40 protein-coding genes (2 of these 40 cut by a window edge) are annotated in these 57,671 nt (G+C 73.1%); 26 read left to right on the plus strand and 14 right to left on the minus strand.

Going from position 1 to position 57,671, the window contains the following annotated elements; genetic code table 11:
- The 10 genes from ABD352_RS07440 to ABD352_RS07485 form a co-directional block, all read left to right on the plus strand.
- Positions 1–3,170, plus strand: partial view of a GH92 family glycosyl hydrolase gene (locus ABD352_RS07440; protein ID WP_344611475.1) — the 3' portion only. The gene continues 2,437 nt to the left of window position 1, outside the view; 3,170 of the gene's 5,607 nt are visible here — the last part of the coding sequence; its start codon lies beyond the left edge, outside the window; the stop codon is at positions 3,168–3,170.
- Positions 3,171–3,359: 189 nt separating this feature from the next.
- Positions 3,360–4,724, plus strand: a complete 1,365-nt coding sequence (locus tag ABD352_RS07445; protein ID WP_344611476.1) for a type I glutamate--ammonia ligase — start codon at positions 3,360–3,362, stop codon at positions 4,722–4,724.
- On the plus strand, positions 4,725–5,858 hold the full coding sequence (locus tag ABD352_RS07450) for an amidohydrolase family protein (RefSeq protein ID WP_344611477.1): 1,134 nt from the start codon (positions 4,725–4,727) through the stop codon (positions 5,856–5,858).
- Between the two features lie 257 nt (positions 5,859–6,115).
- Positions 6,116–6,835, plus strand: coding sequence for a septum formation family protein (locus ABD352_RS07455; RefSeq protein WP_344611478.1), 720 nt, complete (start codon positions 6,116–6,118; stop codon positions 6,833–6,835).
- Positions 6,836–7,044: 209 nt separating this feature from the next.
- Positions 7,045–7,173: a hypothetical protein gene (locus tag ABD352_RS07460; RefSeq protein WP_344611479.1), complete on the plus strand. Its 129-nt coding sequence runs from the start codon at positions 7,045–7,047 to the stop codon at positions 7,171–7,173.
- Position 7,174: 1 nt separating this feature from the next.
- Positions 7,175–11,428 carry an FtsK/SpoIIIE domain-containing protein gene (locus ABD352_RS07465; RefSeq protein WP_344611480.1) on the plus strand — a complete coding sequence of 1,418 codons (4,254 nt, stop codon included), beginning with the start codon at positions 7,175–7,177 and terminating at the stop codon, positions 11,426–11,428.
- Between the two features lie 21 nt (positions 11,429–11,449).
- Positions 11,450–12,736 (plus strand): protein kinase family protein, encoded by a 1,287-nt coding sequence (locus ABD352_RS07470; protein ID WP_344611481.1) that lies wholly within the window; start codon positions 11,450–11,452, stop codon positions 12,734–12,736.
- On the plus strand, positions 12,736–14,019 hold the full coding sequence (locus tag ABD352_RS07475; protein ID WP_344611482.1) for a hypothetical protein: 1,284 nt from the start codon (positions 12,736–12,738) through the stop codon (positions 14,017–14,019). Before ABD352_RS07470 ends, ABD352_RS07475 begins: the two co-directional genes overlap by 1 nt.
- 27 nt (positions 14,020–14,046) lie before the next feature.
- Entirely contained in the window at positions 14,047–14,889 is an 843-nt protein-coding gene (locus ABD352_RS07480) for a hypothetical protein (protein ID WP_344611483.1), read from the plus strand.
- Positions 14,886–15,626: a hypothetical protein gene (locus ABD352_RS07485; protein WP_344611484.1), complete on the plus strand. Its 741-nt coding sequence runs from the start codon at positions 14,886–14,888 to the stop codon at positions 15,624–15,626. The genes ABD352_RS07480 and ABD352_RS07485 overlap by 4 nt, the downstream gene beginning before the upstream one ends.
- A 77-nt stretch (positions 15,627–15,703) precedes the next feature.
- Here ABD352_RS07485 and ABD352_RS07490 read toward each other — a convergent pair whose 3' ends face one another.
- The 3 genes from ABD352_RS07490 to ABD352_RS07500 form a co-directional block, all read right to left on the minus strand.
- A complete protein-coding gene (locus ABD352_RS07490) occupies positions 15,704–16,882 on the minus strand; it encodes a S8 family serine peptidase (protein WP_344611485.1) in 1,179 nt (392 codons plus the stop codon).
- 40 nt (positions 16,883–16,922) lie between these two features.
- A complete protein-coding gene (locus ABD352_RS07495; protein ID WP_344611486.1) occupies positions 16,923–18,863 on the minus strand; it encodes a putative bifunctional diguanylate cyclase/phosphodiesterase in 1,941 nt (646 codons plus the stop codon).
- Between the two features lie 295 nt (positions 18,864–19,158).
- Positions 19,159–20,067, minus strand: coding sequence for an alpha/beta fold hydrolase (locus tag ABD352_RS07500; RefSeq protein WP_344611487.1), 909 nt, complete (start codon positions 20,065–20,067; stop codon positions 19,159–19,161).
- Positions 20,068–20,366: 299 nt separating this feature from the next.
- Here ABD352_RS07500 and ABD352_RS07505 point away from each other — a divergent pair, with 299 nt between their 5' ends.
- The 3 genes from ABD352_RS07505 (at position 20,367) to ABD352_RS07515 (ending at position 27,628) form a co-directional block, all read left to right on the plus strand.
- A complete protein-coding gene (locus tag ABD352_RS07505) occupies positions 20,367–21,269 on the plus strand; it encodes a phosphotransferase family protein (protein ID WP_344611488.1) in 903 nt (300 codons plus the stop codon).
- A gap of 263 nt (positions 21,270–21,532) precedes the next feature.
- Entirely contained in the window at positions 21,533–26,116 is a 4,584-nt protein-coding gene (locus tag ABD352_RS07510) for a LamG-like jellyroll fold domain-containing protein (protein WP_344611489.1), read from the plus strand.
- A gap of 18 nt (positions 26,117–26,134) precedes the next feature.
- Positions 26,135–27,628: a dolichyl-phosphate-mannose--protein mannosyltransferase gene (locus tag ABD352_RS07515; protein WP_344611490.1), complete on the plus strand. Its 1,494-nt coding sequence runs from the start codon at positions 26,135–26,137 to the stop codon at positions 27,626–27,628.
- On the opposite strand, the gene ABD352_RS07520 is transcribed toward ABD352_RS07515, so the two are convergent.
- A complete protein-coding gene (locus ABD352_RS07520; protein WP_344611491.1) occupies positions 27,521–30,199 on the minus strand; it encodes an NACHT domain-containing protein in 2,679 nt (892 codons plus the stop codon). The two genes, ABD352_RS07515 and ABD352_RS07520, sit on opposite strands and share 108 nt — an antisense overlap.
- A 149-nt stretch (positions 30,200–30,348) precedes the next feature.
- On the opposite strand from ABD352_RS07520, the gene ABD352_RS07525 reads away from it, so the two are divergent.
- Together ABD352_RS07525 and ABD352_RS07530 are read left to right on the plus strand one after the other, a co-directional pair.
- A complete protein-coding gene (locus ABD352_RS07525) occupies positions 30,349–31,191 on the plus strand; it encodes a helix-turn-helix domain-containing protein (protein ID WP_344611492.1) in 843 nt (280 codons plus the stop codon).
- Positions 31,192–31,228: 37 nt separating this feature from the next.
- A complete protein-coding gene (locus ABD352_RS07530) occupies positions 31,229–32,035 on the plus strand; it encodes an SAM-dependent methyltransferase (protein ID WP_344611493.1) in 807 nt (268 codons plus the stop codon).
- A gap of 16 nt (positions 32,036–32,051) precedes the next feature.
- On the opposite strand, the gene ABD352_RS07535 is transcribed toward ABD352_RS07530, so the two are convergent.
- Complete coding sequence (locus ABD352_RS07535; RefSeq protein ID WP_344611494.1) at positions 32,052–32,261, minus strand: DUF397 domain-containing protein; 210 nt, start codon at positions 32,259–32,261, stop codon at positions 32,052–32,054.
- A gap of 283 nt (positions 32,262–32,544) precedes the next feature.
- Here ABD352_RS07535 and ABD352_RS07540 point away from each other — a divergent pair, with 283 nt between their 5' ends.
- Complete coding sequence (locus tag ABD352_RS07540) at positions 32,545–33,159, plus strand: GGDEF domain-containing protein (RefSeq protein WP_344611495.1); 615 nt, start codon at positions 32,545–32,547, stop codon at positions 33,157–33,159.
- Here the strand turns inward: ABD352_RS07540 and ABD352_RS07545 are convergent.
- Positions 33,132–34,064 carry a LysR family transcriptional regulator gene (locus ABD352_RS07545; protein WP_344611496.1) on the minus strand — a complete coding sequence of 311 codons (933 nt, stop codon included), beginning with the start codon at positions 34,062–34,064 and terminating at the stop codon, positions 33,132–33,134. The two genes, ABD352_RS07540 and ABD352_RS07545, sit on opposite strands and share 28 nt — an antisense overlap.
- A gap of 71 nt (positions 34,065–34,135) precedes the next feature.
- Here ABD352_RS07545 and ABD352_RS07550 point away from each other — a divergent pair, with 71 nt between their 5' ends.
- The 4 genes from ABD352_RS07550 to ABD352_RS07565 all read left to right on the plus strand — a co-directional run bounded on the left by ABD352_RS07550 (position 34,136) and on the right by ABD352_RS07565 (position 38,553).
- Positions 34,136–35,206: an SLAC1 family transporter gene (locus ABD352_RS07550; protein WP_344611497.1), complete on the plus strand. Its 1,071-nt coding sequence runs from the start codon at positions 34,136–34,138 to the stop codon at positions 35,204–35,206.
- Positions 35,207–35,442: 236 nt separating this feature from the next.
- Positions 35,443–36,573, plus strand: a complete 1,131-nt coding sequence (locus ABD352_RS07555; protein ID WP_344611498.1) for an acyl-CoA dehydrogenase family protein — start codon at positions 35,443–35,445, stop codon at positions 36,571–36,573.
- A complete protein-coding gene (locus ABD352_RS07560; RefSeq protein ID WP_344611499.1) occupies positions 36,570–37,406 on the plus strand; it encodes a phosphate/phosphite/phosphonate ABC transporter substrate-binding protein in 837 nt (278 codons plus the stop codon). Before ABD352_RS07555 ends, ABD352_RS07560 begins: the two co-directional genes overlap by 4 nt.
- A complete protein-coding gene (locus ABD352_RS07565; RefSeq protein WP_344611500.1) occupies positions 37,384–38,553 on the plus strand; it encodes a ferritin-like domain-containing protein in 1,170 nt (389 codons plus the stop codon). Before ABD352_RS07560 ends, ABD352_RS07565 begins: the two co-directional genes overlap by 23 nt.
- Before the next feature lie 44 nt (positions 38,554–38,597).
- On the opposite strand, the gene ABD352_RS07570 is transcribed toward ABD352_RS07565, so the two are convergent.
- On the minus strand, positions 38,598–39,200 hold the full coding sequence (locus ABD352_RS07570) for an HIT family protein (RefSeq protein ID WP_344611501.1): 603 nt from the start codon (positions 39,198–39,200) through the stop codon (positions 38,598–38,600).
- A gap of 321 nt (positions 39,201–39,521) precedes the next feature.
- Positions 39,522–40,457: an NAD(+)/NADH kinase gene (locus ABD352_RS07575; RefSeq protein WP_344611502.1), complete on the minus strand. Its 936-nt coding sequence runs from the start codon at positions 40,455–40,457 to the stop codon at positions 39,522–39,524.
- Between the two features lie 47 nt (positions 40,458–40,504).
- Here ABD352_RS07575 and ABD352_RS07580 point away from each other — a divergent pair, with 47 nt between their 5' ends.
- The gene (locus ABD352_RS07580; RefSeq protein WP_344611503.1) at positions 40,505–41,731 is read left to right on the plus strand and encodes an ankyrin repeat domain-containing protein; all 1,227 of its coding nucleotides are present in this window, start codon (positions 40,505–40,507) and stop codon (positions 41,729–41,731) included.
- Between the two features lie 11 nt (positions 41,732–41,742).
- Here ABD352_RS07580 and ABD352_RS07585 read toward each other — a convergent pair whose 3' ends face one another.
- The 4 genes from ABD352_RS07585 to ABD352_RS07600 form a co-directional block, all read right to left on the minus strand.
- Entirely contained in the window at positions 41,743–41,943 is a 201-nt protein-coding gene (locus tag ABD352_RS07585; RefSeq protein ID WP_344611504.1) for a ferredoxin, read from the minus strand.
- Positions 41,943–43,166, minus strand: a complete 1,224-nt coding sequence (locus ABD352_RS07590; RefSeq protein WP_344611505.1) for a cytochrome P450 — start codon at positions 43,164–43,166, stop codon at positions 41,943–41,945. Before ABD352_RS07590 ends, ABD352_RS07585 begins: the two co-directional genes overlap by 1 nt.
- Before the next feature lie 203 nt (positions 43,167–43,369).
- Positions 43,370–48,832: an ATP-binding protein gene (locus ABD352_RS07595; protein WP_344611506.1), complete on the minus strand. Its 5,463-nt coding sequence runs from the start codon at positions 48,830–48,832 to the stop codon at positions 43,370–43,372.
- Positions 48,833–48,966: 134 nt separating this feature from the next.
- A complete protein-coding gene (locus ABD352_RS07600; protein ID WP_344611507.1) occupies positions 48,967–49,899 on the minus strand; it encodes a TerC/Alx family metal homeostasis membrane protein in 933 nt (310 codons plus the stop codon).
- Between the two features lie 179 nt (positions 49,900–50,078).
- Between ABD352_RS07600 and ABD352_RS07605 the strand changes: the two genes are divergently transcribed.
- Both ABD352_RS07605 and ABD352_RS07610 read left to right on the plus strand, forming a co-directional pair.
- Complete coding sequence (locus ABD352_RS07605; RefSeq protein WP_344611508.1) at positions 50,079–50,768, plus strand: M23 family metallopeptidase; 690 nt, start codon at positions 50,079–50,081, stop codon at positions 50,766–50,768.
- 67 nt (positions 50,769–50,835) lie between these two features.
- Positions 50,836–53,550, plus strand: a complete 2,715-nt coding sequence (locus ABD352_RS07610; RefSeq protein ID WP_344611509.1) for a cation-translocating P-type ATPase — start codon at positions 50,836–50,838, stop codon at positions 53,548–53,550.
- A 15-nt stretch (positions 53,551–53,565) separates the two neighbouring features.
- Here the strand turns inward: ABD352_RS07610 and ABD352_RS07615 are convergent, their stop codons facing one another.
- Together ABD352_RS07615 and ABD352_RS07620 are read right to left on the minus strand one after the other, a co-directional pair.
- Positions 53,566–53,997, minus strand: coding sequence for a hypothetical protein (locus tag ABD352_RS07615; protein WP_344611510.1), 432 nt, complete (start codon positions 53,995–53,997; stop codon positions 53,566–53,568).
- A 59-nt stretch (positions 53,998–54,056) separates the two neighbouring features.
- Positions 54,057–54,917 (minus strand): DUF72 domain-containing protein, encoded by an 861-nt coding sequence (locus tag ABD352_RS07620; RefSeq protein ID WP_344611511.1) that lies wholly within the window; start codon positions 54,915–54,917, stop codon positions 54,057–54,059.
- A gap of 183 nt (positions 54,918–55,100) precedes the next feature.
- Between ABD352_RS07620 and ABD352_RS07625 the strand changes: the two genes are divergently transcribed.
- The 3 genes from ABD352_RS07625 to ABD352_RS07635 form a co-directional block, all read left to right on the plus strand.
- Positions 55,101–55,727, plus strand: coding sequence for a TetR/AcrR family transcriptional regulator (locus ABD352_RS07625; protein WP_344611512.1), 627 nt, complete (start codon positions 55,101–55,103; stop codon positions 55,725–55,727).
- A 114-nt stretch (positions 55,728–55,841) separates the two neighbouring features.
- Complete coding sequence (locus ABD352_RS07630; RefSeq protein WP_344611513.1) at positions 55,842–57,095, plus strand: MFS transporter; 1,254 nt, start codon at positions 55,842–55,844, stop codon at positions 57,093–57,095.
- A gap of 242 nt (positions 57,096–57,337) precedes the next feature.
- On the plus strand, positions 57,338–57,671 hold the 5' portion of the coding sequence (locus tag ABD352_RS07635; RefSeq protein WP_344611514.1) for a VanZ family protein. Its footprint extends 329 nt past the window's final position; the window shows 334 of its 663 coding nt (coding positions 1–334); its start codon is at positions 57,338–57,340; its stop codon lies off the right edge, out of view.

The raw sequence follows: 57,671 nt of genomic DNA on the forward strand, positions 1-57,671 counted from the left end.
CCGGCAAGAGCGGGGTCGGCCGCAAGGGCATCGAGACGTCGCTGTTCCTCGGCTACACGCCCACCTCCACCGGCGAGTCGGTGTCGTGGGCGCTGGAAGGGTTCATCAACGACTACGGCATCGGCAACATGGCCGCCGCCCTGGCCAAGGACAAGGCCACGCCGAAGGAGGAGCGGGACCGCCTCAAGGAGGAGTCGCAGTACTTCCTGCAGCGGGCCCGCAACTACGTCAACCTCTTCGACCCGAACACGAAGTTCTTCCAGGGCCGTGACGCCTCCGGCAAGTTCCTCAACGGCAACCCGCTGGACTGGGGTGGCGTCTACACCGAGACCAACGGCTGGAACTTCGCGTTCACCGCGCAGCAGGACGGCCAGGGCCTGGCCAACCTGTACGGCGGCACGAAGGCGCTGGAGCAGAAGCTCGACCAGTTCTTCGCCACGCCGGAGAACGCCGACCACCCCGGTGGCTACGGCGGCACGATCCACGAGATGCTCGAGGCGCGCGCGGTCCGCATGGGCCAGCTCGGCATGAGCAACCAGCCGTCGCACCACATCCCCTACATGTACGACTTCACGGGTGCGCCGCAGAAGACGCAGGCGATCGTGCGGGAGCTCCTGCAGCGTCTCTACGTCGGCAGCGAGATCGGCCAGGGCTACCTGGGTGACGAGGACAACGGCGAGATGTCGTCGTGGTACGTCCTGAGCTCGCTGGGCCTGTACCCGCTGCAGGCCGGCTCGTCGAACTGGGCCATCGGTTCGCCGCAGTTCAGCCAGATGACCGTCCACCGCAAGAGCGGCGACATCGTCGTCAACGCCGCGAACAACAGCACCAAGAACGTCTACGTGCAGAGCGTGAACGTCAACGGCAAGAAGCAGAAGGTCACCTCCATCGACTCGTCCGTTCTCGCGAACGGCGGCACCATCGACTTCCAGATGGGGCCGAACCCGTCGTCGTGGGGCACCAGCAACAACGAGGCGCCGCCGTCGCTGACCAACGGCAACGCGGTGCCCAAGCCGTTGCAGGACACCACCGGCCCCGGTCTCGGCACCGCGACCGCGACCGGCGGCCAGGACGCGTCGAAGCTGTTCGACGACTCGTCGACCACGCAGATGACGTTCGCCACCGGCACGCCGCAGATCAACTGGACGTACCGCGGCGGAGGCCAGGCGCCGACGTACTACACCCTCACCTCGGGTGCGAAGGCGGGCGACCCGGCCGACTGGCAGCTGCAGGGCTCCACCGACGGAATCACCTGGACCACCGTCGACTCCCGCACCGGCCAGACGTTCCCGTGGCGCAACCAGACCCGGCCGTTCCGGATCAGCAACCCGGGGCAGTTCACGCAGTTCCGCCTGGTCGTGACGAAGACCAGCGGCGCCGCGCAGGCGAACCTCGCCGAGATCGAGCTGCTGGCCGGCGGCGACGTGCAGCTGGGTGGCGGCGCCATCACGGTCACCACCGTGGGCACCATCCACGCGCTGTCCGAAGCCGCGGTGTCGGTCCCGCTGGCCTCCGTCACCGGGGGCACCGGGAGCGGCTACCAGGCCACGATCAACTGGGGTGACGGCACGCCGGCCACCCCCGGCACCACGACGCTGAGCTCGCGGGCGGTGTACAACGTCAGCGGCTCGCACACCTACGCCAAGCCCGGCTACTACCAGGCCTCGGTCACCGTGACCGACGGCACGAGCCAGGGCACGGCAACGGTGGGCGTCGACGTGGCCTACACGCCGAAGTCCAGCCTCACCGCCGCGTTCGACAACGTCTGCATCGGTGACGAGGGCGTCCGGGCGGCCAACTGCGACGCCAAGAACTGGGCGTACGACCGGGCCGCGCTCGCGGCGGCGGGCGTCACCCAGGGCCAGCCGCACGGGGTTCCCGGCACGTCGCTGAACTTCACGCTGCCCGCGGTCCCGGCCGGGTCGCTGGACAACGCGACCGGCAACGCCAACACGATCGTGCTCAACCTGCCGTCCGACGCCAAGAGCATCTCGTTCATCGGCGCCGGTACGCAGGGCAACCAGAGCACGACCGGCACGGCGACGTTCAGCGACGGCACCACCGCCAGCATCCCGATCCAGATGAGCGACTGGACGCTGGGCGGCAACCCCAACGGCACGCCGTCCTACGGCAACATCATCGTCGCCAAGACCGGATACCGGCTGCTCGGCACGAGCCGGGACGGCGCCCAGCCGTTCCTGTTCGCCACCGCGCCGTACCAGATCCCGGCGGGCAAGACGCTCGTCTCGGTGAAGCTGCCCGCACAGACCGGTGACCCCGGCTCGACGGGCCGGATCCACGTGTTCGCCATCGCCAACGACGGCACGCCGGCCGCGGCCCTGACGACCACGGCCCCGAAGGACCAGACGGCCACCGCCGGGCAGGCGCTCAACGCCGCGCTCGGTTCGGTGACCGGTGGCGTCACCGACTCGACCGGCTACCACGCCAGCGTCCAGTGGGGTGACGGCACGGTTCCGCAGGACGCCACGGTCAACGCGTCCGGTGCGGTCAGCGGGCAGCACGCCTACGCCCAGACCGGCACCTACACGGTGCACGTGACCGTGTGGGACACCCTGTCGAGCAACACCGTGACGTTCACCGTGACGGTGGGCGGGCCCGGGGCGCAGCCGGCGATCTCGGCTTCGCCGTCCGTCGGCGCCGGTGACACGATCACCGTCAACGGCACCGGGTTCGCCGCCGGCGAGCAGGTGAGCGTCACGCTCGACGCGGTGACCAACGTGACCGTCAAGGCCTCCGCGGCCGGCGCGGTGCACGTGTCGCTCGCGGCACCGCGTGACGCGGAGCCCGGCCTGTACGCCGTCACCGCCGAGGGCGCTTCCTCGCAGGCGCCGGCGACGGCCACGGTCGAGATGACCGCGGCGGCCCAGCCGGCGTACCGGCCGGAGGTGACCCTGTCGGACACCGAGGGCCCGCGCGGTACGGCGATCACGGTCGACGGTTCCGGGTTCGCCCGGAACGAGGCGGTCACCATCACCTTCGGTGACGGCCTCCACACCATGACCGTCCAGGCGAACGGCGACGGCGTCATCTCCGGCGCGGTCATCAGCGTTCCGGGGGCGGCGGTGCCGGGTGCGACCAGCCTCACGCTGGCGGGCGCGGCCTCGGGGGCCAAGGTTGAGCTGCCCTTCACGGTCACCAGCCAGGACTGACCCGAGATAGTCGAAGCCGCCGGTGGGCGGGCCGTGACCACGGCTCACTCACCGGCGGCTTTCTCGTTGCCCGGTCTTGCTTGCCCGGGCTCCGCTTGCCCGAAAGGGGGGCGCCGGCGGGTGAGAAGGCCGGTGAAGCGGGACGCGGACCCGCGCCGCGCCCGCCGCGGCCCGGCGAGAATCACGGGCATGAACCGGCGGGCGACGGCCGAGCAGGACCACGCACAGGCGCGCGACGCGGCCGGCGTGCTCGCCGCCGAGGGGGTCCACGCGGTCGCGATGACGTGGGTGGACAACGCCGGCATCACGAGGGTCAAGTCCGTGCCGGTGAGCCGGCTGTTCGACGCCGCCGTCGAGGGCGTCGGGATGTCGCCGGTGTTCGACGTCTTCCTCGTCGACGACTCGGTGACCACCAGCGCGCACATCGGCGGCCCCACCGGCGACCTGCGGCTCTTCCCCGACCTGGAGCGCCTGACCGTGCTGGCCGCCCAGCCGGGGTGGGCGTGGGCGCCGGTCGACCGCTGGACCCAGGACGGGGAGCCGTACCGCGCGTGCCAGCGCCTGTTCGCGCGGGCGATGGCCGAGCGGGCCGCCGCGGCGGGGCTGACGCTGCGGATGGCGTTCGAGGTGGAGTGGTTCGCCGGGGCCGACGACCCGGCCCCGCGCCCGGCGTCCACGGGCCCCGCGTACGGCATGACCCGCGTCGTGGAGCTGTCGTCGTACGCCGTCGACGTGCTCGAGGCGCTCGCCGCCCAGGGCGTCACGGTGGAGCAGTTCCACCCGGAGTACTCCCCCGGCCAGCTGGAGCTCTCGGTCGCCGCCGCCGACCCGGTCGCCGCCGCCGACCTCAACGTCCTGGTGCGCCAGACGATCCGCGCCGTCTCGGCCCGCCACGGGCTGCGGGTGTCCTTCGCCCCGGTCGTCTCCGCCGGCCAGGTCGGCAACGGCTCGCACCTGCACTTCTCGGTCCGCGACGGGCAGGGCAACCTGTTCGCGGGCGGTCCAGGCCCCTACGGCATGACGCAGCGCGGCGAGTCGGTCCTCGCCGGGGTGCTCGACCGGCTGCCGGCGTTGTGCGCCGTCGGCGCCCCGAGCGTGGCCAGCTACCTGCGGCTGGTGCCCCAGCGCTGGGCCGGGGCGTTCCAGTGCTGGGGCCACGAGAACCGCGAGGCCGCGCTGCGGTTCGTCGCCGGCCCGCCGGGCGCCGGCGAACGGTTCGCCAACGCCGAGCTCAAGGCCTGCGACGGCGCCGCCAACCCGTACCTCGTGGTCGGCGCGGTCTGCGCGATCGCCACGGACTCGGCCGGCGCCGACCTGCGGCTGCCGCCCGAGGTGCGCGGCGACCCGGCCTCGCTCGACCCCGGCGACCGGCCGCCCCGCCTGCCCGCCACGCTGCCGGAGGCGATCGACCGGCTCCGCGCCGACGCCGGGCTCCGGGACGCCATGGGCGATGCGCTGTTCGAGGCGTTTCTCGCGGTACGCCGCGGCGAGGCCGAGCTGTTCGCCGACCGCGAGCCCGACGACGTCGTCGCCGCGACCCGGTGGCGGTACTGAGTGGACAGCCTGCTGGAGGGTCTGCGCCTGGTCGACGCGCACTGCCACGGCGTCGTCGCCGGCCCGCTCACCGCGGACGCCTTCGGCCTGCTCGCGACGGAGGCGTCGGAGCCGGCACCGCCCGGCGTGTCGCACCTCGACGGCCCGCTCGGGCTCGCGATCCGCCGCTGGTGCGCGCCGGTGCTCGACCTGCCCGCCCACGCCCCGGCGGCCGACTATCTGGCCCGCCGGACCCAGCTCGGCGCCGACGCGGCCCGCCGGCTGCTGCACGCGGCGAGGCTCGCGGCGCTGTTCGTGGACACCGGCATCCGCGCACCCGGGGACGACTGGCTCGACGGCGACGAGCTCGGCGCGGCCGCCGGCGCACGCGTCGCCGAGGTGGTACGGCTGGAGGCGGTGGCCGAGCAGGTCGCGGCCTCGGGCGTCGCGGCGGCGGACTTCGCGCCGGCGTTCGCCGACGCCCTCGCCGCCGCCACGCGCACGGCGGTGGCCGTCAAGTCCGTGCTCGCGTACCGCCGCGGCTTCGACATCGACCCGTCCCGCCCGGCCCGTCAGGCGGTCACCGACGCGGCCGGCGGATGGCTGCGCCGCGGCGCGCCGAGGCTCACCGACCCGGTACTGCTGCGGCACCTGCTCTGGTGCGGCGTCGACACCGGCCTGCCGATCCAGCTCCACACCGGCTTCGGCGACCGCGACCTGACGCTGCCCCGCGCCGACCCGTCGCTGATGCGGGGGTGGTACGAGCGGGTCGAGCCCTCCGGCGTGCCGGTCGTGCTCCTGCACTGCTACCCGTACCACCGGCAGGCGGGCTGGCTGGCCCAGGTGTATCCGAACGTCTACGTGGACGTGGGCCTGACGCTGGGCCACGTGGGCGCGCAGGCCGGGCCGGTCCTCGGGGAGTTCTTCGAGCTGGCGCCGTTCACCAAGGTCCTGTACTCCTCCGACGCCTACGGCCTGCCGGAGCTGTTCCTGGTCGGCGCCGCCCAGTTCCGCTGGGCCCTGGGCCACCTGCTGTCCACCTGGCTCGCGGCGGGCGCGGTCGCCGACGCCGACGCCGAGCGCCTCGCCCACGCCGTCGCCGCGGACAACGCCCGCCACGTCTACCGGACCGCGATCGCCGCCTCCGCCGCATAGCGTGCGGCGCCGAGCACCGCTCTGGCGTTACATGCCGGCGCGGCAATGTGCACCTGGCGTCAAGGCCCGGCGTTGCCATTCCCCGCGGACCGCGGCGGTGGTGGGCTTGTCGCGGGCCGGTGCGCGGCAGGTGACTCCACCGGGGTCATCGCCCCCCGCAGCACGGCAGCCGCCGCGCCGGCCCGCAGGCTCTCCGGCAGGCCGTCGTACGAAACGGGGTTGAGCGGGCGATCGCGGGGACATTAGTGTGCCCGTCCGTGCGGACGAAGTTCATCATCGGCGGCCTGGCGGTGGCCATGGTCGCGGCGGTAGCCCTGTGGTGGCACGAGGCATCCGGCGACGGCGGGAGCGGCCTCGGCTGCTACGTGCGCGAGTCCAGCCCGGCGGCGTTGTTCGGCTCCGGGTCGGGCCCGGCCGCGACGCGCTCCGTCGGCTGCGACGAGCCCCACGACTTCGAGGCGGTCGGCTTGCTCGGGCAGACCGATCCCGAGGGCCGTTGCCGCAAGGAGGCCGAGGAGTTCCTCGGCGGCCCGTGGGAGCTGTCCCGGACAACCCTGGTGACGCTGGGCAGCCACGACCCGATGAACGGCACGCTGATGTGCGCGCTCGCGGAGGTCGCCGACACCGGCGGCAAGCCCGTCGCGCGATCCGGCAGCCTCCACGACGGCCTGCGCGGGACCAGACCGCTCGCCATCACCTGCCTGGCCGGCGACGACGACCAGGCCCGGTTCGTCGACTGCGCGGAGCCGCACACCGCCGAGTTCGTCGGCGCCGTCACGCTCGGCGAGGACGACGCGACCAAGACCGCCTGCACGAACGCCGCCGCGCAGTACCTCGGCCTGCCCAACCTCGAGCAGCGCACTGATCTGCAGGTCAACTGGCTCCGCCGCGACAGCGCGCTGTGCGTGGCCGTCGGCGACTCGCTGCGCGGCAGCCTCAAAGGGCTGGGCACGGACCCGTTGCCGCGCCAGAACTAGGCACCCGCTGCTCCCCGGCTGGCCTGGGGTCCGCTCGGCCGCCCGGTGCCGAATGCGAAATTCACGGAATGGATCATCCGGTCGGCGTTGTCCGGCGCTGCGCAGTGCAATGCCGATACTGCTGACCGGGCACGTCTGATGGCCGTTCGGCTCCTTGGTGCGGCGGGACCTTTTGCCCCTCTTCGGCGCGTGGCTAGCCTGACGTCGTCATGCGACGGGACGATCATCTGCCCGAAACGTGGGGGCCGGCCGTGCACAACCGGATCGAGCACCAGGGCAGCGCCTATCGCACCGCGAACCCCAACGGGTCGTGGACCACCGGATGGGACGACAACTGACGTGCGTATTCGGGTGACGGCGGCCTACGACGACCACGAGCTGCGGGTCGTGCCCAGCGCGACCGTGGACGAGGTCCGGCGCCGGCTCTACCAGTCCCAGGGTCCCCTCATCATCGACGGCGTAGGGCTCGCCGCGGACACGCCGATCGCAGACGCGGTCGTGCTCGACGGCGCCGTCGTCGTCACCGAAGGCGACGGGCGGCCGGCGACCGGCGCCGGCTGGCTGCTGGCCACGGCGACCGGCCCGGACGGCGGGCGCGGCGCCGGGCTGGCCGACGGCCGGCACCAGCTAGAGCCCGGGCTAATGCTAAGCGTTGACGGCCCTGCCGTGACGGCCGCTGTCGGGGCCGACGGGGCGGTCATCGACGGCCGGCTGTGCCACGCGGACGGCCCGGTGGCGCCCGGCGTCGTGCTCGGCTCCGCCCCCGCGCTGGCCCGCCTGGCCCGGATCGAGGCCGCAGAGCCGGGCATGACCGGCGCCGCCGAGCCGGGCCGGACCCGGGTGCCGTTCCACCGGGCTCCGCGCGGCCCGCTGCCGGCGCCCGCCCCGCTGCCCGAGGAGCCCCGCGAGGCCGAGGCGGCCGGCCGCTCGGCCGGATTCCTGCTCACCTCCGTGTTCGCCCCGCTCGTGTTCGCGCTCGGCATCTACCTCATCTCCCGCCAGCTGGCCTACGCGCTGCTGTCGCTGCTCGCCGTGCCGCTGGCGCTCGGCGGTCTCGTCGAGCACCGGCTGCGCGGCCGCCGCGAGCGCCGCCGCAACCACGCGGCCTACGAGCGCGACCTGGCCAAGCACGCCGAGGCCATGGCCGAGGCGGCGGCCGACGAGGTCCACCGCCGCTGGGCCGGCGTGCTGACCCCGGCCGAGTGCGAGCGGGTCGCGACGCTGCCGGGCCGCCGGCTGTGGCAGCGCACGGCCGGCGACCCCGACTTCGGCCACGCCGCCGCGGCGGTCGGCACGGTGCGCTGGGGCGGTCCCGGCGAGCTCACGCCCGTGCCGCTGCCCAGCCCGCTCGGCCCGCACGAGACCGTGTCGCTCACCGGGCCGCCAGACCTCGTCGACGCACTGGCCCGCGCGCTGCTGTGCCAGCTCGCCGTCCACCAGGGTCCCGCCGACCTGCGCATCGCGCTGCTGCTCGACAACGACCTGACCCGCTGGGACTGGGCGAAGTGGCTGCCGCATCTGCGCACCGACGACGACGGCGCCATGCGCTGCGCCGCCTGCGCCGACGAGCGGCAGCTGGAGGCCGCCGTGCAGCGCCTCCTCGCCGAGGACCATCGGCGTGCGGCCGGCGCACCGGCACCGCAGTGGCTGTTCGTCGTCAGCGGCGAGCGGCTGCGCCCGGGCGCCTGCGCCGCCCTGCGCCGGGCGGTCGCCGACGGCGCCGCGCTGCTCGTCGTCGGCGGCCCCGCGCCGGACATCGCCACCACGCGCCTGGAGGTCGAGGCCGGCGGCACGCTGCGGCACACCGCCGTGCGCGACGGCGTCACCATCCACGGGGCGGCGCCGATGCCGATGGCGATGCCGTCCGCTCGACGCTTCGCCCGGGCGCTGGCCCGCTACGAGGACCCGCTCATCGCCGACCGGCAGCCGGCGCTGCCCGAGATCGTCCGGTTGTCGGCGCTCGGCGAGATCGGCCTCGCCGCGCCGGTGGAGCAGATCGCGGCCGAGGTCGAGCGGCGGTGGAAGGCCGGCACCGCCCGCGACGGGCTCGCCGCCGCCATCGGGATGACCGAGCACGGCGTCTTCGAGCTCGACCTCGTCCGCCAGGGGCCGCACTGCCTCATCGGCGGCACCACCAGCTCCGGCAAGAGCGAGCTGCTCAAGACCATCGTGGCCGCGCTCGCCCTGCGGTACAGCCCGGAGCAGGTGGTGTTCGGGCTGTTCGACTTCAAGGGCAAGACGTCGCTGCAGGAGCTGGCCCGGCTGCCGCACGTGGTCGGCCTGGTCGGCGACACGGACCTGCACGAGGCCGAGCGGGCGTTGCGCTACCTCGCCGCCGAGCTGCTGCGCCGCGAGCAGCTGCTCTTCGCGGCGCAGGTCGAGGACATCGCGCAGTACCCGGGCGGGCTGCCCCGGCTCGTCGTGGTCATCGACGAGTTCCAGATCCTCGCCGACGAACTGCCGAACCTGCTCGGCAAGATCATCGACGTCATCAAGCGTGGCCGCTCGCTCGGTGTCCACCTGCTCTTCGCGACCCAGTCACCGATGTCCATCCGTAACTACGACGAGATCAAGCGCAACACGCGCCTGCGGATCACCCTGCGCCTCGAGGACGAGGAGGACTCGCGCCGCCTGGTCGACCTGCCCGACGCCGCGCTGATCCGCCGCCCCGGCCAGGGCATCGCCCGCCTGGGCGCCGGGCGGGTCGAGCGGTTCCAGACCGGCTACGTCTCCGGCCTGCCGGTGCCGACCGTCGCCGAGACTCTCGACGTGCTGCCGTTCCGGCTCACGCCGGCGTGGCGCGAGGACGAGCCGCCTGGCCCGCCCGCGCCCAGCCCGGTCACGCCCGAACCGCCGGCCCCGCCGGAGCCCGACCCGGTGCGCTGGTGGGAGCGGCTGCCGGGGACCGTCGTCGAGCCGGCCTGGCGCGCCGCCGAGGACGTCCACAAGGGACAGTGGTGGCAGGACGCGGCACCGGGCGCGGACGCTGCGGCCTCCGCCTCCGAGCAGATCGCCGCCACCGGGCCGGGCGCCGCCACCGAGCTGGTCGCCCTCATCGACGGCGTCCTGGCCACGCACGGCGCCCGAGCCGGAGCCGAGCCCTACGAGGTCTGGCCGCCGGCGCTGCCCGAACGGCTCGCCCCCGACCGGATCCCGCCGTCGCCGCGCCCGGGCGACCCGCACGTGACGTTCGCCCTCGGCGACGACCCCGAGGGCCCGGACCACGCCAAGCAGCCCGCCATCGGCTGGGACCTGCACGCCGGGAACCTCCTCGTCTTCGGGGTGCCCGGCAGCGGCACCTCCACCGCGCTGCGGTCCCTCGCACTTGCCCTCGCCGCCGCGTACGGACCCGATGAGCTGCGGCTCTTCGCGCTCGACCTCGGCGGCGGCGCACTGCAGCCGCTGGCCGCGCTGCCGCACTGCGCCGGCAACCACATCGTCACCGGCGACACCGAACGGCAGGCGGCGCTCATCGCGCACCTCGGCACCGAAATCGACCGGCGCTGCGCCCAGCCGCCCGAGCAGACCCGGCACGAGCCGTGGCTGGTGTTGCTCGTCGACCATCTGCCGGCGTTCCTCGCCGAGCACTCCGCGGCCCACAACCGCCACTCCGCCCCGCTCGTCGACGGCTTCCTCAAGGTCTTCGCGCAGGGCGGCGCCACCCGGGTCGTGGTCGCCGGGACCGCCGCCGGCGGCCGCGTGCCGACCGAGGTCACCGCTCGTGTCCGGCAGCGCCTCGTGCTCAAGCTCGCCGACGCGGGCGCGTACCTGGAGTTCGGCATCCGGCCCGGCGAGACGCCGCGCGCGGTGCCGGGCCGCGGCGTGTGGCTCGACGGCGAGGCACGCATCGAGGCCCAGGTCGCCATCCACGACGACGTGGCCGCCGCGGTCCGGGCTGTGTCCACGGGGCGCCGCGCGGCCGGCGCCGCCGTCATCCGCCCGCTGCCGGAGGCCGTCGACGAGGCTGACCTGCGCGGTGCCGTGCGGTGGGATGGCGGCACGGTGCTGTCGATGCCCGTCGGCATTGGCGGCGTCATGCCGGGCCCGGTGGTGGTGGCGCTGGAGGAAGGCGCCCCGCTGCTCGTCTACGGCCCCACCCGCTCGCGCAAGAGCACGCTGCTCGCCCGGATCGCCCGCCTGGCCCGCGACGCCGGCGAGGGGCCCGCCGTATACCTCTTCGCCCCCGAGGGCTCGCCGCTGCACGGGTGCGACGCCGAGCGGCCGCCGGCCCGCGACGAGGCCGAGGCGGCGGCGCTGGCCGCCCGCATCGAGCAGGAACGCCGCCCGGTCCTGCTCGTCATCGACGACCTCGCCGCGGCCGGGGACGCCTTCGCCGGGTTGCTGCACCGCGGCCGGCCGGGCGCGGCGCTGCTCATCGTCGCCGCGGACCGGCTGGACCGGCTGCGCGGGGCGGCGTTCGGCTCGTTCGCGTACCAGCTGCGCAACCAGAGCGGCCACAAGATCACCCTGCAGCCGGACGTCTCGGCCGGCGACCCGATCACGGGGCGCAACCTGACGTACTTCCCGAGCCGCCCGGCCCCGGGCCGCGGCTTCCTGCTCGGCCCCGAACAGACCCAGCTGATCCAGACCTGAGACCGAGTGAGGCCCTTGCCCATGAGCGCGGACATGACCGCGGCCCCCGAGGCCGGCGTCACCTGGCCCAACGCCGTGCAGTACACCGCTGCCGTGCAGCGGGCGCCGGACACGTTCAGCGACCCGGAGTTGGCCGGCGCCACGTTCGAACGCAACGCCGCCGGCATGCTCACCCACACCGAGGGCGAGTCGGCGTTCGTGTTCTTCACCACCGGCCCGGGCCGCCCGGCCGCGGTGCGCTGCCTGCGCCGCGAGATCCAGCACGGCGCCGAGCGGTACCGGCGCCTCGCGCGATTCCTCGCCGAGCACCCGGTGCCGGCGCTCGCCGCGGCGCAGTGGCAGGAGGACGGGATCGAGGCGAACGGGCGGCGCTGGCCGGTCGTGAAGATGGAGCTGGTCGACGGCATGTCGCTCGGCCGGCACATCGAGGACCACCTCGACGACCCCGACGGCCTGCGAGGACTGGCCGAGGCCTGGCTCCGCACCGCGCAGGCACTGGAGCGGGCCGGGGTGGCCCACGGCGACCCACAGCACGACAACATCATCGTCACGCCGTCCGGCGGGCTGCGCCTGATCGACTTCGACTCGATCTGGGTGCCGGGCGCGGCGGACCTGCACCCCGACGAGACCGGCCACCGCAACTTCCAGCACCCGCAACGCACCGCCGAGGGCGCGTGGCACCGGCACATCGACGCGTTTCCGGCCCTGGTGATCTACGTGTCGCTGCTCGCCCTCGCGGCCGAGCCGGAGCTGTGGGCCCTCAACACCGGCACGAACCTCATCCTCGAGCTCGACGACTTCGAGCAGCCGGGCGCGACGCCGACCTGGCGCCGCCTCTTCGCCAGTCGCGACACCCGGGTGCGCGACCTGGCCGACCTACTGGCCCGTTTCTGCGGTACCACCGTGATGCTGGAGACCGGCCTCGAGCACATCGCCGGCACGCTGGACCTGCCCAAGGGCCGGGCCTGGTCGGCGCCGGACCGCAGCGAGGCCACGACGCAGTGGTGGCAGCCGGGCCACCAGGCCGCCCCGATGCCGCCGCGCCCACGCCCGCACCCGGTGCCGCGGCCGCACGTCGAGCCGGGCGTGCAGTGGCCGCACGTCGGGCCGGACGTGCAATGGCCGCAGCCCATCCCGATCCCGGCCCACGTGGCCGCGCAGTCCGTGCCGCCCGTGGAACCGCCGCCGCCGGTCGGGCCCGAGCCCGGCCGAAACACGACGCTGCGGCGCCGGGTCCTGGCGTACTGGGGCGTGGTGGCGGTCCTGATTGTCCTCGGCGTCGTCGCCCTGCTCGGGAAGGTCCTGTGATGTCCCAGGAATCGATGACACGGACGCTGGTCAACCTCGGCCGCTCGCTCGTGGCGATCATCGGCGCGTTCGTCTTCGTGCTGATCGGCATGTCGAACCTGTTCGCCGCCCCGCCCGCCACGGTCATGGTGGCCGCCATGCCCGCCGCGGGCCCGGGACAGAACGACGCCATCGCGCGAATCCGCCAGGCGGCGGCCACGCACGGCGCGAGCGTGCTGATCCTGGTGGCGAAGTCGGCGATGGCGAACGGGTACCACGAGTTCGCCCGCGCCCCCGCGAAGCGCACGCCGACGCCGCAGCAGCCGCCCGCGCCCGCCCAATCCGTCATCGCGGTGCCGACGCCGGCCGCGAGCCCGTCGACCGCCAGCCCGGTGCCGAGCCTGATCAGCCCTGCGGCCCCGCCGAACTATCTCGTGGTGGTGCGCGACGACGGGCCGCAGGGCCTGCTCGGCACGTTCCCGGCCGACACCCGCGTCATCGACGAGCAGGGCAACGTCCTGCGCGCCGGCCGCGAACGACCGCCATCGACGCTCGCAGTGGTGGCGTGGGCCGTCGTGCTCTTCTTGCTGGGCATGCTGGTGGACCCGGTCACGGCGGGGCGCAACCTGGTGCGCGGCAGCCTGGGCGCCCCGGCGCCGGAGCCGACCGAGACCCCGGAACCGCCCACACCGCAGCTCTCGCCCGCGCCCCGACCGCCTGTTGCGCCCAGGACCCGGCCGGACCCGGCGAAGGCCGCGGCCCCGACCACAACCCGGCCCATCCGCGAAACCCGAATCGAGCTGGTGAAAGCCGCGGCCCCGATCATCGCCGCACCCGCGCCCGCACCCGTGCCCGCGCCCGCACCCGTGCCCGCGCCCGAGACCCGGTCGGAGCCGGTGAAGCCCGCGGCCCCGGTCACCGACCCACCCGCACCGGCAGCCCGGCCGGACTCGCCGGCCGAGAACCCGGCCCCGCCGACGGCGACACCCGAGCCAGCGCCGCCTGCGGCGACACCCCAGCCGGCGCCGCAGGCGACGACACCCCAGCCGGCGCTGACGGCAACGCCGGCCGGGTCGCGCAGCGGGGCGGCCTTCCGGACCTACACCGGCGTTCTGGCGCAGCCGGAGCTCACCGGGCAGTGCCCGCGCTGCGGCTCGTTCGACAACGCGGCCGGCCGGCCCGGCCTCAACGACTACCGCTGCCGAGCCTGCGGGCATGAATGGCACGCCCGCCCGGGCGATCCCTGGCCGCCCGTCGTGGTGCGGCCCAAGCTCTGGCAGCGACCGGAACTCTCTGCGGACTGACGACCCGACCCCCCGATGGAGACAACCATGACCCAGACGCACTCCCGCCCCATCAGCATCGACCGCCGATCGCCGGGCTGCCTCATCTTCTGCATCGACCAGTCCAGCTCGATGATGCAGGCCCTACCCGGCGACGGCGCCGCGGTGCCGAAGGCGAAGGCGGTCGCCAACGCGGTCAACCAGCTGCTGAACCTGCTGGTGATGCGCTGCACCGTGGACCGCAACGGCCCGCCGCGGCACTACTACGACGTCGCCGTCATCGGCTACGGCGGGCACGGCGTCAAATCGCTGCTGCGCAGCCGCGTGCCGAGCCGCATGCTCGTGTCGATCGTCGAGCTGGCCGAGCTGCCGATCCGGCACGAGGAGATCGACGGCACGCTGCTGTCGATCTGGATCGACCCGCAGGCGAACGGGCAGACGCCGATGTGCGAGGCGCTCGACGCCGCGGGCGCCATCGCGGCGGGCTGGGCCGAGGCACACCGGGACTCCTTCCCGCCGATCATCTTCAACATCACCGACGGCGAGCCCACCGACTCGAACCCGCCGAACGACCTGGAGGCGTGGAGCGGCCGCCTGCGCCAGATCACCACCCAGCACGGCAACGCGCTGCTGTTCACCCTGCACCTGTCGTCGGAGGCGACCATGCCGGTGCGTTTCCCGGCGCGCGAGGACGAGGTCCCCGACGACAAGTTCCGCCGGATGTTCCGCGTCTCCAGCGAGATGCCGGAGTTCATGCGCCTGCGGGCCGGCGCCCAGCCGGGCGCCAAGGGGCTCGTCTGCAACGGCGACATGGACTCGGTCATGTGGGGCCTGCAGATCGGCACCGGCCAGCAGGGCATGGTCCAGGGCCCCGGCGGGGGCCGTCGGTGAACCGCCCCCCGCGACTGCACGCGGTCGGCCTCATGGCCCCGAAGTGGGGCCGGGAGCCCGCTGCCTGGCAGGACTGCATCGCCTTCGACGTGGGCCGCGGCCTGTTCGCGGTCGCCGACGGCATCACGAACGGCTACGCCACAGCGGACTGGGCCGAAGCGCTCGCATCCGGCTTCGTCAGCGGCTTCCCACCCCTGCAGCAGCTGGCCGGCTCGACCGCCGCCGAAGCGTTCCCGGGGTGGCTCGCCGCGACCATCGAGGCGTGGGACCGCGGCGCCAGCCCGGCGGCGAACCACTGGGCGAAGGAACTGGAGCGCCAGGGCACCTGGGCCACCTTCGCCGGCCTGCGCACGCGCGTCGACGAGCGCAAGGTGCAGTGGGAGGCCCTCGTGGTGGGCGACTGCTGCGTCTGCCACGTCGACGGCAACACCGCGAAGTGGGTCATCCGCCCCGACGAGTTCACCGACAGCCCGCCGCTGATCGGCAGCCGGCTCGAACACCGCGCCAAGACGCAGAGCCACCTCACGGTGAAAACGGGCGCCGCCACGCCGGGCGACCTGCTCCTGCTGACCACCGACGGGATCGCCGAGGCCCTGATCAGGCACGGGGAGGGGATCAACTGGGCCGGCCTGGCCCGCATGGACGACCGCCACTTCGGGCGGATGGTCAGCGACGCCCGCCAAGACGGTGGCTTGAACGACGACGACGTCGCGCTGCTGGCGGTGCGGATCGAGTAGTCATCACCGAAGCCTCACCGGCTGCGCGCCAGCGTCGGCATCGCGGTCATCGAGACGGCTGACCGGCCCGCCCCTGATCAGGGGGCGGCACTGGCGGCGCTCGCCCTGGCGGCGCGGCGGCGCCGGCGCGAGCGCCGGATCAGGAGCACGGCGCCGACGACCAGCGCGACCGGCGAGGCGCAGATCAGCGTGATCGTCGTGCCGAGGAGCGCGCGGTACCAGAACTTGCTCTTCTTCGGCCCGGCCGGCGCCGGCGTCGGCGCCGCCGATCCCGACGCGCCGGCGGACGGCGCGGCCCGCCGCGGGACGTTCGCCGCGAGGGCCTTCACCGGGTCGACGAGGCCGTAGCCGTAGGTGTCGTCGAGGCCGGGCTTGCCGCGGTCCTCGGCCGAGTCCTGCAGCCGCTGCAGCACGCCGGCCGGGGCCGCCGACGGGTACTTCGCCATGATCAGCGCCGCCACCCCGGCCACGTAGGCGGCCGCGTGCACGGTGCTCGACCCGGTCTCGTACTTGCCGCGCAGGGTCGCCGCGACGATGTCCACGCCCGGCGCGATGACGGTCAGCGGCGAGACGAAGTCGCCCTCCGGCGACACCTCCGGGTCGGCGTTGCCGTCCTTGCCGGCCACCCCGACCGCGACCACGCCCTTGTAGCGGGCCGGCCACACGATGCTCCGGTTGTCGGTCACCTTGCCCGACGCGGCCACCACGACCGCGCCCTTGGTCCACGCGTAGCCGATCGCCTTGAGCAGGTAGTCGGAGTCCGACAGGCTGTAGGCCACGCAGATCACCTTGGCCCCGGCGTCGGTCGCCGCCATGATGCCGGCCGCGAGCCGGTCCGGCTGGCCGAACACCACCTGGTCGCCGAGGCGCACCGGCAGGATCTTCGCCTTCGGCGCGATGCCCATGATGCCGTCGCGGCCGCCCGCGCCGTGGCCGTGCCCGGCGATGATCGACGCCATCCCGGTGCCGATGCCGGCCATGTCGCTCGTCGGGCCGGACTTGCTGTCGGTGTTGATGCCCTTGAGCACGGAGCCGGTCAGGTCGGGATGGTCCGGGTCCACGCCGGTGTTGATGACCGCGACCGTGACCCCCTCCCCCTGGCTGATCTGCGCCAGCTGGTCCGCCTTGAGCAGGCCCAGCGCCCACTGCTGGTCGCGGGTCGGGTCGGCGGCAGCGGGCGCGGCGAACGCCAGCGCGAGCACGGCGCCGCACGCGACGGTGGCCAACGATCGGGCCGGCCGGGGTCGGATTCGCACTGCGCCACGGTATGGGAACCCGCCGGCCCGCGCTGTCCCGCTACGGCGCCGCCGCGGCCACCCGGCGGGAGCGCAGCCACTCCTCCAGCTGCGCCGCCGGCATCGGGCGCGCGTAGTGGTACCCCTGCGCGATGTCGCAGCCGAGCTCGTACAGCGCCGCCGCGTGCGCGCCCGCCTCGACCCCCTCCGCGACCACCGTCATGCCGAGGTTGTGCCCGAGCTCGATCGCGCCCCGCACCAGCACCGCGTCGTCGTGGTCGGTGTCCATGTGCTGCACGAACGTCCGGTCCACCTTCAGCTCGTCGACCGGCAGCTGCTTGAGGTACGCCATCGAGGAGTAGCCGGTGCCGTAGTCGTCGATGGACAGGTGCACGCCGAGGTCGTGCAGCTGGCGCAGGGTCGCCGTCGCCTGCGCCGGGTTCGCCATCACGGCCGACTCGGTGACCTCCAGCCGCAGCAGGGACGCCGGCACCCGGTGCTCGCCGAGCATCCGGGTCACGTGGTCGACCAGGTTCGGATCGAGCAGGCAGCGCGGCGACAGGTTCACCGCCACCGGCACCTCCCGGCCGCCGTCCAGCCACGCCCGCGTCTGCGCGAGGGCGTGGCGCAGCACGTACAGCGTCAGGCGGTTGATGAGCCCCGTCGTCTCCGCCACCGGGATGAAGTCGTTCGGCGCGATCGGCCCGCGGACCGGGTGCTGCCAGCGCACCAGCGCCTCCACGCCGCTGAGCTCGTCGTCGGCGAGGCGCACCTTCGGCTGGTAGGCCAGGCTGATCTGGTCCTCGGCGTCCAGCGCCCGGCGCAGGTCGCCGAGCAGCAGCAGCCGGCTGCTGTCGTCGGCGTGCATCGCCGGGCGGTAGGCGACCGTGCCCGTCTTGGCGTCCTTCGCGGTGTACATCGCGATGTCCGCGCAGCGCAGCAGCTCGTCGGCGCCGGTGGCGTCCGCGGGCGCGCTGGCCACGCCGATGCTCGCCTCGATGTCGACCGTGACGTCGCCCAGGTCGAAGCTGCGGTGCAGCTCGGACTGGACCCGCTGGGCCAGCCGTACCGCGTCCTCGCTGCCGGTCGTCGGCAGCAGGATGGCGAACTCGTCCCCGGCCAGCCGGGCGACGGTGTCGGTGGCCCGGACCGCCGCGCTCGCGCGCCTGGCCACCTGCCGCAGCAGCTCGTCGCCGTAGTGGTGGCCCAGGGTGTCGTTGACCTCCTTGAACCGGTCCAGGTCCAGCATGAGCACGGACGGCCCGGCCTCGGCCGGCGCGGTCAGCGCCTCGGCGGTGCGGGTGGTGAACACGCTGCGGTTCGGCAGCCCGGTCAGCGCGTCGTGGGTGGCCCGGTGCGCGCTCTCGGTCGCCTGGCGCATCAGCCGCCGCTGGTAGCCGACCGCCACGGCGCTGAACACCACGATCAGCGCCAGCCCGGCCGCGAACGTGAACAGGGTCGCGAAGAACACCACCTGCTCGACTTGGTTCAGCCGCGCGTTGGCCCGCCCGGCCGCCGTGGTGTGCTCCGCGGTCGCCTGCTGCAGCAGGTAGTCGATCCGCACCGACGTGTGCTGGACCTCGTCCATGTCGATGCGCCGGACCAGCGTCTGGTCCCCCTTGTCGACCGCCGCGAACAGCCGGACGACGGCGTCGAGGTACCGCCGCTGCAGGGTCTGGATGAGGTCGACGAGCGACAGGTCGCGGGCGTTGCCGCGCTCGCGGATGAGCTTCAGCGCGGACTGCAGCTGCTGGGCCGCCGCGGCGTGCTGCCCTCTGGCGTTGCTCTCCGGCTCCAGGCGGTACTGCTGCTCGGCGATCTCCTCGAGCCCCACCGCCTCATGGGCGAGGTGGTACGCCTCGGCCACGCTCGAGGCGCTCTGCGCCGCGCGGGCCGCGTCCCGGGTCGCCACCGTGCCGAACACGCTCACGCCGGTGAGCGTGAGCAGCACCGCGGCCAGCCCGACCAGCGCGACGCGCCGCTTGAGATGCGATCGAGGCACCGCCGCTCCCGTCCACCCGCCTGTCCAGCACTACCGCTACCGTCGGCACGGATGGACGCGCGCTGACCATCTGCGTGGTTGCGGTCCGGTTGCAGCTCAGGATTCGGCGGAGTCCTCCGCGTGGTCGGCGACCTCGGCGAGCAGGCCGTCGCCGTCGAACTCCTCGGTCCCCGCATAGGGGTCATAGCTGTCGATCTCGTCCATGCCCGCGACGGTACCGCCGGAGCTCTTACGCCCGGCTCCCGGTTTCGTGCCGTCTCCCCGGCCGCGTCACGACGGGAAGCTCGTCCTGGAATCAGGTCGTGTGGCGGATGATCGAGCCGGCGATCCGCTCGGCGAGCCCCGGCGAGAAGAACGGGTGGTGGCCCATTCCAGGCACGATCTCCAGGTGCGCCGCCGGGATCTGCGCCGCGAGGGCTTCACCGTGGGCTTGGGGGAACAGCGGGTCATCGCTGCCGTGCAAGACCAGCGTCGCCGCGGTGATGCAGGACAAGGAAGCCCGCCGGTCGTCGTCCCAGCGCCGTGCGGCGAGATCGTGATTCGAGGCGGACGCGACGTTGTTGGCCCGGGCGTAGCAGTATTCGACGAACCGGCGCGCAGCGGGCTCGTCGAAGGGCAGGACGTCGCCGTTGAGCACGCGCCAGGTCTGCACGTCGGCGTCCATGCGCTGCCCGGCCGTCGTGCGGGGCGACTTCGCCGAGTCCATCAAGTGGCTGAGGAACCGTGCCGTCGGGGGCGGGAGATCGTCGGCCGCAGCCGGTTGACCTGCCATTGCCCGCGCCCACGCCGGGCCGGGGTTGTTCCCCATCGGAGAGGAGGCCATTGCCGTCAGCGTGCGGACACGGGCCGCCTGGTGCACGGCGAGCCACTGCCCGATCGCCGCGCCCAGCGACGTCCCGACGATGTGCGCGGCCGCGACGCCGTGACCGTCCAGCACGGCGGCCGTGTCGGCCGCCATGTCGGCGAGCGCGTACGGATGCGTTGTGAAGTCGACGGAGTCGGAACGGCCGGTGTCACGGTGATCGAACCGGATCACCTGCCGGCCGCTGTTCACGAGAGCTTCCACAAGCTCATCGGGCCAGCCGACGCCCTGTGTAGCGGTACCCATGACCAACAGGACGGTGGGGTCAGCAGGGCGGCCGAAACGCTCGGTCCACAACCGAACTTGCCCGGAACGAACGAACTTCTCGTCACCAGTAAGCATGCTGGGCACCGTAGCGGTCACCGGATAAGCCGACAGCCGCTACCCGTTGTAGTTGAAATTGGTGCTCATGAGATAATGGTGTGTAGGTGAGAGCGTATTGAGACTCCACGCGCCGTGGCGGGTCAACGGCGTTTGCCCAGCACTACGCCCACACGGAAGGGCTCGACAGCTCGAGCCTTCGCGCGAGGCCAGTCATGATCGGCACCGTTCGGGTCTGGTGACACGTTGCTGACCGGCACCCCACAACCTGTAGCGCATCCTAGGAAACTAGGCTGACACCTTCCCGGTACGGTGTGCCGATGATCGACGCCATCGGGGAAGCGTTGCGGAAGGCCTGCCCGGGCCTGCGGATCGATGCCATACGCCGGCTCGACGCCGGCTACACCAGCCGCCAGTGGGTGGCCGACACGGACGAGGGCCCGCTGCTGGCCAAGACCCCGGTCCGCGACAAGGACCCGGAGCACCTGCGCGGCCTGATCGCCACGACCCGCCGGGCCGCCGAGGGCGGGGTGCCGGTGGTCCGCTACCGCGCCTTCGCCGCCTACAGCGCGCCGCTGGACGGCCCGCTGCTCGTCCAGGAGTACCAGAAGGGTATTCCGGCCGACGCCGCCTGGGCGACCATGTCCGCGCCGGAGCGCCTGGCCTTCGCCGCCGAGCTGGGCGAGCTGGTGGGCCGGGTCCACTCGTGCGCCGGCGAATGGTTCGGCGACGTGCTGGGCCGCACCCGCCACGCCGACGCCGCGACGTCCCTGCACGCCCTGATCGACGCCCGGCTGGCCGAGGCCCCTCGCGACCTGCTCGCGGCGGGCAACGAACGGCTCGCGGCGGCCCTGCACCGGGCGGTGGACCGCGTCGCCTGCGACGACCCGCCGGCCCTGACCCACGGCGACCTGTGGCGCCCGAACCTGATCATGCGCGACGGCCGGATCGCGTGCCTGCTGGACTTCGAGCACGGCCGGTACGCCGATCGTTTCCTGGACTTCGGCAAGCTCGACGAGCACATCTTCACGGCGTTCCCGGAGGGCCGCGAACCGTTCCTGACCGCCTACGCCGCGCTGTGCCCGCTGCCGGACGACTGGCCGGAGCGGGTTCGCCTGGCCCACGCGCTGCACGCGCTGTCCATGGCCGTGTACTTCCTGCGGTGGAGCCCGGCGCTGGCCCCCGAGTACGTCGGCATCCTCGGCGCCTGGCTCGCGTCGTAACGGCGACCGGAAACGATCAGCCGGCCCGGCACGAGCGGGCTCCCACCGGCCACTACGGAGCAGACCGCCGCAAAGGTTCGGCATCCGCGCCGGGAAAGCCCAGCGAAGAACACGTGACGGAAAGCCGACGACAACCCGCGCCAGAGGCCCCGAAAACGGGCGCAAAGTCACGTATTGCCATGCGTCGCCATTCGTTCGGTTGATTCCGGTCAGGGCGCAACGGTGCCTATATTGCGCGCCAATCGAAGGCGGAAGGTGTGGCCATGGTGGTGTCCAGGAAGCGCAGGAACCGGGCGATCGGCGTGATCGCCGGGCTGCTGCTGGGCCTGTTCGTCGTCGTCTCGCAACCCACCCCGGCCGTGGCCGACACGTTCGCCAACCCGGGGTTCACCACCGAGGTGGTCGCCACCGTCGACAAGTACACGCTGGTCGGCGAGGCCTTCGCCCCCGACGGGCGGCTGTTCGTGTGGACCAAGCCCGGCGTGGTGTGGGTGGTGAAGAACGGTTCGGTCCTGCCGACCCCGTTCCTGAACCTGACCGGCAAGGTGAACACCTACGACGACCGGGGGCTCTGGGGCTTCGCGTTCGACCCGGACTTCGTCACCAACGGTTACGTCTACCTGACGTACGTCTACGAGAACACCAGCAACCCGAACGACCCCGGCGCCAAGACGTCCCGCCTGGTCCGCGTGACCGCCGACCCGGCCAACCCCGACCGCGCGCTGGCCGGAAGCGAGACGGTGATCCTGGGCTCGGTCGGCACCGCCCCGTGCAGCGCCCAGCCCGCCGGCGCCGACTGCATCCCGGCCGACGGCAGCAGCCACACCATCGGGGCGCTGCAGTTCGGCCCGGACGGCAAGCTGTTCGTGGGCAACGGCGACGCCGACGACGCCAACAAGGCCGACCCGCTGGCGCTGGGCGCGCAGGACCTCAACAGCTACCGCGGCAAGATCCTGCGCATCAACAAGGACGGCACCGCGCCCGCCGACAACCCGTTCTACGACGGCACGAACAGCGTCAAGTCCAAGGTGTACCTCTACGGCGTGCGCAACCCGTTCCGGTTCGCGCTGCAGCCGGGCACGAACCACATCTGGTTCGGCGACGTCGGCTGGAACACGTGGGAGGAGATCAACGACGGCGTGCCCGGGGCCAACTACGGCTGGCCGTGCTACGAGGGCAACGACGTGCAGGGCTCCTTCCAGCAGCTGTACACCCTGTGCCAGAACCTGCCGGCGTCGGCGGTCACCGCGCCGTACCACACCTACAACCACACGGTGGGCACCGCGGCGATCGGCGGGCCGTTCTACACCGGCACGGTCTACCCGGTGCAGTTCCAGAACAACTTCTTCTTCGCCGACTACTCCGGCAACTTCATCAAGCGGGTCGTGTTCGACGCCAACCACAACCCGATCGGCGTGCAGCCCTTCGCCACCAACGTCGAGGCGCCGGTCGCGCTCACCGTGGCGCCCGACGGGATGATCTACTACCTGTCGTTCACGACCGGGCAGATCCGCCGGATCCGGTTCAACGGCCCGTCGGCGACCGCCTCGGCGAGCCCGCAGTCCGGCTACTCGCCGCTGACGGTCCAGTTCTCCAGCGCCGGCTCGGTCGACGCCGGCGGGGCGAGCCTGTCGTACCTCTGGGACTTCGGCGACGGCACCACCTCCACGGCGGCGAACCCGGCCCACACGTACACCGCGACGGGTGTGCAGACGTTCCTGGCCAAGCTGACCGTGACCGGCAGCGCCGGGCTCACGTCGGTGGCGACCACAACGGTCACCGTCGGCAGCGCTCCCCCGGTGCCGACGATCAGCGCGCCGCTGAACAACACGACCGTGCAGCCCGGCCAGACCGTCAACTTCGCCGGCTCGGCCACCGACCCGGACCAGGGCCCGCTGCCGGCCAGCGCGCTGAGCTGGACCGTGCTGCTGCACCACGACACGCACATCCATACGTTCGTCGGGGGCGCCGGGGCGACCGGCAGCTTCGTCGTCGATGACCACGGCCCGATCGGCACGTTCTCCTACGAGATCATCCTGACCGCGACCGACGCGAGCGGCCTGCGCGCCAGCACGAGCGTGCTACTGCCGGTCGGCTCGGACAGTGTTCCGCCGACCGCGCCCGGGAACCTGACCGCGGCGGTGAACGGCACGCAGGTGGCGCTGAACTGGACGGCGTCGACGGACAACGTGCTGGTCAGCGGCTACCGGGTGGAGCGCTGCCAGGGCGCCGGCTGCACGAACTACGCGCAGATCGCCACCCCGACCGCGACGACGTTCACCGACACCGGGCTGAGCGCGAACACGACCTACCAGTACCGGGTCGCCGCGGTCGACCCGTCGAGCAACGTCAGCCCGTACTCCAACGTCGCCACCGCGGTGCTGGGCTCCGCGCCGACGCAGCCGGCCGGGCTGATCGCCGGATACACGTTCGACTCCGGCGCGACGGACGCGTCGGGCAACGGCAACGACGGGACGATCACCGGCGCGACGCCCGCGGCCGGGAAGTACGGCGGCGCCCTGCAGTTCCACGGCGGGACCGACGTGGTCAAGGTGCCGTCGTCGGCGTCGCTGAACGCCTCGGCCGGGCTGACGATGGCGGCGTGGGTCCAGCCGACCGCGTCCCAGTCGGGCTGGCGGACCATCATGCACAAGGAGACCGACGCCTGGTTCCTCAACGCCGGCAGCGACTCCGGGCCGCTGAAGCCGGCCGGCGGCGTGACCACGGGATCCAGTGACTCCGTGGTGTACGGCACGACGGCGAGCCCGCTGAACCAGTGGACCCACGTGGCGCTCACCTACGACGGGGCCAACCTGCGCCTGTACGTCAACGGCACGCTGGTCTCGACCAAGGCCAAGACCGGCACGCTGAAGCAGACGACGGGCCCGCTGTCCATCGGCGGCAACGCGCCCTACGGCGAGTACTTCACCGGCCTCATCGACGAGGCGCGGGTCTACAACCGGGCGCTGAGCGCCACCGAGGTACAGACCATCATGAACTCGCCCCTGACGGCGCCGGTGGCGGACACGACGCCGCCGTCGACGGTCACCGGGCTGACCGCGGCCGCCAACGGCTCCTCGCAGGTGAACCTGTCCTGGCCGGCCGCGACCGACGACGTCGCCGTCTCCGGCTACCAGGTGCAGCGCTGCCTCGGCGCCGGCTGCACGAACTTCGTCTCGCTCGGCACGGTCGGCGGCACGTCGTTCACCGACACCGGGCTGAGCGCGACGACGACGTACGCCTACCGGGTGCGGGCCGCCGACGCGGCCGGCAACGTCGGCGGCTTCTCGCCGGTGGCGGAGGCCACGACGGGCGCCGCGGCCGACACGACCCCGCCGAGCGTCCCCGCGAACCTGGCCGCCACGGTCGCCGGCAACACGCAGATCAACCTGACGTGGGGCGGCTCCACGGACAACGTGGGCGTCGCGGAGTACCGCATCGAGCGCTGCAGCGGCGCCGGCTGTACGAACTTCGCCCAGGTGGCGACCACGACCACGGCGACGTACGCGAACACCGGCCTGACCGCCGGGACCACGTACCAGTTCCGGGTCCGGGCGGCCGACGCGGCGGGCAACCTCTCCGGGTACTCGAACGTCGCGACCGCGACGACGACCGCCTCGGACACCACCGCCCCGTCGGCGCCGACCGGCCTGACCGCCACCGCGGCCAGCCCCACGCAGGTCGACCTGTCGTGGACGGCGTCGACCGACAACGTGGGCGTCGCCGGGTACCGCGTGGAGCGCTGCACCGGCGCCAGCTGCACGACCTGGGCCGAGGTCGCCCAGCCGGCCGGCACCACGTGGTCGGACACCGGGCTGGCGGCGAGCACCGCGTACCGGTACCGGGTGCGGGCCACCGACGCCGCCGGGAACCTGAGCGCGTACTCGGCGATCGCCACGGCCACGACGCCGGCCCTGCCGGACTCGACCCCGCCGTCGACCCCGGCGTCGCTGACCGCGACGGCGAACGGCACCCAGGTCACCCTGGCCTGGCCGGCCTCGACCGACAACGTGGGCGTCACGCAGTACCGCGTCCAGCGCTGCACCGGCGCCGGCTGCACCGACTTCGCCCAGATCGCCACGCCGGCGACCAACGCCTACACGGACGCCGCCCCGGCCGCCAACACCACCTACCTGTACCGGGTGGCGGCCGCGGACGCGTCGGGCAACGTCAGCGGCTGGTCACCGACGGCCACCGCGACGACGTCGAACGCGCCGACCCAGCCGACCGGGCTGATCGCGGGGTACACGTTCGACGCCGGCAGCGGCGCCACGGCCGCCGACTCGTCCGGCAACGGCAACGCCGGCACGATCACCGGGGCGACGTGGACGACAGGCAAGTACGGCGGGGCACTGTCGTTCAACGGCTCCGGGGACCTGGTGAAGATCCCGTCCTCGGCGACGCTGAACCCGACGACCGGCCTCACGATGACCGCGTGGGTGCAGCCGACCGCGTCCCAGTCGGGCTGGCGGACGGTCATGCACAAGGAGACCGACGCCTGGTTCCTCGACGCCGGCAGCGACTCCGGGGCGTTGAAGCCGGCCGGCGGGGTGACCACCGGTTCGAGTGACTCCGTGGTGTACGGCACGACCGCCTGCCCGCTGAGCCAGTGGACCCACATCGCGCTCACCTACGACGGGGCGAACCTGCGGCTGTACGTCAACGGCACGCTGGTGTCCACCAAGGCCAAGACCGGCACGCTGAAACAGACCACCGGCCAGCTGTCCATCGGCGGCAACACCCCGTACGGCGAGTACTTCAAGGGCCTGATCGACGAGGCCCGCGTCTACAACCGGGCCCTGAGCGCCGCCGAGATCCAGACCGTGATGAATACCCCCCTGTCGTAGCGCATTAGGATTCCACAAATGAACACGGGGGTTCCCGACATCGTGCGGCGGCGGCTCGCCGGTCCCGGCCGGTTCACGTCTGGCTTCTGGCTCGCCGCCGCGCTCGTCACCGGCGTCGGCCTGATCCTGCGGCTGATCAACTTGACCCGCCCCAAAGAGGTCATGTTCGACGAGGTCTACTACGCCAACGAGGCGCAGGACCTGCTGCAGCGCGGCGTGGAGTGGAACCCGGAGGACAACACGCCGCAGTACGTCGTGCATCCTCCGCTGGGCAAGTGGATGATCGGCCTCGGCGAGCAGTTGTTCGGCTACAACGCCTTCGGCTGGCGGATCATGGCCGTGGTCGTCGGCGCGCTGTCGATCCTGCTCGTCACGATGGCGGCGTGGCGGCTGCTGCGCTCCACCGTGCTGGCCGCCACCGCGGGCCTGCTGATGTCCCTCGACGGGATGCACTTCGTGCTGTCGAGGGCGGCGCTGCTCGACATCTTCCTCATGTTCTGGATCGTCGTGGCGTTCTGGTTCCTGGTCCTCGACCGGGAGCACCGCCGTCGTCGCTGGCTGCGCCTGCTGGAGGACGGCGCCGACCCGGACAAGCGGCCGAAGCTGGGCGTGCCGTGGTACCGCCTCGCCTGCGCCGTCGCGCTGGGCCTGGCCTGCGGGGTCAAGTGGAGCGGCCTGTGGTACGTCATCCTCTTCGCCGCCCTCGTGGTCGTCTTCGACCTGAGCGCGCGGCGCAGCGCCGGGGTTCGCCGCTGGCTGGCCGACGGCCTGCCGGAGGCGTTCGGCTGGACGCTTGCCATCATCGGCCTGGCGGTGGTGGCCTACCTGGGCACCTGGTGGGGCTGGTTCGCCTCCGACGACGGCTACTTCCGCCACTGGTACGCCGAGACCAACGCCCTGCCGCACGACCGGCCCATCGACCCGCTGATCAACCTGTGGCACTACCACGAGGCGGCCTACGGCTTCCACACCACCCTGGACGCGTCGCACCCGTACCAGTCGTGGCCGTGGCAGTGGCTGCTGCTCGGCCGGCCGGTGCTGTTCTCGTTCGAGCAGGCCGGCCCGTGCGGCGCGGCCAGCTGCGCCGACAGCGTCCTGCTGCTCGGCACCCCGCTGCTGTGGTGGTCGTTCCTGCCCGCCCTGATCGCGCTGGGCTGGCTCGCCATCGCCCGCCGCGACGGCCGCGCGTGGCTCATCATGGCCTGCGCCCTGGCCGGCATCGTCCCGTGGTTCCAGTCGATGCCGGCGCACCGCACCATGTTCTACTTCTACGCCCTGCCCGCCGAGCCGTTCCTCGTGCTGGCCGTGGTGTACGTCCTAGGCGCCATCATCGGCCCGCCGCGCAGCACCGCCCCGGACAGCGACCGCCGCGTCATCGGCGCGGTGATCGCCGGCACCTACGTCCTACTGGTCGCCGCCTGCTTCGCCTACTTTTACCCCATCTACTCGGGCGAGCCCATCCCCTACGCCGACTGGCTGGCCCGCATGTGGCTCGGCAGCCGCTGGATCTGAGATCACGGAGAACGCCCCCGCTTCCCAGTCCATGAGAAACCCGAGCACCTCCGGGTCGGCGCCTTCCAAGGATGGGGCGAGCCCGCCCATCTTCTCGAGATAGGGCAGACCAAGCACGCAGTGCACCGATGACGCCAACACCCCGGCCGGTGGTGGGTCGAGCTCCCCGGCAACCCAGGGACCCCGACGCTTCACCAGCAGTCGGCACAGCCGGACCGCCGCTGACGAGTCGTGATGGAAGCCGCGCAGCAAGGACTCCACGACCGGTCGGAACTGAGTCTGGAGGACCCGGCGATAGCTGAAAAAAGCCGGCGGTCCCGACTCGGCGAACAGCCGATCGACCAGCTCCGCCGTCCAGCCGGACTTAGCCTCCCGGTGGATCGCCCAGATCCGGCCCTGCACGGTGTCCGACCATCGCTGCGCGAACTCGGCCTCGCGCGCGTTCCAAAGGCTGCTGTCCGTAGCGGTCCCGATGTGCATGCCAATGAACACGGCGGTCGCGTCGCCGGCGGCGGCCCGGCGATCCAGGCTCGACATCAAGGCCCTGCTGATCCGTGGGAGGTTCCCATCGAGTGACTCGCCGACGAGTTGCCTCAGCGGTGCATCGGCAGCGTGGGCCGGCGCGAATGACCCGTTGCCGAATGGAGTCCGGTCCACCAGGGAAAGCCGGAGCGAACGCTCGACCGTCCATTCGACGACTGCGTCCACGGCCGGCGGGGCAAGGCTGACCGCCGCCGCGGCATCGATCGCGAACCACATGGCCGGCTCGTCGCCCCGGTCGAGCGCCAGCTCCACCAGATGGTCGGCGCCGCCGTCGATGTTGCGATCGAGCAGCTGCAGGATGAGGTCGGTCACCACCCGCCACTCCGGCTTGTCTAGGTGGGGCGCGATGATCTCCCAGACCTCTTCCGGGCTCACGTGGGTCCGCACGATGCGTTCTGCCACGAAGTACTCGAGGAACGTTCGGTGCGCAAAGCCGTAGACGGCCTCCCCCTCGTGGGTGCCGAGCTCCGTGAGCACCCAGGCCCGGTTGGCACACAGCTCGAGGACGTCGACCGCGAGCTCGTGGGCGTCCAGCGGGTCGAAACGCCGGGATGTCAAGTACCGGGCCAGCACCTGTATCGCGGCGGACTCGCGCAGCTCCAGTACCCTGCCGGTGAAGAGGTGCCAGGCAAGCTCCTGCACGGCGCCGCGGACCCGGCCGTCGAACTCACGCTGCCGCCTGACGCCGCGGAGCACGTCCCACCGCTCAAACATCATGGTGGCGCAGCGCTCGTAGACCTGGGCTCGATTGCGCGGCAGATACTGCTCGCTCGCATACATCACGCACAGCAGCGACAGCATGAGCGGGTTACTCCGGAGGTCGGCAACCGAACGGCTCTCCCGCAGGAACGGGTCGATGAATTCGCTCCGCTCGACGAGGCTGAACCATTTCCCGACGTACGCCTCGGCGCGCTCGCGGTTGAACGGCATGATGCGGACCACGCCGAACAGATCGGGATCAAGGGGCGCGTCGGAATAGCCGATCCTGCGCGACGTCGCCACCAACGGCACCAACGGGAACAGGTGGGCGAAGCCGTCCACGAGGTCGGCCACCCGGGACCTCAGCCGCGGATCCGTCACCTCGTCGAGCCCGTCGACGAGCACGACGCAGCGGGCGTTGAGAAGCAGGTACTCGACCGTTTCGGCGTCCATCGGGACCCCGTAGGGCGCGTTGGTCGCCTTGACGATGCAGTCCAGCAGGCTCGGGTGGCCGCGGCGAAGTTCCTCCACGAAGTCCCGCAGGATCACCACGAACGGGATGGTGGTCTCGGCCTTGTTCGTCGCCGTCAGGAAGGCCAGATGCAGCGCAATGGTCGACTTGCCCGCCCCAGGATCGCCGAGAATCACCGTGCGACGCCCCGGGGCCGTCAGCTCGGCAAATGTCTGCGGAGGCTCGTCCAGCTCGGGCTCCACGTACAGCGCTTCCCACGGCACGGGCTTGATGGTGCCCGCGTGCGGGAAGCGGATTTTGCCTTGGAGGGCGGCGACCTGGCGACGGTAGTCGGCAACTTTGTCGGCGATCCGTGCATGGTGCTCCATGCAGGCCAGGAGCTTGCTGTTGCGTACGGCCATGGTGGCGATCCGTGCCCCGGCCGACAGACGCAACGCGTTCGGGGGTGCGTGCTCCGGCAAGCGTGCCAAGGCAATCTGCTCGAGCAGAATGCCGCAGACCGCATCGGTGGCGGTGATCAGCCGCTCCTGCGAGAACGACGCCCGGGCGCGAAGCCCGAGGCGGACCTGTTCCCGCATCGCGGCCAGGAACTCGTCGTCTGGCTCACGATGGCGTTCATGATGCACATGCACCATGGTCTGGAGCGCCAATTGCTCGAAGGCCGGCGTGTTGGCGTAGTCCAGCACGGCCCGCAGGTCGTTCGGGGACAGCCGCTCCACGAGGTCCTCGGCTGGACCGAGGGTGCGAGCGTCGCGCTCGTGGCGGTGTCGTTCCACTTGGCGAGACGTTGCGGTGCCGGCCCAGGAGGCGGCCTTCGCGGCGATTGCCGAGATCACGGAGACGACCGGCGACGGCATGACTGGCACAGTAGCGCGGCGGGTCGAGATAGTCGTCCGTCATAGCTGTCCACAACGGACGGTCGGGGAAATCGGGCCGCCGGGTGATGTTGACTCCGCAAATGTCAGAGGTATGGTGTCAGCCGGCAGTACCGGTTCGGTTTCGCAGCGTGGCGTGGAGGTGGTTCGTGCCGGTCACCGGGCAACGGGTCGTGCGCCGCGCGTTGGGCCGCCGGCTGACCCGGCTGCGGGTCGCCACCGGCAAGAGCCGGCGCGAGGTCGCCGAGGCCAAGCTCGGTATCTCCGAGCCGACGCTGCACCGCATCGAGACCGGCAAGGTGCCCGTCACGGTCGCCAATGTGCGCGCGCTGTGCTGGTTGTACGGCATCGACGAGAGCATCACCGACGCGCTGTCCGAGCTCGCCCTGGGCACGTCCCAGGAGGAGTGGTGGGACGCCAACCCGGTGATCCCGGACTGGTTCAAGCTGTACGTCGGGCTGGAGGCCAGCGCCACCCGGATCTGCACCTACGAGGGCGAGGTCGTCCCCGGGGAGCTGCAGACCGAGCAGTACGCCCGCGCGGTCTACGGCGCCGAGCAGGCCGTCGACGACGACGCCGCGGACCGGCACGTGAAGCTGCGGCTGCAGCGGCAGGCCGCACTGGCCGCCCGCGACCCCCGGCCGCACCGCACGACGGTCCTCGGCGAGGGGGTGCTCACCCGGCAGGTTGGCGGCCCGCGGACCCTCGCCGCGCAGATCGAGCACCTGCGCGAGGCGGCCACGCAGGACCGGGTCGAGATCCTGGTGCTGCCCTGGACGGCCGGCGCCCACGCGGCGATGGCCGGGGCGTTTCGCATCATGGACTTCGAGGACCCCGAGGACCCCGACGTGGTGTATCTCGAGTCGCACATCGGCGCGCTGTACCTCGAGGAGGAGGCGGAGGTGGCGGAGTACCGCCGCGTCTTCGCGCTGATCTGCGAGGCAGCGGTGCCGATCGCGGATTTCCGGCCTTGATTTCGTCGACACGGGGAGACGGGCGACAATGACCGGCGTGCAGGAACAACCATCGGCGAACGCCCGCAAGGCGGCGACCGCGGCCCGGATGTACGACTACTACCTGGGCGGCATCCACAATTTCCCGGCCGACCGGGAGGCGGCGGAGGCGGTCATCGCCCAGTTCCCGTTCATCCGGGACGCGGCGCGGGCCAACCGCGGGTTCGTCGCCGCCGCCGCGCGGTTCCTGGCGGAGTCGGGCATCAAGCAGTACCTCGACGTGGGCTCCGGCATCCCGACCGTCGACAACGTGCACACCATCGTGCGCGGGCCGCAGCCCGACGCCCGGGTGGTCTACGTCGACCTGGACCCGGTGGCGGTGGCCGAGGGCCTGGAGATCCTGGCCGGCGACGAGCGGGCGGTCGCGGTGCGCGGCGACCTGCTGCAGCCCAGGGCGATCCTGGAGCACCCCGAGGTGCGCCGGGTCCTCGACCTCGGCCGGCCGGTCGGCCTGATCCTGGCCGCCGTGCTGCACTTCGTGCCCGACCACGCGACCGCGGAGGCGGTGACCGCCGAGCTGCTGGCCGCGCTGCCGCCGGGCAGCTACCTGGTGGTGTCCCACACGGCCACCGAAAGTTTCACCATGATCGGCCGCAGCCCGGCGGCGGAGGACGTCTACCAGCGCCGCACGGCGACGCCGGGCACGGTCCGCACCCGGGCCGAGGTGGAACGGCTGTTCGCCGGCCTCGAGCTGGTCGAGCCCGGCGTGGTGTGGGCCCAGCAGTGGGCCCCGGGCACCGCGGCCGACCAGCCCCAGCCCGCCGGGCCGGGCGGGATCTGGGCCGGGGTCGGCCGCAAGCCCTGATCGATCGCAGGCCTGATCAGTCGGTCAGCAGCCGGTCGAACTCACCCTTCTTGGCGCCGTCGAGGAACGAGTCCCACTCCTCGACGGTGAACCGCACCGTGCTCTCGTCCGGCCGCTTGCTGTTGCGGACCTCGATCTGGCCGTCGTAGCGGCGCGCCTCGACGCAGCTGCCGCCGTTGCCGGTCGACCGGCTCGACATGATCCATTCGCTATTGCCGGGCGTCATCGTGCTCTCCTTCGGGGGGTACGGCGTCCGATCACACTCGGTAATGAGTAACGCCTATTTCCGCGCGCAATTTCGGACAAGGTGGTGCATAAGATCACAGCGGCGCGATCTCATTCATTCGTCGTGAAATTTTTGCGCACTGAGCGTATCCAGATCAAGATCGTTCCTAAAATGTCACCCAGAACTCTTCCTTTGTGAAATCTTGCACCGCGGAAGCCGCCGGGCGATGATACTGATCGAGATGCGCCGCGGGGGCGGTCCACTGTGGTCAGAGAGGGCATCGATGGATATCCTCAGCCAGGCCGACACCACGACGGGTGCCCGGGCCGCGGAGGAGTCCCCCGAGGACGAGGTCGCCCGGCTGCGGGCCCAGGTCGCGATGCTCGAGGCCGAGCGCGCCGCGCTGTGGTGGGAGACCAACCACGACGAGCTGACGGGCCTGGCCAACCGCCGCCACCTCAACGCCGCCGGCCCCCGGCTGCTCGCCCGCACCGGCCGCTGCGCGGTCGTCGTGCTCGACCTCAACGGCTTCAAGCCCATCAACGACCGCTACGGCCACGCCGCCGGCGACGAGGTGCTGCGCACGGTGGCCGACCGGCTGAGCCGCTGCGTGCGCGACGACCTGGCCGTGCGGCTCAGCGGCGACGAGTTCGCCGCCGTGCTCACCGAGGCCCGCACCGGCCCGGAGCCGCGCTGGCCGGCCGCCGTCGAGGCCCTGGCCACCGCCATCACCGAGCCGATGACGATCGACGGGCACAGCTTCTCGGTGACCGCCTCCATCGGCGTGGCCGTCAACGACGGCGAGCCGACCACGATCGCCGAGCTGATCCGGCGGGCCGACCTGGCGATGTACCGGGCCAAGGCCGACCGCTACTGCTCCAACGTCGTCTGGGACTGACTGCGCCGCGCGATGCCCCGCAGGTCGCGCGCCGGGCCGGTCAGCTGTCCTCCGGCCGGCCACACCATCCGAAGGCTGCGCCGCAGCGGCGGGCCGGACACGGGCACCTCGACCAGCGCCCCCGACGCCAGCTCCCCGGTGACCGCGAGGGAGCTCAGCACCGCCGGTCCGCTCCCCGCGGCGACCGCGTGCTTGATCGCCGTCGTCGACGAGCATTCCAGCATCGGTACCGCCAAAAGCCCACACCCCTGATCGCGCAGCGCCGCCTCGAGGGCCCGGCGCGTCCCCGACTCCGCCTCCCGCGCCACCAGCGGCGTGGCGGCCAGCTCGTCGGCGGCGACGCCGCGCCGCCGCCGGGCCCACGCGTGCCCGGGCGCGACGAGCACCACGAGCCGGTCCTCGGCGACCACCTCCGCCTGCAGCCCCGCCGGCACGTCGGGCCCCTCGACGAAGCCGACCCCGGCCTCCCCGCCCAGCACTGCCGCCGCCACCTGCGTCGAGTTGCCGGCCCGCAGCGCGACCGCCAGCTCGGAATGCACCCGGCGCAGCGCCACCAGCCAGCCCGGCAGCAGGTACTCCGCCACCGTCTGGCTGGCCGCCACCGCCAGCCGGCTGTCCGCACCGGCCCGCAGCGCCGCCGCCCCCGCGGCCAGCTCCGCCGCGGCGTCCACGGCGCTGCGCGCCCAGTCCACGACGAGCGCCCCCGCCTCGGTGAGCGTCGAGCCGCGCGGCGTGCGGTGCAGCAGCGCCACCCCCAGCTGCCGCTCCAGCTGCCGCAGCCGGGCGCTCGCCGCCGGCTGCGAGATGCGGTGCTCGGCCGCCGCCCGCCCGACGCTGCCGAGCCGCACCACGGACAGCAGCAGGTCGAAGGTGCTCAGGTCGCGGACCACCGGCGGCAGAGGCATAACCGCAGATTATGACGTCAGACGCGATCACGGCCTACCGGCCCCGCCCGGCAGGGCGCAGCGTAATAACCATGACCGCACTGCTGACCGCCCCGGCCGCCGCCGCGACGACCCACCCGCAGCCGCCCGCCCGGCTGGGCCCGAACTGGTTCACCACCGTGATGGGCACCGGCATCGTGGCCGTCGCCGCCACGACCCTCCCGCTGCACGCACCGGCCCTGCGCCCGGTCGCGATCGCGGTGTGGGCCCTCGCGGCCGCGCTGCTGGTGGTGCTGAGCGCCGCCTGGGTCGCGCAACGCCACCGGCCCGCGGCCGCCGATCAGGTGACGGCCCAGTTCTGGGGCGCCCCGCCGATGGCCGCGCTCACCGTCGGCGGCGGCGCGCTCGTGCTGGGCCTGCCGGCGGCGGTCCCCCTCGACGCCGTCTGCTGGCTCATCGGTACCGCGGGAGGCCTCGCCACCGCCGTCGCCATCCCCTACCGCATGATGACCGGCCGCCCCGCCGCCCCGGACGCGGCCTTCGGCGGCTGGCTCATGCCGGTGGTCCCGCCGATGGTGTCGGCCGCCAACGCGGCGCTGCTCGCCCCGCACCTGACCGGTCCCCTGCGCCTCGACCTGGTGCTGGCCGGCTACGCGCTCTTCGGCGTCAGCCTGGCCGCCACCGTGGTCATGCTGCCCCAGCTGTGGTCGCGGCTCGTCCACCACGGCCCCGGCCCCGCCGCCCTCGCCCCGACCTGGTGGATCGTCCTCGGCCCGCTCGGCCAGTCGATCACCGCGGCCCACCTGCTCGGCACCGTCGCCGCCACGACCCTCCCGGCCCCGTACGGCCCCGCCGCCCAGGCCTTCGCCGTCCTCTACGGCCTGCCCACGCTCGGCTTCGCGCTGCTGTGGCTGGCCCTGGCCGCCGCGCTGACGCTGCGCGCCGCCCGCCACGGCGGCCTGCCGTTCACGCTGGCCTGGTGGGCGTTCGTGTTCCCGGTCGGCACCCTGGTCACCGGCACCGCGGGGCTCGCCGCCCGCACGCACGCGACCGCCCTGACCGCCCTGGCCGTGGCCCTGTACGCGCTCCTGGCGACGGCCTGGGCCACGGCGGCGACCCGGACGCTGGCGATGGCCCTCCGCGAAATCCGGCAGAAGGCCTGAACACGATAAGTCGGGCGCTGGCACGCCACGACTTATCGGACTTATACCCCGACGCAGCATAAGTCCGAAACGTCTGCGGGGTCGCCGAGCTTCGTGACGTTTCGGGCTTATCGCGCCAAACGTCGCCCACCTCGCACAGAACCGGCCCACGGCGCTACCGCCCGCCAAAACGCCCCGAGTACGGGCCGGACGATTCGCTATGATCGGCATCAATCGATGGAATGGGGTGGGGGACCTTGTCTGCCGAACGAGACCTGGCGCGGATTGTCGACGAGATCGTGGCACCCGAGGCGGCCGAGATCGACCGCTCGGGATCGTTTCCCCGCAAGGCGGTGGACGCTCTCGCCGACGCCGGCCTGCTCGCCCTCACCGTGCCGCCCGAGTTCGGCGGCCCCGGCGGGAGCCTGCGCGAGGCCGCCCGCGTGGTGCGGACCCTGTCGAGCGCGTGCGGGTCCACCGCCATGGTGGTGATGATGCACTACAGTGCGGTCGCCACGCTGCGCGCCGGGCACCGGGAGGCGGAGCTGCGGACGATCGCGAACGGGCGGCACCTGAGCACCCTGGCGTTCTCCGAGCCGGGCTCGCGCAGCCACTTCTGGGCGCCGATGAGCTCGGCCGCCGCGGACGGCGACCATGTCGTGCTCAACGCCCGCAAGAGCTGGGTCACCTCGGCCGGCCAGGCGGACAGCCTCGTCTGGTCGAGCCGGCCGGTGACCGGGGACGGGCCGATGTCGCTGTGGTTCGTGCCTGCGGACACCCCGGGGCTCTCGGTCGCCGGCCCGTTCGACGGTCTCGGGCTGCGCGGCAACAACTCGCGCCCGATGTCCGCGGTGGACATGCGGGTGCCGCGGGCGTCGCTGCTCGGCACCGACGGCGGGGGCCTGGACCTGGCGTTGTCCGCCGTCCTGCCGGTCTTCCTGCTGCTCAACGCGTCGGCGAGCGTCGGCCTGATGGAGGCGGTGACCGCGGAGACCGTCGCGCACATCGGCCGCACCCGCCTCGAGCATCTCGGCCGGTCGCTGGCCGAGCAATCGGAGTACCGCGCCGCGGTGGCCCGGATGCGGATCGACACCGACCGGACCGCCGCCCTCGTGGACGCCGCGCTGAACGCGATCGAGGAGGGCAGGGCCGAGGCGCAGCTGCTGGTGCTGGAGGCGAAGGCCGCCGCGGACGAGAGCGCGGCCGCCACCGCCGACCTGGCGATGCTCACCTGCGGCGGGGCCGCCTTCCGCAAGGAACTGGGCATCGAGCGCCGGTTCCGCGACTCGCGGGCCGCCCGCGTGATGGCGCCGACCACCGCGACGCTGCACGACTTCGTCGGGCGGGCGCTGTGCGAGCTGCCGCTGCTGGACGCGGCGACCGCATGAAGAGCGAGCTGGTGCTGGGCGCGGTCGCCTACGACCCCAAGGTGGTGACCATCTGGGGCGGCTTCCGCGCGTGGTTCCGCGAGCGCGGGGTGGACTTCGACTTCGTCCTGTACTCACAGTACGAACGTCAGGTGGAGGCCCTGCTGGACGGCGCGATCGACCTCGCGTGGAACTCGCCGCTGGCGTGGGTCCGGGCGCAGCGGCTGGCCCGCAGCCGCGGCGTCGACGTGCGCGCGGTCGCGATGCGCGACACCGACCGGGACCTGACCTCGGTGATCGTGGTCCGCGCCGACTCGGACCTGCACACCCTCGACGATCTGCGGGACCGCACGGTGGCCACCGGCGCGATCGACTCGCCGCAGGCCACCCTGCTCCCCCTGGCCGTGCTGGCCGGGGCCGGGGTGCCGGCGCGGATCCGCCGGTACGACGTCGGGGTCGGCCTGCACGGCGACCACATCGGCGGGGAACGCGACGCGGCCCGGGCGCTGCGGTCCGGGGAGGCCGACGCGGCCTGCCTGATCGACGCGAACCTGCTGCTGTTCGCCCGTGAGGGGGTGCTGCCGTCCGGATCGGTGCGGGTGCTCGGGCAAACCGCACCGTACGACCACTGCAACCTGACCGCCGGCCCGGGCGTCGACGCTACCGCGTTCATCGAGCTGCTGCTCAGCATGTCCTACGGCGACGACGGGGCCCGCCCCCTGCTCGACCTGGAAGGGCTGCGGCAGTGGCTGCCCGGGCGCACGGACCGCTATGCGGCGCTGGACGCGGCGGTGACCGCGACCGGCTTCTACCGGCAGGACGGTGGGCTCGGTGCCGCCGGTTATCGACCTTGACGGGCTGGGCCTCGACGGCGGCGCCCACCTGCTGATCGACCGGGCCCTGGGCGCGTTGCGGCCGGGTGAGCCTCTGCGGATCCGCGGCCACCACCCGGCCCTCGCGGTGCACCTGGCCGCCTGGTGCCGGTCCGAGGGCCACCGGTATCAGCCGGAGCTGACCGTGGTGAAGGGCGCGGCCGACGCGGAGCGCTGGGCCCACGCCGAACGCGCCGGGCAGGCCGCGGCCACCGTGGCGGAGCGCGCGAAACCGGAGTGGGGGCTGGCCGCCCGCAGCGCGCTGGTCGAGCCGGGCGGGCCACCGCTCGACGTGGACTGGGCCGAGCGGGACCACGTGTGGACGGACATCGCCCCGCAGCTCTATGCCCAGGCGACCGCCAGCCAGTGGAATCCGGCGACCGCGGTGCGCTGGGACGGCCCGCACGCCGTGCCGCCGGACATCGAGGACGCGGTCGTGCAGATCATGACGTACCTGGTGGAGAACGAGCAGGCCGCGCTGATGATCCCGGCCCGGATGCTGTCCAGGCTCCACCCGCACTACCGCGAGGTCATGCAGCTGCTCGCCGCGCAGGCCGCGGACGAGGCCCGGCACGTGGAGATCTTCACCCGCCGGGCGCTGCTGCACCGCGAGGTCATGGGGGTGTCCGGGGCCGGCGGCCGGTCGTCGCTGCAGAGCCTGCTCGACGAGCCGGACTTCACGCTCGCCGCGTTCCTGCTGTCGGTGCTCGGCGAGGGCAGCTTCCTGGACCTGCTGCGCTTCATCCAGCGCCACGCCCCGGACGGCGCCACGGCGGACGTCGCCATGCTGGCCGCCCGGGACGAGGCCCGGCACGTCGCGTTCGGGGTGGCCCACACCGCTCACGTGGTCCGCAGCGACCGGGCGTACCTCGGCCGGCTCCGCGACGCCGTGCACCGCCGGCACTCGGCGCTGGCGGACACCGCCGGGCTCAACCACAAGGTGTTCGACTCGCTGGTGGTGCTGGCCGCGGGGGCATGGACCCCGGCCGCCATCGCCCGCGGCTGGCAGGAGGTCCAGCGGCTGCAGCAGAGCATGGACGAGGGCCGGCGGCGGCGCCTGGAGTTCATCGGCTTCCCGGCCGGCGAGGCGGCCGCGATCTCCGCCCTGCACACCCGCAACTTCATGTGACCGGCAACCGTCCGCACCGAGCGGTGCGGGCGGACAGCCGCCCGTCAGGCGCCCGGGTCGGCTGCGGTGCCACCGCCGGCGGCCAGGGCCGCCCCCACCTCGCGCAGGACCGCCCGCCACTGGGCCTCGTCCTGCTTGGGCAGCAGGTCGTCCCACAGGGCCAGGCAGCTCCCCCGCAGCTGGCCCAGCCCCGCCGGGCGGGCCATCAGCCACATGTGCAAGTGCGAGGCCCCGTCGCCGACCTTCATCACGTGCACCCGGCCGATGCCGCCCAGCCCCACGATCGCCCGCTCGACCCGCTGCACCATCGGCCCCAGCTCGGCGGCCCGCTCCGGCGGCAGGTCGTGCAGGTCGTAGTGGGCGATCGGGCACAGCAGCAGCGTCACCGGCACGGCCGTGGGGCCGCCGACGTGGCGCACCAGCCAATGCTCGTCCCGCCAGACCAGGCCGCGGTCAGGGTCCCGGCAGGTCGAGCACGTCGCCGGGCCGTCCTCACCGTCGCGCGGCGGCTCCGGCAGCACCGGGTCCTCCAGGGGCTTGACCCGCAGGTCGCCCTCGAACGGGAAGATCTCCCAGCCGGGCATGCCGCCCTCGAACGCCACGCCCGGGCCGCCGACCGGCAGGTGCCGCAGGAATCGATCCGTCATGCCACCGCATTGTGCCAGCCGGGAGCGCTACACGCTGACCGTCGGGCGCGGGGCCGGGGCCGGCGCCGGGACGGCGGCCGTGCCACAGCACCCGGGCCAGCATCGGCGGGGCCATCAGCGACTGCGGCGGGCGGACCAGGTTGGCGGGGCCTGCTCGGCGCCGACGCCGAGCAGGGTGACCATCCACCGGTCGCCGTCGGTTCCGATGGCGACGCCACCGTACGGGCGGGCCGGGCCGCCCCGGCCGTGGGCGGGGCCGTCGGGCAGGGTGTCGCGGCCAACGACGGCGACCCTGGGTCACCGTCGGTAACGGGACAGTGGCTAGATTGCCTCGGCGCGGGAGACGACCTCGTGGGCCCGCTGGCGCAGCTCCGGCGGGATGAGCTCGAGCAGCTGGCCCGGGCGCAGGGGCAGGTCGAGCAGGCTCAGCTTGACCCGGCTGCGGTGGGCGTGGTCGGTGGCCGACAGGCGGACCACCTCGGCGGCGCCGCGGCGCAGGGTCGCGGTCAGCTCGCCGCCGTGGTCGAGGGAGGCACTCGCCGTGCCGTCGATGTCCACCGCGATCGGGGCGCTGTCCCCGGCCACGGCCAGGGTCACGGTGTCCCCGGCGCCGAGGACGACCGACCGGGCGATGCCGGACATCGGGGCGACCGGCGTGATCACCAGCGCGTCCGAGGACGGGGAGAGGATCGGGCCTCCGGCCGCGTAGTTGTACGCCGTGGAGCCCGTCGACGTCGCCACGACCACGGCGTCGGCGCGGTAGTAGCCGTACTGCACGCCGTTGACCCTCAGGTCGACGGAGACGCCGCCGGTGCGGGCGGCCCGGGCGAGCACCACGTCGTTGAAGCCGAAGCGGGTGGGCAGCTCGGCGCCCTTCACGCTCACCTCCAGGCAGGCGTGCCGCTCGATGGTGAAGTCGCCCGCGGCGAGCCGGTCCAGGGCGGCCGGAAGCTCGGCCGGCCCGATCTCGGCGAGGAAGCCGAGGTTGCCGTGGTTGACGCCGAGGATCGGCACCGGGCGCTCGGCGGTGAGCCGCATGGCGCCGAGCATCGTGCCGTCCCCGCCGAGCGCGACGATCACGTCGACCTCGCCCGCGAACGCGTGGTCCGGCACCGTCCGCACCTGATCCGGCAGGCGCGGCCGGTCGCTGTCGCGGGCCAGGATGCGGACCGGGTGGTCGCGGGCGGCCGCGAGGATCGCCGCGACGGACTCGTCCACGGGCTTCACCGGGTGCAGGACCAGGCCGACGGAGTGCATACCACCATTCTTCCCTCTCCCTGGATGCTCCCCGCTATCGTGACGCCATGGACAGCGCCGACGAGTTCTGCGAGCTCGCCTGCCTGACGTACACCTCGGAGGACGGCCCGCAGCGGTGGGAGGCCGCCCGCCGGCTGCTGCGGACCCGGCCGGACCTGACCCGGGAGCACATCTGGGCGGCGTCGGCGGCCGGCCGCGACGGCGACGCCGAGCGCCTCCTCGCCGCGGATCCCGGGCTCGCCACCCGCCCCGGAGGACCGTTCGGGTGGCGGCCGCTGAGCTATCTGGCGTACTCCCGCGCCGGCGGCGACCGGCCGGTGGACCTCGCGCGGCGGCTCCTGGCGGCCGGTGCCGACCCGGACGAGGGGCAGCTCTTCGGCGGCCTGGTGCCGCCGTTCACCGCGCTGACCGGCCTGATCGGGCACGGCGAGCGGGGGCCGGTCAACCAGCCGCGCCATCCCCGGTGGCGGGAGCTGGCCCGGCTGCTGCTGGCCGCCGGCGCCGACCCCAACGACGGCCAGGCCCTGTACAACACCATGTTCGAGCCGGACGACGAGCCCCTGGAGCTGCTCTTCGAGTTCGGCCTGGGCCGCCCGCACGACTCCCCCTGGCGCCGCCGGCTGGGCGAGCGCCTGGCCACCCCGCAGCGGATGCTGCGGACCCTGCTGCGCTGGGCCGTCGAGCACGACCAGCGCGACCGCGTGCGGCTCCTGGCCGGCCACGGCGTCGACGTGCTGTCCCCGTTCACCGGCGACGGACCGGCCTGGGCCCCGGGGGACGGCTCGACGCCGGTCGCGCTCGCCCGGCTGTACGGCCACGAGTCCATTGTGGACGACCTGGTCGCGCGGGGCGCCCCGCCGCCGGCCCCCGACCCGGTGGCCGACCTGATCGCGGCCGCGTTCCGGGCCGACCCGGCCGCGGTGGCCGCCGTGCAGGCCCGCCACCCCGGCGTGGCCGAGGCGGCCCGCGCGGCCCGCCCCGGCCTCATGGTCTGGGCGGCCGCCCGGGCCTCGGTGTCCACCGTGGACCTGCTGGCCGGGCTCGGCTTCGACGTGAACGCGCCCGGCCGCGCCGACGCTCCCGTCGAGGAGCCGTGGGAGACGGCCCTGCACCACGCCGCCGGGGCCGGCGACGTGGCCCTGACCCGGCGGCTGCTGGAGCTGGGCGCCGACCCGCGGTCCAGGGACCGCCGATTCGGCGCCACCCCGCTGGACTGGGCCCGTCACCTGGGCCGGCCTGCCACCGCGGCGCTGCTGGAGCCGCTCACCGCGTGAGCCGGCCGGAACTAGTCCCGGTCGTGGATCTCGATGACCGAGGCCGGGCAGCGGGTGGCGGCCTCGTAGACGGACTCCTGCTGGGCGGCCGGCGGGTGGTCCGCGAGCAGGATCACGACGCCGTCGTCCTCGCGCTGGTCGAAGACGTCGGCGGCCACGAGGGCGCAGACGCCGGAGCCGATGCAGCGCTCCGGGAACACCTCGACCCGCATCAGCCCTCGACCTCCGCGGCGGGCAGCACGGCGTCCCAGGTGACCGGCAGCGTGGCCGGGCCGAGGACGGCGGTCCGCGTCTTGAAGCGGATGTCGTCGAACGGCACGGCCAGGCGCAGCGACGGGATGCGCTGCGGCACGGCGGCCAGGACCGTGGTGAGCTCCAGGCGGGCCAGCTGCTGGCCGACGCACTGGTGCGGGCCGTGGCCGAAGCCGACGTGCGCGCCGGTCGGGCGGCCCACGTCGAGGCGGTCGCCGTCGGGGTGCAGGGCGGCGTCGCGGTTGGCCGACTGGATGGCCACGACGACGTAGTCGCCCGCCTTGATCTTCTGGCCGGCGATCTCGGTGTCCTCGGTGACCTCGCGCAGCAGGCCGGCGCCGACGCCCAGGTAGCGCACGAGCTCGTCGGCGGCGGTGGCGGCCAGGGCCGGGTCGGCGCGCAGGCGCTCGAGCTCCTCCGGGTGCTCCAGCAGGGCCAGCAGGCCGTGGCTGATCATGCTGGCGGTGGTGTCGTAGCCGGCGATGAGCAGCGCGGCGCTCATGATGACGAGCTCCATGTCCGTGAACGGCTGCTCGGTCTGGTCGCTGCGCGAGATCATCCGGCTGAGCACGTCCTCGCCGGGCTGGGCGCGGCGGGTCAGCACGAGGCCGTAGAGGTACTGGAACAGCGGCTGCATCGCGGCGGCGACGTCCTCGCTGCTCGACTCGCCGGCGAAGAGGGCCCCGGCCGCCTGCTGGAACAGGCCGCGGTCGGACTCGGGGACGCTGAGCAGCTCGGCGATGACCGCGGTGGTCACCGGGCGGGCGAACTCGGCGTACCAGTCGACCGGCGGGGTCAGCGCGGCGAGCGCGGCGAGGCGCTCGTCGACGATGCGCTGCACGAGCGGGCGCAGGCCGTTGATGCGCTTGATGTTGGAGACCTCGGGCGCCAGGTGCCGGCGGAAGCGCAGGTGCTCGGCGCCGTCCATGCGCGGGAACTCGCCCTCGCCGGGCGGCGCGGCGGCGTAGCCGAGCAGCAGGTGGGCGGCGGTGCCGGGGCGGTTGCTGAACCGCTGCGGGTCGCCGAGCACCTCGCGCACGTCGGCGTAGCGGGTGACCAGCCACGCCTCGATGCCGGTCGGGCAGGCCACCCGGGTCACCGGGCTGCCGGCGCGCAGGTCGGCGTACTCCGGCGGCGGGTCGAACGGGCAACGCTTGTCATCGGGCAGAGGTAACTGAGGCACTACAGCGGACGTCAACGCCAACCCCCGAACGGTGGGACTCCACGACGGCATTCATCTTGGTCGACCCGACGGGGATTGACCAGACCCTCGGTGATCGTGAAATCGCGCACCGGCGCGGCGCCGCCGGCCGGCCGCACACGCCGTCGCCGCCGCTGCGAGCGGTCGTCGCAGCGGCGGCGTGCCGGCGTGCCGGGCCGGGTGGTTCAGGAGCGGGCGAGGCCCCGCTCGACGGCGGCGATGATGTCCGGGCGCAGCCGCGAGGGCTGCACGATGGCGTCCACCGAGCCGACCTCCACGGCCCGCTGGATGCTGTGCACGCCGTCGAACTCGGCCGCCACCTCGCCCAGCTTCTCGGCCCGGACCGAGGCCCGCACGTCCATGAGCCGGCCGGCGAGGTCGGCCCGCTCCTTGCCGCTGGCCGCGGCGACCTTCGTCTCCAGCTCCACCACCCGCGGGTCCTTGGCGGTGCGGGCGTTGACGTCGCCGGCGAAGACGACGGCCGCGGCCGGGGCGCCGCCGATGACCGAGGCGAACGAGCCCTCCACGGCCAGGACGGTCATGTTCGGGTTGAGCGCCTTGGAGAACACCACGAACGCGCCACCGTGGTAGCGGGAGATGACGCAGAAGACGATCGGGCCGCGGAAGTTCACGATGGCCCGGCCGATCTCGGCGCCGTACTCCAGCTGCAGCCGCCGCATCGACTCCGGCGAGCCGTCGAAGCCCGACAGGTTGGCCAGCACCACGAGCGGCCGGTTGCCGCTGGCCGCGTTGATGGCCCGGGCCGCCTTCTTCGACGAGCTCGGGAACAGGGTGCCGGCGGTGTAGGTGTCGGGGCCGTCGGTGGGCGGGAAGCCCCGCCGCGGTACCGACCGGGACTCGATGCCGAGCAGGCACACCGGGATGCCGCCGAGGTGCACGTCCTGGACCACGGCGGTCTCGGCGTCGGCCATGCCGGCCCAGCGCTCCAGCACCGCGTGGTCCTGGTCGGCCAGGGCCCGCATGAGCGTGCGGATGTCGAACGCCTTCTTGCGGTCGGGGTTGTGCTCCTTGGAGAAGATCTGGCCGACCGTGGTGAAGTCGCTGTCCGGCGCCGAGTGCGGGTAGCCGGAGATGTCGCGGTCGGCCGGGTCGCCGGTGACGGCGCGGCGCGGCCGGGTCTCGCCGGGCGCGACGTACGTGTGGTCGTAGTAGGACATGAGCACGTTGCGCGCGGCCCGGAGGTCCGGCGCCCAGTACTGGGCCTGGCCGTTGGGGCCCATGACCCGGTCGTAGCCGCCGATGCCGAAGTTGTCCTCGGCCGACACGCCGCCGGAGAAGTCCAGCGACTGCTTGCCGGTGAGCACCATCGCCGAGTCCGGGGTCATGATGAGGATGCCGCGGGTGTGCATGAGCATCGTGGCCTCGGCGTTCCAGTACGGCTGCGCCCCCACGGTGATCCCGGCGACCACGATGTTGATCTCGCCGCCGGCCTGGGTGAACTCGACGATCCGCTTCAGCGCGGCGGCGACCCAGTCCATGTTCTCGGTGCCGGAGTCCATCGCGATGCGGGCGCCGGCGGACAGGGCGAACCAGTCGACCGGGACCTGCATCCGCTCGGCCAGGTCGAGCGCGGCGATGACGCGGGCGCACTCGGGCTCGGAGAGGGCCCCGAGCGCCTTCGTCGGGTCGCCGAGCAGCGCGACGCGGGTGACGCCCTCGGGGTACCGCTCAATGGGCGTGCGCACGACACCGGCCACGATCCCGGCCTTGTTGTGCCCGCGCGGGCGGTCGACGGGCACCAGCGCGCCGGTGTCGTCGAGGTCGTGCTCGGCGAAGCTGCCGCCCTGGCCGGCCAGCATCTCGGTGATCTCGTACGGGTACGTGGTGCCGCGCCGGCGGGCCGCGAGGACCTTCTGCCGGTAGTCGTCGAGCGGCTGGATGAGCGCGGTGGTCGGCGCGGTCATGGAGACCCGCATGCCGGCGTCGTACGACACCTCGAGCGCGATCTCGTTGAGCTCGCCGGTGACCGGGTCGCGCTGGCGGCCGAGGAACAGCACCTCCTCCAGGCCGGCGCCGGCGGTGACCGGCACCAGGCGCAGGGCGACGGCGGTGAGGTCGTCGAAGGTCAGCTCGCTGTGCGGCCAGCAGTAGATGGTGATCCGGTTGGTGTCGAAGCGCTTCTTGGCCGGCCGCTGGGCCTGGACCTTGCGGATGGCGTCGAGGCACGCCTCCAGCGCCCCCTCGACCGCGGGCAGGGCGAGGATGCGCCCGTCGGCGTCGCGCAGCGGGGTCAAGTCGCGGACCTGGGCCATCGCGGCGAGCCGCTCGTCGGCCGGGTTGTCCGGGGCGACGCAGCGGAAGAGGTACACCTCCTCGTCCGCCGACGGCAGCCGGGTCAGGTCGAACTTGCTCAGCCGGGGCAGCTGCAGCCGCTGCGCGATGAGCGGGTGCAGGCCGCGGATGACCCGGTCCTCGCCGATGCCGGGGCGGAAGGTGAAGTGGTGGTGCACCTCGGCGCCGGTGCGCCCGGCGACGGAGATCGTCACCCGGGCGATCCGGTCGAGCAGGCCGGCCTGGTCGATCACCTCGCGCAGCGCCGCGGCCATCGCGTCCGGGTCGGGCTGGTCGGTCCAGGTGAGGTACACGTCGGCGACCGAGCCGGCGCCGGAGAGCTCGGCGACCCGTTCGAGGGTGGCGGGCAGGTCGGCGAAGTCGGTGGCGGCGGCGACGAGCCGGAAGCGTTCGTCGTCGCGGTCGTACTCCGCGGTGAAGTACGACTGCCCGCCGACCTCGACGCAGTGCACGTCGCCGGCCCCGCGGTTGCCGTAGTACCGCCGGCTGAGCACCTCCAGCATCGGGCCGTGATCGGCGCCGGGCCGGCCGATGCGCTGGGCCAGCAGGCGCACGAGCGGCTCGGGCGAGGCGACCATCCTGGCGATGCGCTCGGCCCGGTCCGGCGCGTCCGGGTGCTCGTCGAGGTGGCGCAGGTGGCCGCGGACGGCCGCGTAGACCTCGGCCCGCTTGCGGCGCAGCATCGGCTGGGCGGCCCAGCGGAAGACGATGCTGCGGGCGAGGTCGCCCACGACCGGGAAGCGCAGCTGGGTGGCGAAGATGAGGTGCTCGAGGGCCTGGCCGACGAGCTCGCGCAGGCCGTTGCCGGGCAGCGGCTCGGTCAGCCACTGCTCCAGGAAGGCCACGACGACGCGCACGTCGGCGGCGGCCCGCTGCTGGGCGAGGAAGATCCGGAAGACCGCCTCCTCCAGCTCCGGGGTGCGTTCGAAGTCCTCGACGCCGTAGTGGGCGAGGACCCGGGCCAGCCGGGTGCGGAACGCCTCGGGCAGGCCGGCCCGGTCGACGTCGAGGCTCTGCAGGTACGCGTGGAAGTACTCCCGCGGGCTGTGCACCCGGGTGTCGGCCTTCGTCTCGTCCCCGGCCGACCGGTTGCGGCTGAGCTCGGAGAGGTCGGCGAAGACGCGCAGCAGCTCGACCTCCTGCTCCAGGGGCCGGCGGCCGAGCTCGGCGCGGGCGGCGAGGTAGCCGGACAGGACCCGGCGCTCGTCGCGCGGGTCGACGTCGTAGCCGAGCAGCAGGCTGCGCAGGTCGGCGATGCCGTGGGCGACGCGGGCGGCGGCGGAGAGCCCCTCGCGCTCGGGCGGCAGCTCCAGGTCGACGGCGGCGGCCCCGGATCCCGCCGCCGGGCCGGCGTCGGCGGTCTCGTCGCCGATCGGCTCCAGGCGCAGCAGCGGCGCGCCGGTCTCCACCTGGCTGCCGACGGAGACGAGGCACTCCCGCAGCCGCGCCTTGAACGGCGCCCGCAGGACGGTCTCCATCTTCATGCTCTCCAGCACGAGCACCGGCGCGCCGGCCTCGACCTCGTCGCCGACGGCGAGCGGGGTGGCGACCACGAGCGCCGGGGCCGGGGAGCGCAGCACGCCGCCCTCGTCGCGGCTGACCCGGTGGGTGACGCCGTCGACCTCGACCAGGTTCGTCGGGCCGTACGTGTCGGTGACGAGCCGGAAGCGGCGGCCGTTGACCAGGAACCGGCCGGTGTGCTCGTCGAAGCGGTCGAGCTCGGCGTCGACGGTGGGCGCCTCGCCGATGCCGACGCGGTAGCGGCGGGGCCCGATCTGGGCGACGCTGACCCGGTAGCTCACGCCGCGCAGCTTGAGGTCGATCGGGCGGCCGCTCTCGTGCTGCACCTGCGGGCGTCCGCCGTGCGCGGTGGACAGCAGCCGCCGGCGCTCCACGGCGGCGCCGTCCTCGTAGGCCTCGATCGCGGCGGCGGCCAGGGCGACGCCGGAGTGGCGGGTGGAGACCAGCCGGCCCTCGGCCCGGACCCGGTCGATCCAGCCGGTGTCGGCGCTGGCGTCGATGACCTCGGGCTGCTCGAGCAGGTCGAGCAGGAAGCTCTTGTTGGTGGCGCCGCCCTCGATGATGACGGTGGTCTCGGCGACGGCGCGGCGCAGCCGGCCGAGGGCCTCGTCGCGGGTCCGGCCGTAGGCGATGATCTTGGCGATCATCGAGTCGAAGTCGGCCGGGATGACGTCGCCCTCGCTGACGCCGGTGTCGACCCGCACGCCGGGGCCGCCGGGCAGGGCAAGGCGCACGATGCGGCCGGGCGAGGGGGCGAAGTCGCGGTCGGGGTCCTCGGCGTTGAGCCGGGCCTCGACTGCGTGGCCGGCCTCGGCCGGGGCGAGGTCGCCGAGGCGGCCGCCGCCGGCCACGTGGATCTGGGCCTTGACCAGGTCGAAGTCGGTGGTCAGCTCGGTGATCGGGTGCTCGACCTGCAGCCGGGTGTTGACCTCGAGGAAGGCGAAGAGCTTCTCCCCCGGGTGGTAGAGGAACTCGACGGTGCCGGCGCCGCGGTACTCCACCGCGAGGGCCAGCCGCTCGGCCGCCGACTTGAGCTCGCGGACCTGCTCGGGGGCGAGCACCGGGGAGGCCGACTCCTCGATGACCTTCTGGTTGCGCCGCTGCACGGAGCAGTCCCGCACGCCCAGGGCCCAGGCGGTGCCCTGGCCGTCGGCGATGACCTGGACCTCGACGTGGCGCGCGCCGGTGACGAGCCGCTCCAGGAAGACGATGCCGCTGCCGAAGGCCCGCTCGGCCTCGAGGCTGGTGCGCTCATAGGCGTCGACCAGCTCGGCCTCGCTGCGGACCACCCGGATGCCGCGCCCGCCGCCACCGGCCGTGGCCTTGAGCATCAGCGGGTAGCCGACCTCGGCCGCGGAGCGCTTGGCCGCCTCGAGGGTCTCGACCGCGCCGCGGCTCCACGGGGCGACCGGGACGCCGACCTCCTCGGCGATGAGCTTCGAGCCGATCTTGTCGCCGAGCTTGCGCATGGCCTCCGGGCTGGGGCCGATGAAGGTGACGCCGATCTTCTCGCACAGCTCGGCGAAGGCCGGGTCCTCGGCGACGAAGCCCCAGCCGACCCAGGCGGCGTCGGCGCGCGTCTCGACGAGGGCGCGCTCCAGGACGGCGTGGTCGAGGTACGGGCGGGCGGACGCGGGGCCGAGGCAGTAGCTGTCGTCCGCCTCGCGGACGAACGTGGCGGTCCGCTCACCGTCCGTGTACAGGGCGACGGTCTCGATCGGCGGCGCCCCGCTCTCGCCGTTGAGCTCGCGGACTGCGTGGATCAGCCGCATGGCGGCCTCTCCGCGGTTGACGATGGCGATGCGGCTGATCACCGGGCAAGCCTCTCAAAGATCCAACTCAGCTGAAAATCCGTAACAAACCTTCGTGGCTACTGGCGAGTAACGGAAACTGTCCAACCCACCACCCCACCCCTGCCAATCTTTGTAGGAACCCTCCAAACGTTTTGTTAGACACGCGCAGGCTTGGTCAGCAAGCTGGTCGCGGTGACCACGGCAAGTGTTACCACGATGACGATGAGTGACAATGACGTCGGCACGTCCGGCACTTGCGGCCAGACCGTGTGCGCCCAGTGCAGGACGAGCTTGCCGCCGATAAACGCCAGTATGACCGCCAGACCGTGGTTGAGGTGGCGCAGTTTGCCGAGGGCGTTGCGCAGCACGAAATACAACGCCCGCAGGCCCAGCAGCGCGAAGGCGTTGGTGGCGAAGACGAGATACGGGTCGCTCGTCACGCCGTACACCGCGGGCACCGAGTCGACCGCGAACACCACGTCGGTCAGGAAGACCGCGGCTACGACCAGGGCCATCGGGGTGAGCGACCGCTTCGTGCCGGCTCGAACGGTCAGCTTCGCGCCATGGTACTGCGAGGTCACCGGCATCACCCGCCGCAGCAGCCGGACCGTCCTCATCGACTCGACGTCGGACTCGCCGCCGCGCAGCACCTTGACCGCGGTCACGATCAGGATGGCCCCGAACAGCAGGAAGGCCCACGATCCGGACGAGATCAGCGCGGCACCGGCGGCGATGAACACGGCCCGCAGCGCGAGCGCGCCGGCGATGCCGTAGAGCAGCACCCGCTGGGCCAGCTGCGCCGGCACCGCGAACGCGCCGAGCAGCAGCATGAAGACGAACAGGTTGTCGACCGACAGCGACTTCTCCACCACGTACCCGGTGAGGAACTCGACGCCGGCCTCGCCGCCGTGGGCGAGCCAGACGTACCCCGCGAAACCCATCGGCAGCGCCAGGTAGAACGCCGACCAGCCGACGGCCTCGCGCATCGGCACGTCGTGCGGCTTCCTGGTCAGCCAGAAGTCGACGGCGAGCAGCCCCAGCAGGACGGCGACGGTGACGGCCCAGAGCATGGGCGAGGCGATGGACATCGGGGCTCCCTCGAACGCGTTGCCGACGTTCGAGGTCTCTCCCACCCCCTGCGGGGCGACCGCCCGGAAGCCGCACGGGCGGCTCGTACTGACCGGGTCGGCCTGTCGGGATACTCCCCTCGGCCGCCCAGCGTACGGGCCGTAGCTGGACGTTTGCTGAACGCCGGTACAGTGCGGCGGTGAGTGCGCGGGGCGTCTACCGGGCGACGATGCTGGCCGTCATCGCAGGTTGCGTCCTGGTGTCGTACCTCGTGCTGACCCACCGCGACGAGCCCTCCCCGAAGCTGCAGGCCGGCCCGCGCCCCGACTTCCAGCTGCCGTTCCCCTGCGGCGAGACGTGGCTGCTCACGACGTACCCCGGCCACGACGACTACGACATCGACTTCTTCGCCGCCACCGGCCCCACGGCCGGCCGCACGGTCATCGCCTCCGCCGCCGGCACCGTGACCTGGGCCGGCTACAGCGCCACCCTGTCCGACGGCACCCAGGCGGCCCCCGGCACCTCGGGCACCCGCGGCGGGCTGGGCTACGGCGTGATCCTCGACCACGGCGGCGGCTGGTTCACGGAGTACGGCCACCTCGCCTCCTCCCCCGCGGTCCACACCGGCGACCGGGTGCCGCGCGGCGCGGTGCTGGGCCAGGTCGGGCACACCGGCTCGACCACGGTCGACCACCTGCACTACGAGCAGCTGGACGACACCCGGGACCCGCGCCGCACCCGGGGCGTGGACGACAAGGTCGAGGCGGTCTTCGACGGGGTGCCCTCCGGGATCACGTCGGACGGGAGCGCGGGCACGGGGCCGTTGCGCGTCGACGGCCCGCAGTCGCCGGACCAGACCCGCACCAGCCGCAACTGTCCAGCGGAGTAGCCCCCGGCCCGCCAACAACCATCGCGCGCCCGCTCATAAGCCGGGCGGCGGCGGGTATCGGCCGGCGGTGGCTACGTCACTGCTGCCGGACCGCAAGTCCCTGCCGTTCCACGCCATGTCCGCCGACGAGGCGCTCGCCGCCCAGCGGGTCGAGGCACCGTCCGGGCTGACCGCCGAGGAGGTGATGCGGCGCCGCGAGCAGTACGGCCCCAACCGGTTCGCCGAGGGGCGGCGGGAGCCGAGGTGGCGGGCCTTCGCGCGCCAGTACGCCGATCCCATGCAGATCGTGCTGCTCTGCGCCGGCCTGGGCAGCATCTGGCCGCTGCGGCAGACGGGAACCGGGCTGCTGCTGATCGCCCTCACGCTGCTCAACGCCGTGCTCGGGCTGCGGCAGGAGGGGAAGGCGGCGGCCGCGGTCGGCGCGCTGCAGCAGGCGATGGTCACGATGGCCCGGGTGCGCCGCGGCGGGGAGCTGGCCGCGGTGCCGGCCGAGGACCTGGTGCCCGGGGACGTGGTCCTGGTCGAGGCCGGCGACCGGGTGCCGGCCGACGGGCGGCTGGTGCGCAGCGCGCGGCTGGAGATCGACGAGTCGGCGCTCACCGGCGAGAGCCTGCCCGTGGCCAAGGACGCCGAGGCGGTGGCCGGCGAGCAGGCGGCGCTCGGGGACCGGGCGGACATGGCGTACATGCACACGAGCGTCACCCGGGGCACCGGCGAGCTCGTGGTCACCGACACCGGGATGGCGACCGAGGTAGGGCGCATCTCCGGGCTGCTGCAGGCGGGCAAGGAGGCCGAGACGCCGCTGACCCGGCAGCTGGGGCGGCTGACCAACCAGATCCTGCTCGTCGCCGGGGTGGCACTGGCGCTGTCGGTCGGGCTCAACCTGTACCGCGGCAACACCTTCGGCGTCGTCTTCACCGCCGCCATCGCCTTCGCGATCTCGGCCATTCCCACCGGGCTTCCCGCCGTGGTCACCACCATCCTGTCGCTGGGCACGCAGCTGCTGGCCCGGGCCGGGGCGATCGTGAAGCGGCTGCGCTCGACCGAGACGCTCGGCTCGACGTCGGCCATCAACTCCGACAAGACCGGCACGCTGACGCTCAACCAGATGACGGTGACGGAGCTGGCGATCCCCGGGCGGCGGTACACGGTCAGCGGCGACGGCTACGCCACGGCCGGCGACATCCGCCACGCCGCCGGGCAGCCCGAGGTGCCGCTCGAGCCGTTCCTGCTGCCCATGGCGCTGGCGAGCGACGCGGTGGTGAGCGACGGCGAGCTGGTCGGCGACCCGACGGAGGGCGCGCTGGTGGTCCTCGCCGCCAAGGGACGCCTCGACGTTTTGTCGACGCGGCAGCGGTACCCCAGGATCTCCGAAATCCCCTTCGACGCCTCCTACAAGCTCATGGCGACGTACCACGCGATGACCGACGAGTCGGGCCGCGAGGTGGTCCGCTGCTTCGTCAAGGGCGCCCCGGACCAGCTGCTCGCCCGCGCCTCGCACGTCGTGGCGCCCGGCGGGGACCCGGTGCCGCTCGACGACGGGCTGCGCGGGAAGTACCTGGCCGAGAACGAGCGCCTGGCCGGCCAGGGCCTGCGGGTCATGGCGACCGCCCGCCGCGACTACGACCCGGCCTCCTTCGACCCGCGTGGCGACCTGCTCGGCTCGCTCGGCGGGCTCACCCTGCTGGCGCTGGCCGGCATCCTGGACCCGCCGCGCCCGCAGGCCCGCGAGGCCATCGCCAAGGCCAAGGCGGCCGGCATCCAGGTGCGCATGATCACCGGCGACCACGCGGTGACCGCCGGGGCGATCGCCCAGCGGCTCGGCATCGACGGGCGGGCGATCACCGGCGCCGAGTTCGCCGCGCTGAGCGACGCCGAGGCCCTGGACCAGGTCGACGGGATCGGCGTCATCGCCCGGGTCACCCCGCAGGACAAGGTCCGCCTGGTCGAGATCCTGCGCCGGCGGGGCCACATCGTGGCGATGACCGGCGACGGGGTCAACGACGCCCCGGCGCTCAAGCAGGCCGACATCGGCATCGCGATGGGCATCACCGGCACCGAGGTCTCCAAGGAGGCCTCCGCCATGATCCTCACCGACGACGACTTCGCCACCATCGTCAAGGCGGTGGCCATCGGGCGGGCGCTGTACGACAACCTGAAGCGGTACGTCTTCTTCCAGATGGCCGCCCTCATCGGCTTCATCGCCACGTTCCTCGGCGCGAGCGTGCTGGGGGTGGCCGCGGGGGTACCACTCCTGCCGCTGCAGACGCTCTGGGTGAACTTCACGACGCAGGTCCTGCAGGCGATCGGCCTCGGCTACGGCAGGCCCGAGCCGGACCTCATGCGCCGTGCGCCCCGCCGGTCCAACGAGGCGCTGCTGCCCGGCCGCACCCTGGGTTGGCTCACGGTGCTCGGCGTGGTGATGGGCGCGGCCACCCTGGCCGTGGTCGCCGCCGGGGGCCGCACGATGGGCCTCACCGCGTTCTCGATCATGAACCTGGTGCTGTCCTGGACGGTGCTGAGCGAGACGCGCTCGGTGTTCAGCCTCGACACGTTCGACGACCGCCGGTTCCTCGTCACCTCCGGCCTGTCCGTGCTCGCGATCCTGCTGGCCACCGAGTTCGGCCCGCTCCAGCGGCTGCTGCACACCGAGGGCCTCTCCCTCGCCCAGTGGCTGGTCTGCCTGGCCGCCGCCCTGCCGCTGCTCGTCATCACCGAGGCCCGCAAGGCCGTCCTGCGCCAACGTCAAGAACTCCGCGCCGAGGCACGGCTGGCCGAGTGACGCACGCCACTGCACTCAGGAGGTGGGCAGGACCTGCCGCTCGGCCTGCTCGACCAGCTCCAGGGAGTCCTCCGGGCCGAGGCGGCGCTCGCAGAGGTACCCCAGCGTCGACCACGTGGCGTCGGCGACGGCCTCCGGCGGGAACGCCTCGAGCAGGTGCCCCTCGCCGAGCTGGGCCCGGATGAGGGCCTCCGCCGCGGCCGGGTCGACCTCGATGTCCTGGACCATCCCGGCGACGAACCCGGTGACCTCGTCCGAGGGCGTGTCCTCGTCGAAGAGGCTGCGCACGGCGAGGGCGATGGCCGCCTGCAGCACCTGCGTGTCGTGCTCCTCGGGCGGCTGCTCGGCCGCCCGGGCGGCGGCCGCCTCGTCGCTGTTCAGCAGCGCGACCAACACCGCACCGACCCGGGACCGCGGTGCCCAGGCCCCCTCCTGCTCGCTCCCCATGCAACGAGTCTTACACGGCGGGCGATCTCCGCCGGGCGGGCGCCGTCCGCATCCCGGTCTCACACGGCGCGCAGCTTCGCCCGGTTGGGCGCCGTCCCCATTCCGGCCAGCAGCGCGGCGAGGCGCTCGCCGTCGCGCTGGGCCTGGCCGGCGCAGCACGTGTCCACCAGCACGTGCATCTCGCCGAGGCCGGCGGCGAGGTGACGCAGGCGCAGGGCGTGGTCCTCGAGCTCGCGGTCGGAGTACGTGACCGGCACCCCGCCCTCGTGCCCGTGGAACCGCACGAGCGCGGGCTCGGCCGTGGCGGCCAGCGGCGTCGAGTCCAGGCACACGTACGAGGCGTCGTGCTCCTGCAGCATCCGCAGGGTCCGCAAGGCCTGGCCGCCCTCGAACCAGGACGGGTGGCGAAGCTCCACGGCGGCCCGGCGCGGGGCGCACCGCTCGATGGTGTCGAGCACCCGGCGTACCGCCCGCTCCCCGTGGGCCAGCCAGGCCGGGAACGCCAGGGTCACCACGCCGAGCCGCCCGGCGTCGTCGAGCGGGTCGAGGGCCTGGTGCAGCCGGTGCCACAGCTCCTCGACCGCCTCCTCGGGCAGCTCCCCGCGGCGCAGCTTGACGTTGCCGTCGACGCCGTCGGGGCGCAGGTCTGCCGGCAGCGCGGCCAGGCGCGTCGGGTGCCCGGTCAGCAGCCCGAAGGCCTTCACGTCGAAGGTGAACCCGTCCGGGGTGGCGGCGGCCCAGCCTTCGGTCGTCTCGACCGCCGGGATGGCGTAGAAGCCGGTGTCGGCCTCGACGAGGTCGAACCGGCTCGCATAGTAGGCGAGCCGGTCCGCCGCCGTGCGCACCGACCGCGGGTACCAGCCCGAGGTCAGCAGGTCCCGGTTGGCCCAGGACGACGTACCGAGGCGAATGACAGCCATGGAGTTCATGAGACCGCCATCTGCCCGGCACGGCAAATCAGCCGGGTTCCTCCTCGGCTGTGGGTTCTCAATGGACCTGATCCGGCACTGGCTGCCCGCCTCGCCGCTAGGCGCAGCAGTTGCGCCCCGGCCCGCGGTGTCCGTGGCAGAAGTCGAATCCCGGGGTCCTCATACGATGCGCTGGTGGAGAAGCATGGCGCGGAGGGTCGGGAGCGTTCGTACCGGAAGGCTGCGGTGCGACGTGCGGAGATCCTGGCCAGGGCTATCGAGCTGTTCGCCGAGCGGGGTGTCGGTGCGTCGCTGCGGGCGATCGGTGAGGCGATCGGGGTTTCGCATGCGGCGTTGCGGTACTACTTCCCGTCGCGGGACGAGCTGCTGGTCGAGGTGTACCGCGCGCACGAGCAGGGTGAGTATGACGACCCGCCGCCGGATTCGGTGTCGGCGGTCGGGGTGATGGAGCGAAGCGCCGAGCGCAATCGCGCGATTCCCGGCCTGGTCGAGCTGTACGCGACGCTGACCACCGACGCGCTGCAGGGCGAGCAGCACCCGCTGACCCGCGACTTCGTCCGCGACCGGTTCAGCGTGGTGCGCGGGCATCTGGCTGATCGGGTCCGCGCCGGGCAGCGCGCCGGCGCGATCGCCGCGGACATCGATCCCGACGACGCGGCCTCGCTCGTCATCGCCGCGTCGGACGGGCTGCAGCTACAGGGGCTGCTCGACCCGGAGGCGGTCGACGTACGCCGGGCGCTCGCGCTGCTCGAACGGCTGCTCCCGGCGTCGCCGCAGGTGGATCAGCACGACCGAGCTTGAGCGGTCGTCCTTGACCGCAGATTCTTCCATTGGAAGAATCTGCGGCTGCGGGCATGCCCGGCCAGCCGCCAAGGCCGGGTCGCTGCTCCGCGACGTGATGTGGAGGCACCGCCGATGGCCCTTCCCGAGCAGGTCCAGCCGACCGATCCGGCGCTCGATGAGCCGGTGGCGCAGGCGTCCGCGCTACGGCTGACGCTCGCGTCGCCGCTGTACCGGGGCGCGACGCTCGCGGTGTTCCTGTCCGCGCTAGGGTTCTCGGCGGCCGCGCCGCAGATCGCGTCGTTCCTGGTCAACGAGCTGCACGCGTCGCTGACCGCGGCCGGGCTGTTCTACCTGACGAGCCTGACCGCACCGGTGGCCGGATACCTCGTCGGCCGGCGCTCGGACCGCACCGGACGGCGGCTCGGGCTGTTCCGGGTGTGCGCCGTCGCCGGGTCCGTGGGCTGGGCGGGGATCGCATACTCGACCGAGCTGTGGATGCCCTACGTCATCAGCGCCGTGATCGGCGCGTTCGGCGGCGCCGCCACGTCGCAGCTCTTCGCCGCCGTCCACGACGAGCTCAAGGCCCACCCCGGCCCGAACAACGACGGCGTCGTCGCCGTCGTGCGGATGGCTCTGACCGGCGGCTGGGTGGTCGGCCCGGTCGCCGGATCCTTCCTCGCCGCGCAGACGTCGCTGCGCACGATGCTGCTGGCCACTGCGGTCTGCACCCTCGCCCAGATCGTGCCGCTCGGCCTGCTCCGCACGGCGTCCGCCGTCCCGGCCGGACCCGACGACCCGGGCGCGGGCCACCGCAGCCCGGGCCTGCGGGCGATGCTGCCGCTGCTGGCCTTCACCGGCCTGTACGTGCTCGTGTACGCCGGCGAGCCGATCAAGTACGCCTACCTGCCGATCTACATGAACACCCAGCTGCACCTCCCGGCCGGGCTCAGCGGCGCGATCATCGGCATCCAGCCGCTGGTCGAGATCGTGCTGATGCCCGTCGCCGTCATCGTCGCCCGCCGGACCGGCATGATGCAGCTGATGGTCCTCGGCGCCGGGTTCGGCGTCGCGGCCAACATCTGCTTCGCCGTCACCGGCAACCCGGTCGGTCTGTTCGCCGGGCAGATCCTCATGGGCGGCGTCTGGGGCGTCTTCGCCACCCTCGGCATCATCGTCGCCCAGCGCCTGCTGCCTACCGCCGTCGCCACCGCGTCGGCGATCTTCATGAGCTCCACCGCTCTCGCGTCCGCCCTCGGCGGCGCCGCCGGCGGGGTCGGCGCCGCGGCGGTCGGACTTCCGCGGGTGTTCCTCATCCCGGCCACGCTGGCGCTGGCGGCCGTCGTCGGTCTGGCCGCCACGGCCCGCTCCGTCCCCCGAGAGCATTGAGCCCGATCCACCCGAACATCAACGGACGGTCACCTACCCTAGTGCCGCCGGAGCCCATCGAACAGCTCGAACGTCGGCGCGTAATTGATCAGAACCACCGAGATGGAGCCCGCCGAAGCTGTCGCAACTCAGTTGATCCGAAGCTGCTCCCGGGCGGCCACCGGATCAGGTTCAGTGCGAACCAACATCCGCGTCTCGAAATGCATACGCCGGCGCAACAACGCTCCATGTCCAATGGGGGCATGAACCACAACGCATCCCTGTCAGCACCGCCCCGCCGCACGCGCAGGACCGTGCTCCTCGTCCTGGCGATCCTCGGCGTGGCGAGCGCCGCGTTCGTCGTGCGGCGGCCGCTCATGATGTCCGCCCCGAGGTGCATGGCCGGGCGGTGGCACGGCTGCTTCGACACGGACAACGGTGTGGTGCTCATGACCCTCGTCGGGCTGCCGCTGGCCGCGCTGGCGGCGTGGGCCCTGGCTCGCCTTCGGCCGGCCGGCGGCGGCACCTCGGCATGGCGGATGTCGCTGGCCGAGGTGGGCATGGTCTACGGGACGGTGCCGCTCGTCTGGTTGACCA

The organism is Dactylosporangium salmoneum (assembly GCF_039532525.1).
Lineage (GTDB): Bacteria > Actinomycetota > Actinomycetes > Mycobacteriales > Micromonosporaceae > Dactylosporangium > Dactylosporangium salmoneum.

Bases quoted from the DNA above. Each gene is read 5' to 3' on its own strand.
- ABD352_RS07445 (WP_344611476.1), top strand. From the start codon at position 3,360: ATGAACCGGCGGGCGACGGCCGAGCAGGACCACGCACAGGCGCGCGAC.
- ABD352_RS07460 (WP_344611479.1), top strand. From the start codon at position 7,045: ATGCGACGGGACGATCATCTGCCCGAAACGTGGGGGCCGGCCGTGCAC.
- ABD352_RS07470 (WP_344611481.1), top strand. From the start codon at position 11,450: ATGAGCGCGGACATGACCGCGGCCCCCGAGGCCGGCGTCACCTGGCCC.
- ABD352_RS07475 (WP_344611482.1), top strand. From the start codon at position 12,736: ATGTCCCAGGAATCGATGACACGGACGCTGGTCAACCTCGGCCGCTCG.
- ABD352_RS07480 (WP_344611483.1), top strand. From the start codon at position 14,047: ATGACCCAGACGCACTCCCGCCCCATCAGCATCGACCGCCGATCGCCG.
- ABD352_RS07500 (WP_344611487.1), bottom strand. From the start codon at position 20,067: ATGCTTACTGGTGACGAGAAGTTCGTTCGTTCCGGGCAAGTTCGGTTG.
- ABD352_RS07505 (WP_344611488.1), top strand. From the start codon at position 20,367: ATGATCGACGCCATCGGGGAAGCGTTGCGGAAGGCCTGCCCGGGCCTG.
- ABD352_RS07510 (WP_344611489.1), top strand. From the start codon at position 21,533: ATGGTGGTGTCCAGGAAGCGCAGGAACCGGGCGATCGGCGTGATCGCC.
- ABD352_RS07515 (WP_344611490.1), top strand. From the start codon at position 26,135: ATGAACACGGGGGTTCCCGACATCGTGCGGCGGCGGCTCGCCGGTCCC.
- ABD352_RS07520 (WP_344611491.1), bottom strand. From the start codon at position 30,199: ATGCCGTCGCCGGTCGTCTCCGTGATCTCGGCAATCGCCGCGAAGGCC.
- ABD352_RS07535 (WP_344611494.1), bottom strand. From the start codon at position 32,261: ATGACGCCCGGCAATAGCGAATGGATCATGTCGAGCCGGTCGACCGGC.
- ABD352_RS07540 (WP_344611495.1), top strand. From the start codon at position 32,545: ATGGATATCCTCAGCCAGGCCGACACCACGACGGGTGCCCGGGCCGCG.
- ABD352_RS07545 (WP_344611496.1), bottom strand. From the start codon at position 34,064: ATGCCTCTGCCGCCGGTGGTCCGCGACCTGAGCACCTTCGACCTGCTG.
- ABD352_RS07550 (WP_344611497.1), top strand. From the start codon at position 34,136: ATGACCGCACTGCTGACCGCCCCGGCCGCCGCCGCGACGACCCACCCG.
- ABD352_RS07560 (WP_344611499.1), top strand. From the start codon at position 36,570: ATGAAGAGCGAGCTGGTGCTGGGCGCGGTCGCCTACGACCCCAAGGTG.
- ABD352_RS07570 (WP_344611501.1), bottom strand. From the start codon at position 39,200: ATGACGGATCGATTCCTGCGGCACCTGCCGGTCGGCGGCCCGGGCGTG.
- ABD352_RS07575 (WP_344611502.1), bottom strand. From the start codon at position 40,457: ATGCACTCCGTCGGCCTGGTCCTGCACCCGGTGAAGCCCGTGGACGAG.
- ABD352_RS07580 (WP_344611503.1), top strand. From the start codon at position 40,505: ATGGACAGCGCCGACGAGTTCTGCGAGCTCGCCTGCCTGACGTACACC.
- ABD352_RS07585 (WP_344611504.1), bottom strand. From the start codon at position 41,943: ATGCGGGTCGAGGTGTTCCCGGAGCGCTGCATCGGCTCCGGCGTCTGC.
- ABD352_RS07600 (WP_344611507.1), bottom strand. From the start codon at position 49,899: ATGTCCATCGCCTCGCCCATGCTCTGGGCCGTCACCGTCGCCGTCCTG.
- ABD352_RS07615 (WP_344611510.1), bottom strand. From the start codon at position 53,997: ATGGGGAGCGAGCAGGAGGGGGCCTGGGCACCGCGGTCCCGGGTCGGT.
- ABD352_RS07620 (WP_344611511.1), bottom strand. From the start codon at position 54,917: ATGGCTGTCATTCGCCTCGGTACGTCGTCCTGGGCCAACCGGGACCTG.
- ABD352_RS07630 (WP_344611513.1), top strand. From the start codon at position 55,842: ATGGCCCTTCCCGAGCAGGTCCAGCCGACCGATCCGGCGCTCGATGAG.